We start from the raw sequence: 57671 nt of genomic DNA, 5'->3' as shown, positions 1-57671 counted from the left end.
CCGCAGCAGCTCCATGACATGAAAAGGCTGGATATCGGCACAGCGGCGGGAAGGCATGGTGGATTACCTTGGGTGCGGGGAAGGCCGTGGCCTGTGAGGTTCAGGCTGCCTGATCCGTTGGCGGTTCCGCCATGTCCTCTCTTGTATCTGGCGGGCAGTGTCAGGGCTGAACGGAACTGGCGGCAGGCCCTCGGGTTAAAGGGCAAAAGAGCCGGCCCTGGTGCAGGGCTGCAACCAGGGCCGGGCGGGCAGGCTGCACCGGCGCCCGAGGCCGCCGGTGCGAAGACGCGGCTTACTCGGCCAGCGTCAGTTCGAACAGCTCGCGCTTCAGGGTGAGCTGGCGCGGCAGGCGATCCTGCAGCTTGTCGAACCATTCCTTGTGCAGGGCGAGTTCGCTCTTCCAGGCGTCGACATCCACTTGGGTCAGCGCATTGAATTGCTCGGCGGTGACTTCGGAACCGCTCCAGTCGATGTCCTCGAACTTGGGCATCCAGCCGAGGTTGGTTTCCTTGGCGGCGACGCGGCCACGCACCCGGTCCACGATCCACTTCAGCACGCGCATGTTCTCGCCGAAGCCGGGCCACATGAATTCGCCCTTCTCGTTCATGCGGAACCAGTTCACGCAGAAGATCTTCGGCGTCTGTTCGACCACGTGGCCCATCTTCAGCCAATGGTTGAAGTAGTCGCCCATGTGGTAGCCGCAGAAGGGCAGCATGGCGAAGGGGTCGCGGCGGACCACGCCTTGGGCGCCGAAGGCGGCGGCGGTGGTTTCCGAGCCCAGGGTGGCGGCCATGTAGACGCCGAAGTTCCAGTTGAAGGCCTGGTACACCAGCGGCACGGTGGTGGCGCGGCGGCCGCCGAAGATGAAGGCCGAAATCGGCACGCCTTGCGGGTTTTCCCAGTCCGGGTCAATGGACGGGCACTGGCTGGCCGGCGCGGTGAAGCGGGCATTCGGGTGCGCCGCCTTGCGGCCGGTTTCGCGGGCGATCTCCGGTGTCCAGTCTTTGCCCTGCCAGTCGACCAGGTGCGAGGGCGCTTCCTTGGTCATGCCTTCCCACCACACGTCGCCATCGTCGGTCAGCGCGACGTTGGTGAAGATGATGTTCTCCTTCAACGTGGCCATGGCGTTGAAGTTGGTTTTCTCGGAGGTGCCCGGGGCGACGCCGAAGTAGCCGGCTTCAGGGTTGATGGCGTAGAACTTGCCGTCCTTGCCCGGCTTGATCCAGGCAATGTCGTCGCCCACGGTGGTGATCTTCCAGCCGTTGAAGCTCCGCGGCGGGATCAGCATGGCGAAGTTGGTCTTGCCGCAGGCGGACGGGAAGGCGGCGGCGACGTAGGTCTTCTCGCCGTCCGGGGATTCCACGCCAAGGATCAGCATGTGCTCGGCCAGCCAGCCTTCGTCGCGCGCCATGGTGGAGGCGATGCGCAGAGCGAAGCACTTCTTGCCCAGCAGGGCGTTGCCGCCGTAGCCGGAGCCGTAGGACCAGATCTCGCGGGTTTCCGGGAAATGGACGATGTACTTGGTGGTGGGGTTGCACGGCCAGCGGCTGTCCTTCTCGCCGTGTGCCAGCGGGGCGCCGACGGTATGCACGCAAGGCACGAATTCGCCGTCGGTGCCGAGCACTTCGATGGCGCCCTTGCCCATGCGGGTCATGGTGCGCATGTTGGTGACCACGTAGGGGCTGTCGGAGATCTCGACGCCGATATGGGCGATCGGGCTGCCCAGCGGGCCCATGGAGAAGGGCACCACGTACATGGTGCGGCCGCGCATGGAGCCCTGGAACAGGCCGTTCAGCGTGCCGCGCATGGTGTCCGGATCTTCCCAGTTGTTGGTGGGGCCGGCGTCGTTCTTGTCCTTGGAGCAGATGAAGGTGCGGTCTTCGACGCGGGCGACGTCGGAGGGGTCGGACCAGGCGAGGTAGGAGTTCTTGCGCTTTTCCGGGTTGAGCTTGATCAGCATGCCGGATTCGACCATTTCGGCGCAGAGGCGGTCGTATTCCTCCTGGGAGCCGTCGCACCACACCACCCGCTCGGGTTGGGTCAGGGTGGCGATCCCGGCCACCCACTTCTTCAGCCCTTCATGGCGCACATAGGTGGGGGCGGCCGCAATGGCTGCGTCGGCGTAGCTTTGAGTCATGGTGTGAGGCTCTCCTGGTAGCGGAAGCAAAAAACTCTTCCCACCGGCCGGCCCCTCCTCCTCGACGGGTCGTTTCTATCGCCGGCGGTTTGTAGGGCGGCGCGGCGTGCCGGTCGCCGTCCCACTGTGTGTTATCGCGCCGAATCTGCTGCAGGTGTGCTGCGGAAAATACTAGGGTAAACCGCAGTCGGCGAAAGCCTAATATTATGCCACGGGCGCCGAAGGGGGGAGTACGCCAGCCTTTGTAACCAGGCTTGTCCCTTCCCGCGACAGGGGCTCCCCGATCTGGAGGCGCACCCCGCAATGTTGCGTTTCGCGCACGTTGCGCTAGCCTTCGGCTGCTCGCCAGGGTGCAGGGACCCGGCTACACCACAACCAAAATAGCGAGAATTCGACAGCGTCATGGATGAACTGATACGCGCGGCAGCGCTCGATTACCACCGCACTCCCCGTCCCGGAAAGATCTCGGTGACGCCCACCAAAGTCCTCACCAACCAGCGCGACCTGTCGCTGGCATATTCCCCCGGGGTTGCCGCCGCCTGCGACGCCATCGTCGAAGATCCCGCCGAGGCCGCCACCCTCACCGCCCGCTCCAACCTCATCGGCGTCATCACCAACGGTACCGCGGTGCTGGGCCTGGGCAACATCGGCCCGCTGGCGGCCAAGCCGGTGATGGAAGGCAAGGGCGTGCTGTTCAAGAAGTTCGCCGGCATCGATGTGTTCGACCTGGAAGTGGCCGAGCCCGACCCGGACAAGCTGGTGGACATGATCGCCGCGCTGGAGCCCACCTTCGGCGGCATCAACCTGGAGGACATCAAGGCGCCGGAGTGCTTCTACATCGAGAGCAAGCTGCGCGAGCGGATGAAGATCCCGGTCTTCCACGATGACCAGCACGGCACCGCCATCGTGGTTGGCGCGGCCATCCTCAACGGCCTGCAGATGCAGGGCAAGGACCTGAAGAAGGTGAAGCTGGTCACTTCCGGCGCCGGCGCCGCCGCGCTCGCCTGCCTGGGCCTGCTGGTGAAGCTGGGCGTGCCGGTGGAGAACATCTGGGTCACCGACCTCGAAGGCGTGGTGTACGAGGGCCGGACGGCGCTGATGGATCCGATCAAGGCGCGTTACGCGAAGAAGACCGACGCGCGCAAGCTCGCCGAAGTCATCGACGGCGCGGACGTGTTCCTTGGCCTGTCGGCCGGCGGCGTGCTGAAGTCCGAGATGGTGGCGAAGATGGCCGCCAAGCCCCTGATCCTGGCGCTGGCCAACCCGACGCCGGAGATCCTGCCGGAGGAGGTTAAGGCGGTGCGCGACGACGCCATCATCGCCACCGGTCGTTCGGACTATCCGAACCAGGTGAATAACGTCCTGTGCTTCCCCTTCATCTTCCGCGGCGCGCTGGACGTGGGCGCCACCACCATCACCGACGAGATGCAACTCGCCGCGGTGCGCGCCATCGCCGAACTGGCCCGCGCCGAGCAGAGCGACATCGTCGCCGCCGCCTACGGCGAGAAGGTGTCCGGCTTCGGCGCGGAATACATCATTCCGCGCCCCTTCGATCCGCGCCTCATCGTCAAGATCGCCCCGGCGGTGGCCATGGCCGCGGTTGCTTCCGGCGTCGCCACGCGGCCGATCACCGACTGGGACGCCTACCGCAGCCAGCTGAACAACTTCGTCTGGCACTCCGGCCTGCTGATGAAGCCGGTGTTCGCCGCGGCCAAGATGGCGCCCAAGCGCATCATCTTCTCCGAGGGTGAGTCCGAGAAGGTGCTGCGCGCGGTGCAGACGGTGGTGGACGAGGGCATGGCGCGCCCCATCCTCATCGGCCGGCCGGAGGTGGTGGCCAACAACATTGCCCGCTTCGGCCTGCGCATCCAGCCGGAAGCCGACTTCGAGCTGGTCAATCCCGAGTCGGATCCGCGCTTCAAGGAGCTGTGGACCCACTACCACCAGTTGATGGAACGCCAGGGCGTGTCGGTGGAGTACGCCAAGAAGGAAGTGCGCCGCCGCACCACGCTGATTGGCTCGCTGCTGCTCAAGTTCGGCTACGGCGACGGCCTCATCTGCGGCACCTACGGCATGCACCGGCTGCACCTGGAGTTCGTGGAGGCAGTGCTCGGCCGGCGCCCGGGGGTGAACCACTGCTACACCTTGAACGTGCTCAGCCTGCCGGAACGCACCCTGTTCCTCGCCGACACCTATGTGAACTACGACCCGACGCCGGAGCAGATCGTCGAGATGACCTGCCTGGCCGCCGAGGAGATGAAGCGCTTCGGTGTCGAGCCGCGTGTCGCCCTGCTGTCGCATTCCTCCTTCGGTTCGGCGGATTCGCCCACCGCCGAGAAGATGCGCGCCGCGCTGCGCCTGCTGCACGAGCGCCATCCGGACCTGCAGGTGGAAGGTGAGATGCACGGCGATTCGGCGCTGGATGCCAAGCTGCGTACCCAGATCTTCCCCAATGCCCGCATGCGCGAAGACGCCAACCTGCTGATCTTCCCGACGCTGGATGCCGCCAACATCGCCTTCAACCTGCTCAAGAGCGCCTCTGGCGAAGGCATGACGGTGGGGCCCATCCTGCTGGGGGCGGCCAAGCCGGTGCACATCCTCACGCCGTCGGCCACCGTGCGACGCATCATCAACATGACCGCGCTCACCGTGGTCGAAGCCGGCCAGCCCGGCGCCTGACGCCCGCGCGCGGACATGCCGTTTCCCCGTCCGCACGCTTATGCCAAGATCGCGCCCTTGTGGAGGGCGCGGCATGGGCGAGCGGGTGGATGGGGAGGCGGACGGGCGGGCGGCGCTGGTATTGACCGGGGGCGGCGCGCGCGCGGCCTACCAGGTCGGCGTGCTTGCCGCGATCCGTCAGATCCGCGGCCCGCGTCCGGGCAATCCCTTCCCCATCCTGTGTGGCACCTCGGCCGGTGGCATCAATGCCACCGCGCTGGCGGTGTATTCAGCCGATTTCGACCGCGCGGTACGGCGCCTGGCCTGGATCTGGCGCAACTTCCGCGTTCACCAGGTCTATCGCGTCGATCCGCTGGCGCTGCTCGGCAGCGGCCTGCGCTGGGGCAGCGCGCTTCTCACTGGTTGGGCGGTGCGGCAGACGCCGCGCTCCCTGCTGGACAACGAGCCGCTGCGCGACCTGCTGCAGCGGGCGCTGGATTTCTCCGCCATCGACCGCGCCATCGCCGCCGGCACCCTGCATGCGCTCAGCGTCACCGCCTCCGGCTACACCTCCGGCGAGAGCCTGGCCTTTTTCGAGGCCGCGCCCGCGGTGCAACCCTGGCGGCGGGCGCAGCGCGTAGGCGTGCGCGCCCTGCTCGGCGTGGATCACCTGATGGCGACCAGTGCCATTCCCTTCGTCTTTCCGGCGGTGCGGATCAACCGCGAGTACTTCGGCGATGGCTCCATGCGGCAATTGGCGCCCATCAGCCCGGCCATCCACCTGGGTGCGGATCGCATTCTGGTCATCGGTGCCGGCCGGCTGGCGGAAGAAGGGCGGCAGCGTACCGAGCACTATCCCTCGCCGGCGCAGGTCGCCGGCCATGCCATGTCCAGCATCTTCCTCGACGGCCTGGCGATGGACCTGGAGCGGATGACGCGCATCAACGCCACGCTCAACGCCTTCACCCCGGCACAACGGGCTGCTGCCGGCGTCAGCCTGCGACCCATCGAGACACTGGTGATTTCCCCCTCGCAGCGGCTGGACACCATCGCCAGCCGCCACCGCCACAGCCTGCCGCCGCTGCTGCGGACGGTGCTGAGCAGCATGGGCGTGATGCGACGGGACGGCTCCATGTTGCTCTCCTATCTTTTGTTCGAGCCGGAATACACCGGCGCGCTGATGGCGCTCGGCCACGCCGACACCATGGCGCGGCGGGACGAGGTAGCAGCCTTTCTCCGGCTCGGTGGGGCGTGACGGCGGACACGGGTGAATTCGTGCGACTCGTGTCATCGTCGGGGTAAACCCAGGCGTTAATGTGACAGTCGGTAAGCCGCTTTTTCGAAAGTGCTTCAAAAAAACTTGATATCTGTTTATTTTTGTTAAAAATTACATCACGAATCTTCGTGAAGCGCCGAACATGAAACCAAGAATCCTCATTGCCTTCCTGCTTGGCCTTTCGGTGGCCCAGGTCGGCATCAGCGGCGCTCACGCCGCCTCGGCCACTGCGAGCAAGCCGGCAGCGAAGAAGACCGCGGTCAAGAAAGCGGTGGTCAAACCCGCCCCGAAGAAGGCCGTGGCTAAGAACACCACCGCCACCGCGCGCAAGGTTTCCATCAAGCGCACGCCGGTTGCGCCTGCCGCTGACGAGGGCGAGCTGACGCTGGACGCTCACGGCAACCCGCAGCTGCGCTCCTCCGCCTTCTACGTGCTGAACGAAGCCACCGGCAACGTGCTGCTGGAGCGCAACAGCGCTTCCATCGTGCCCATTGCCTCCATCACCAAGCTGATGACCGCCATGGTGGTGCTGGAGGCTGGCCAGAGCCTGAGCGAGGAGCTGGTCATCTCCGAAGCGGACATCGACACCCTGAAGGGCACTGGCTCGCGGCTGGCCCTGGGCACCCGGCTGACGCGTGAGGAGATGCTGAACCTGGCGCTGATGTCCTCCGAGAACCGGGCGGCTTCGGCGCTGGCCCGCCACTATCCCGGCGGCATGCCGGCCTTCGTCGAGGCAATGAACGTGAAGGCCCGCCTGCTGGGTATGTGGGATACCCGCTTCCACGACAGTACCGGGCTGACGCCGGCCAACGTCTCCAGCCCGCGGGATCTGGCCAAGATGGTGGAGGCCGCGTCCTCCTACCCGCTGATCCGGGAGTTCTCCACCACGTCAGAACGCTATGTGGACATCAAGGGCCGCAGCCTGCGCTTCGGCAACACCAACGGCCTGGTGCGGAGCCCGGACTGGGAGATTGCGGTGTCCAAGACCGGCTACATCAATGAAGCTGGCCGCTGCCTGGTCATGAAGGCCTGGATGCACAAGCAGCCGGTGGTCATCGTGCTGATGGATTCCGTGGGCCGCTACACCCGCACCGCCGACGCCCAGCGTGTGCGCAAGTGGCTGGAGGCGGCGGGCGGCGAACGCTTCGTGGTCGCTGCCGGCGGCCATTCCAGCTGACGGACGGGTACGCATTCCCGGAATGCAAAACGCCGGACACTGTCCGGCGTTTTTGTTAGGGGTCAGAGCTTCAACCGAAGCATGCTCAGCGGGGCTTGTCCGCGCCGCTGTAGCCCAGCGCGCGCGAGATCTGCTCGGCGGTTTCCCGCACCAGCGGCGCCCAGTCGGGGTTGAAGCGCTCGGAAGGTGTGGACAGCGACAGGCCGGCGACCAGCTCGCCGCCATCGTCGCGGATGCCGGCGGCGATGCAGCGCACCCCGGCCTCCACCTCGTCCAGGTCGAAGGCCACGCTGTGGCGGCGCACCTTGTCCAGCTCCCGCTCCAGTGCGGGCAGCTGGGTGATGGAGGCTGGGGTGGAAGGCGGCAGGCCGGTGCGCTTGGCGTAGTCGCGGATACGATCCAGGCCGTCCTCCACCAGGAAGAGCTTGCCGGTGGCGGTGGTGTGCAACGGCGCGCGGGCGCCGACGATGTGCACCACCCGCACCGAGGAGCGGCCGCTGGACGTCCGCTCCACATAGACGATCTCGTCGCCGTCGCGCACGCCCAGGTTCACGCTTTCGCCGGTGGCAGCGTGCAGCTTCAGCATCGCCGGCATCGCGGTCTCGCGCAGGGAGATGCGCGACTTCACCAGGCTGCCCAGCTCCAGCAGGCGGATGCCCAGCCGGTAGACGCCGGCATCGCCGCGTTCGACGAAGCCGCTCTGCGTCATCGCCCCCAGGATACGGTGGGCGGTAGAGGGGTGCAGTCCGGTTTCCAGCGCCAGCTGCTTCAGCGGCACCGGATCGGCATGGTGGGACAGCACATCGAGCAGCTTCATCATGCGCTCGATGACCTGGATGGGGCTCTTGGCTTCCGCGCCGTTGGCGGCGGTTGTCGTCTTGGTGGACACTTGGGCCTTGCGGGTTTGCGTAACCCGCGAATGGTAAAGCCCCGGCGTGATTTCGCCTAGTGAAACGAACGCCACCCCGGCCCGCCGGCCGGGCGTTTCGGTGCCTGGGCGCCAGCGCGGGTCACCGATGGAATCCTTGCGTCAACCTGGAGTACTGCATATGAGTCTGGCCATCGTCTGCCTTGAGCGCGATGCGGTGGGCGTGCCTTTCCCGCGCCCGGCCCTGGAACACGAGTGGACCGAGTATCCGGCCACCACCACCGCCGAACTGGTGCCGCGCCTGATGCAGGCCGACGTTGCCATCGTCAACAAGGTGAAGCTGGACGCGGAGGCCATTGCCCGCCTGCCGCGGCTGAAGATGGTGGCCATTGCCGCCACCGGCGCGGACAACGTCGATCTGGAGGCCTGCCGCGCCCGCGGCATCGTCGTCTCCAATGTGCGCGGCTACGCGGTGCATACCGTGCCGGAACATGCGCTGATGCTGATGCTCGCGCTGCGCCGCAACTTGTTCGCCTATGCCGCGGACGTGCGCAACGGCCGCTGGGCGGAGGCGGAGAACTTCTGCTTCTTCGACCACCCGATAGGCGATCTGCATGGTGCCACCCTGGGCATCGTCGGCCGTGGCGGTCTGGGCGAGGGCGTGGCCAGGCTGGCGAGCGCCTTCGGCATGAACATCCTCTACGCCGAGCACAAGGGAGCTGCGGTGCTGCGGCCGGGTTACTCCGCCTTCGACCAGGTGCTGGCGCAGGCCGATGTGTTGTCGCTCAACTGCCCGCTGAATGCCGCCACCCGCGGCCTGATCGGCGAGGCGGAACTGCGGGCGATGAAGCGCACTGCGGTGCTGGTGAACACCTCCCGCGGCGGCGTGGCGGACGAGCAGGCGCTGGCCGACGCCCTGCGCGCCGGAGTGATCGCCGGCGCCGCCACCGACGTGCTCTCCGCCGAGCCGCCGCGCAAGGGCAACCCCTTGCTGGCGGATGACGTTCCCAATCTCATCGTCACCCCGCACGTGGCCTGGGCCTCCCAGGGCGCCATGCAAGCGCTGGCGGCGCAGGCCATCGGCAACATCGAGGCCTACGCCGCCGGCGAGCCGCGCAATCGCCTCGCCTGAAGCGGGCGGCTGCCACCGGCGCTGGCAGCTGGTTTTTTGCCAAGGCGGCCATCGGCGGATCGGCTATATTCGGGCGCTTCCGCGCCCCCGAAACAAGAAATTACAAGGACTCCGCATGACCCCCAGCGTGTTGCAGATCGTTGGCACGGCGCTGTTCGCCATCGCCGTCGCCCACACCTTCCTCACCAAGTACTTCGAGCGTCTCGCTCACCTACAGCCGAACCATTCCGGCATCTGGCATCTGCTGGGCGAAGTCGAGGTGGTGTTCGGCTTCTGGGCCTTCGTGCTGTTGATATTCATGGCCTTTATCGGTGGCGCCGGCGAGGCGGCGAGCTACCTGGACGGGCTCAACTATACCGAGCCGGCCTTCGTCTTCGTCATCATGGTGGTGGCCGCCAGCCGTCCCATCCTGGAATTGTGCAAGGTCGGCGCACGGGCGCTGGCGCGCTACATCCCGCTGCAGGACGGGCTGGCCTTCTACTTCGTCTGCCTGTCGGTGCTGCCGTTGCTGGGTTCCTTCATCACCGAGCCGGCTGCGATGACGCTGGCGGCCCTGATGCTGCGCGACAACTTCTACGCCAAGGGCATTTCCCATCGGCTGAAGTACGTGACCCTGGGCGCGCTCTTCGTCAATGTCTCCATCGGCGGCACGCTCACCCATTTCGCTGCGCCCCCGGTGCTGATGGTGGCGGCCAAGTGGAACTGGGATCTGTGGTACATGCTGGGCCACTTTGGCTGGAAGGCGGCGATCGCGGTCTTCATCAACGCCGGCATCGCCACCCTGCTGTTCGCCCGTGAGCTGAAGACCTTGGAGGTGGATGCCAGCGCCGGCCAGCGCACCGTGCCGCGCACGCTGATCCTGCTGCACGTGCTCTTCCTCGTCGGCATCGTCTATTTCGCCCACCATCCGACGGTGTTCGTCGGTCTGTTCCTGCTCTTCCTCGGCGTGGCCGAGGGCTACAAGCACTACCACGACAGGCTGATGCTGCGCGAAGGCCTAATGGTCGGCTTCTTCCTCGCCGGCCTGGTCACGCTGGGCGCGCAGCAGCAGTGGTGGCTGCAGGACGTGCTGGCCGGCATGGACACCACCGCGCTCTACTTCGGCGCCACCGCGCTGACCGCCATCACCGACAATGCCGCGCTGACCTATCTGGGCTCGCTGGTGGAGGGTGTAGACGAGGCCTTCAAGTACTCGCTGGTAGCCGGCGCCGTCACCGGCGGCGGCCTCACCGTGATCGCCAACGCACCCAACCCGGCGGGTTTCGCCATCCTGCGCGGCCATTTCGACGATGAGGCGATCAATCCACTTGGGCTCTTGGTCACTGCTTTGCCGCCCACCATCGTCGCCATCCTCGCCTTCCAGATCCTTTAGCGCGGGACTGTAGCGAACTGGAACGGGGAGCCCGCGGGCTCCCCGTTTTCCTTGCAGGCGTGACCGTTTCGTTCGCCGCCCGCGGCCCGAGGGCGCATAATTGCGGCCGTTTCTTCCCACCGCGCCGTCCGGCGCGCCGAGGTTTCCCGTGACATCCGTACGCCGTAATCCACCCCAGCCGGTGCCGTCCCGCATTGCCGGTACGCTCAAGGTCCGCAAGCCTGCTACTGACCCGGCGGAACCCGACAACAGCGAGCAGCCCTCCCAAGCCCGGGCAGGCGGCGACAAGCCGGCCCGCGAGCGTGCCGCTCCTGCGCGCAACGAGCGCAGGGCCGAGGGCCGTGGCGAGGACAAGCGGGGCGGGGGGCGAGATGCTGCCGATGCCGGCCGTGGGGCACCGCGCGGCGGTGACCGCGCCGCAGCCGGTGGCGAGCGCCCGCGTGGTGCCCGACGCGAGGCGGAAGGCGATTTCCGCGCTCCGCGCCCTGCCGCGGATGAGCGCCGGGCTAGCACCGAGCGCAAGGAACGCGAGGGCGGTAGCGCTGGCCGTTCGCGTGGCGAGGGTTTCCGCTCCGAGGGGCCGCGCCGGGATCCTGGCTCTTCCGAAGGCCGCGGCCGCTTCGGTTCCGGTGGCCGGGGTGAGCGGGAGCAGGCGAACGATGAAAAGCCGCGTTTCGGCCGTCCGCGGGATGTGGATGCTTCCGCCGGCAAGCGCCCGTGGCAGGAAAGGAGCGGCGAGCGGGCGCAGGGCTCGCGGGAGCGCAGCTTCTCCGGTGGCGATGACGCCTTGCCACGGCAGCGTGATTCCGCCTGGGGCGAGCGTGCTCGGCCGGCCCGTGATGACAACCGGCGCCCCGACGGCGCGCCGCGCAGCCGTCAGGAGCCTGGTGATCGCGAGCGTTTCGCGCGTGACGACACGCGCAGTGGCCCGCCGCGGGAAGAAGGCCGGCGTCGCCCGGCGGATGAACAGAACCGCAACCGAGCGGGATGGGAGGAGCGCCCCCGCCGTTCTGCCGAGGAAGGCCGTGGCCGTTTCGGCGGCGAAGAGCGTTTCAGCCGTCCTGCCCGTCCCGAAGGCCGCGGTGCATCGGGAGAACAGCCAGGACGTGGCCGTGGCGACCGTGAAGACGGCCGTAGCCGTTTCGGTCGCGATGAGCACCCCGGCCGCGCCGGGCGTGTGGAAGGCGCTGGCCGTTTTGGTGGCGACGGGCGAGCCAACCGCCCGCCGCGCCAGGACGGCCGTGGCGCAAGCGTCGAGCAGGCGGGACGCGGCCGTGGCGAACGTGAGGATGGCCGTGGCCGCTTCGGCGGCGAGGAACGCCGTCCGCGTTTCGAGCGCGAAGCGCGCGCCGGTGGTCTTGACCGTGCCGGCGCGGGCGAGGAACGCCGGCCCAGGGCGCGCCCGGAGGCCGGGGACGAGCGCAAGGCGGACCAGCCTTTCGCCAAGCGTCCCCCGGCTGCCGAACCCGCCAGGCCGAAGCGCCCGATGGTGCCGCGTGAGGAAGGCGAGGCGGAGGGCGTGCGCCTGTCCAAGGTCATGGCCGAGCGTGGCATCTGTTCCCGGCGCGAGGCGGATGAGCTGATAGCGCGCGGCTGGGTGTTCGTGGACGGCCGCCGGGTGTCCGAGCTGGGTACGCGCATCGCGCCGGATGCCCGGGTGGATCTGGCGCCCGAGGCCAAGATGCAGCAGGCGCAGCGCGTCACCATCTTGCTGCACAAGCCGGTCGGCTATGTGTCTGGCCAGCCGGAGCCGGGCTATGAACCGGCGGTGTCGCTGATCGGCGCCGACAACCAGTTCGACCGCGACGTTTCCCAACGCTTCCACTACTCCCAGCTGAAGGGCCTGGCGCCGGCAGGCCGGCTGGACATCGACTCTACCGGCCTGCTGGTGCTGACGCAGGATGGCCGGGTTGCCCGCATGCTGATCGGCGAGAACTCCAAGGTCGAGAAGGAGTACTTGGTGCGGGTGGAAGGCGAACTCGTGCCGGATGGCCTCGCGCTGCTGCGCCACGGCCTGTCGCTGGACGACAAGCCGCTGCGCCCGGCCGAGGTGGAGTGGATCAACGACGACCAGCTGCGCTTCGTGCTGCGCGAAGGCCGCAAGCGCCAGATCCGCCGCATGTGCGAGCTGGTCGGCCTGAAGGTGGTTGGCCTGAAACGGGTGCGCATCGGCCGGGTGCGGCTGGGCGATCTGCCGCTCGGCCAGTGGCGCTACCTGCGCGCGGACGAGGCTTTCTAAAGCGCGGCCTTGCGCGCTTCATGCGCGGCCGGTGCGGCGGCGGGAATCTCCGCACCGTCCGGCGCGCGGCCGCTCACCCGGGTGAAGCAATCCTCCAGCGGGCAGACCTGGCCAGGCGGACACTCGTGTTCGCGGGCGCATTCGGCCTGGGTTTCGTCCAGCAGCACCATCTCCCTTACGACGGGGCAGCGGCCTATGGGAGAGTCGAAGAAGGACATGACGGTCTCCTCCGCCTGCCCCGGGCGCTGGCGGGCAGGGTTGTCGGTCGGCGGCGGCCACGGTGGGCGTTGCTGCCGGACGGCGGTCGGGAAGGCGTAGTTCCGCCCGGAAACCCGCTGTGCGTTCATTCCCGCGCCTTCAATTCAACTCTAGGTTGAGGCGGCGGGGCTTACCGGAGGAAAGCTAGCTTCCTTGACCTGGCGCAACCCGATCCGGGGGCGGCTGGGCGGGAAGCTTGTGCGGCGGCAGCAGGCGGTCGCAGCGGTTGCCGGTGTAGGGGCCGCGGTTGCGCTCGCGCTCCCAGCCGGGGCCGGGCGAGGCCTGGGCGCAGATGGTCTGGTTGTTGAGCTTGCTGCGCCACTGGTACCAGGGCGCGGGCGCGGCCGCCGTGGTGAGCGGCTGCAGCGCGGCGGCCGCGATGAGCAGCGCTGGCGGGATCGCGGCCAGACGCTGTGCCAGGGCGGGGGGAGGCGCCAGCCGGCGCCTGGTTTCATTCGGCACGCAGGGCCTCCACCGGATCGAGACGGGCGGCCGTGCGCGCCGGCATCACGCCGGCGACCAGGCCGATGAGGATGGCCAGCGCTTCCGCCAGCAGGGCGAAATGCCAGGGTGTGCTCACCGGCAGTGCCGGCAGCAGCAGGGCGGCGAGCTGGGCGAGGCCGGCGCCGATGGCGAGGCCGAGCAGGCCGCCCAGCGCCGCCAGCGCCACCGCTTCGCCGAGGAAGAGGCCGAGGATGGCGCGGCGGGTGGCGCCCAGCGCCACCATCAGCCCGATCTCGCCGGTGCGCTCGGCCACCGCGATGGTCATGATGGTGACGATGCCCACCGCGCCCACCAGCAGCGAGATGCCGCCCAGCACGCCGACCGCGGCGGTGAGGATGTCGAGAATGTTGGAGAGGCTGGCGAGCATGTCTTCCTGGGTGGTGAGGGTGAAATCCTCGCGGCCGTGGCGGTTCACCATGCGCCGCTTCACTTCCGCCGCCACGCGGGCGGCGGGAACGCCTTCCTCGTAGGTGAGGTTGATTTCCATTACCCCGTCCCGATTGTAGAGCGCCAGCGCCCGTGCGGTGGGGATGTAGGCGGTGTCGTCCAGATCCACGCCGAGGAACTGGCCCTTGGCCTCCATGACCCCGATCACCCGGTAGCGTTCCGTGCCGATCTGCACCCGCTGGCCGAGCGCGTTGCCGGCGCCGAACAGCTCCTGCTTCAGCTTGGCGCCCAGCACCACCAGCGCGCGGGCGCTGGCGGCGTCGTCCGGCGGCAGGAAGTGGCCGCTGCGCACCTTCATGGCGAACATGCGGTCCATCTGCGGCCCCACGCCCATCACCAGCGTGCGGCGCACCCGGCCCTGGGCGCGGATCTCGGAGTTGCCGGACACCGCCGGGGTGACGCCGGTGACGAAGGGCACCCGCGCCAGCACGGCGGCATCGTCCAGCGTCAGCTCGCGGGTGGTGGAGGGCAGGCCGGGCGGGCCGCCGCGGGCGCCCAGGCGGCCGGGGGTGAGCTTGATGATGTTGGTGCCGAACTGGGTGAATTCCTGCAGCACGAAGCGGTGCAGGCCCTCGCCGATGGCGGTGAGCAGGATCACCGCGGCGATGCCCACCGCGATGCCGAGCAGGGTGAGGAAGCTGCGCAGGCGCTGGGCGCTCAGGGCGCGCAGCGAAAGCTGGAAGAGGTCGGCCCAGCGCATGTGGCCGCCTAGCGCTTGGCCAGTGCCTGCACCGGGTCCAGCCGGGCGGCGCGGCGCGCCGGCAGCACGCCGAAGAGCAGGCCGGTGAGCAGGGCGGTGCCCAGGCCGGCGGCCACCGCCCAGTCGGGCGGCCAGGCCGGCAGCACCGGGTAGGCCAGGCGGATGCCCCAGGCGCCGAGCTGGCCGAGGCCGTAGCCGGCCAGCGCGCCGGCCAGCGACAGCAGCGCGGCCTCGACGAGGAAGGCGCGGCGGATGTCGCCGCCGGTGGCGCCCAGGGCCTTGAGCAGCCCGATCTCGCCGGTGCGCTGGGTGACCGCCACCAGCATCACGTTCATCACCAGGATGCCGGCCACCGCCAAGCTGATGGCGGCGATGCCGGCGACCGCCAGGGTGAGGGCGCCGAGGATGCGGTCGAAGGTGCCGAGCACCGCGTCCTGGGTGATCAGGGTGACGTCCAGCTCGCCCTCGCGGCGGCTGCGCAGGATGTCTTCCATCTGCCGTTGCGCCGCCGCCAGCGCGTCGCGGCCGCGCACTTCCACCATGATGCGGAACAGGGTGTTGGTGTTGAACATGGCCTGGGCGGTGGCGACCGGTACGATGACCAACTCATCGGTATTGAAGCCCAGGCCCTGGCCGGAGGCGGCCATCACGCCGACGACCCGCAGCCGGGTGTCGCCGACGCGGATCATGCGGCCGACCGCCGCTTCGTTGCCGAACAGTTCGCGCTTCAGCGTGCCGCCTATCACCGCCACCGCGCTGGCGTGGCCCAAGGATTCCTGCGGCAGGAAGCGGCCTTCGGCGAGGGCGAGGTGGCGCACGGCGAGATAGTCGGCGGTGGTGCCCAGCACCATGGTCTCGCGCAGCCGGCCGCCGACGGCGATCTCCGAATTGCCCACCGACAGCGGCGCAATCCGGCTCACCAGCGGCGCCCGCAGCAGCGCGCTGGCGTCGGCCAGGGTGAGGTCGCGCGGGGTGTTGGTGATGAAGCTGCCGGCATTGACGCCGCCGGTCTCGTTGCGGCCGGGCAGCACGATGACCAGGTTGGCGCCCAGCGAGGCGAACTCGCCGATCACATAGCGGCGGGCGCCGTCCCCCAGCGCGGTGAGCACCACCACCGCGGCCACGCCGATGGCCATTGCCAGCACCATCAGCGCGGTGCGCAGCGGGTAGGCGAAGGCGGCGCGGCCGGCGAAGCGCAGGGTGTCGGCCGGGCTCACCCGAGCGGCTCCGGCGCGGGGGGCGGCCGCTCGGCGCGGCTGCTCTGCCGCGCGCTGTCCGACTTCAGCTTGCCGTCCTCCATCATCAGCTGGCGGCGGGCGCGGCGGCCCATGGCCGGGTCGTGGGTGACGACGATGAGCGTGGTGCCGGCAGCGTTCAGCGCTTCCAGAAGCTGGGTGACTTCCTCACCGGTGTGGCGGTCCAGGTTGCCGGTGGGCTCGTCGGCCAGCAGCAGCGCCGGCTGCATGATGGTGGCGCGGGCGATGGCGACGCGCTGGCGCTGGCCGCCGGAGAGTTCGTCCGGCCGGTGGCGGGCGCGCTCCTCCAGACCGAAGTCGCGCAGCGCGCGCGCTACCCGCCGCTCCCGCTCGGCCGGGGCGATGCCGGCCAGGGTGAGCGGCAGGGCGATGTTCTCGGCGGCGCTGAGGCGCGGTACCAGGTGGAAGCTCTGGAACACGAAGCCGATGCGGCTGCGGCGCACCGCTGCCTGTTCGTCTGCGCTCAGGGTGGTGACGTCTCGGCCTTCCAGCCGGTAGTGGCCGGCGTCCGGCCGGTCCAGCAGGCCGAGCAGGTTGAGCAGGGTGGATTTGCCGGAGCCGGAGGGGCCCATGATGGCGACGTATTCGCCGGCCTCGATGGCGAGGGAGAGCGCGCTCAGCGCATGGACGCGGCTGTCGCCGACGGTGAAGCTGCGGTCTATGCCGGCCAGCTCTATCTGGGCCATGGCGGCGCGCTCAGCGGCCGGGGGCCGCCGGCTCGGCGACCGCATGCGCACCGGCGGCGACGCCGGCCCGCTCCAGCGAGGTGACAAGCCGATCGCCGGCGGCCAGGCCTTCCAGCACCTCGGTCTGCTCCCAGTTGGCGAGGCCGGTACGCAGGCCGCGCTCGGCGAGCACGCCATCGGCGCCCAGCACCAGCACCTTGTTGCCTTCGCGCAGCGCGGCGGTGGGAATGCGCAGCACGTCGGCGCGACGGTCGAGCACGATCTCGACGTCGGCGCTGTAGCCGACGAGCAGGCCGCGGGCTTCGTCCGGGTGGTCGAAATCCACGTCCACCTCCACCGTGCGCGCCTGTTTCTCCACCGCGGTGATGTAGGGCGCGATGCGCCGCACCGTGCCGGCGAAGTGGCGGCCCGGCAGGGCCTCGAAGCTGATGCGCACTGGCTGGCCGGGGCGGATGCGCGGGGCGTCCACCTCGTCCATCGGCGCCTTCACGTAGAGGCAGCTGTCGTCTATCAGGTCGATGGCGGGCGGGGTGGGCACGCCCGGCGGCGAGGGCGTGGCATATTCGCCGAGCTCGCCGGTGATCTTGGCCACGGTGCCGGAGAAGGGCGCCACCAGCACGGTGCGTTCGCGGTCGGTGGCGGTGGCGGCGAGCTGGGCTTCGGCGGTGGCGATGTCGGCGGCAGCGGCGGCGCAGGTGGCGCGGCGGGCGCGGGCCTCGGTACGGGCCTTCTCCTCCACGCTGGCGGAGACGAAGCCGCGCTGCACCAGCGTGGCCTGGCGCTCGGCTTCGCGCTCGGCGTTGGCGGCCAGGCTGCAGGCCTCGCGCTGGCGTTCGCGGGCGGCGCCTAGCTGGGCGCGATTGACTGCCATGCGCGCGTCCAGGTCGCGGTTCCACAGCCGCATCAACACCTGGCCGGCCTGCACGCGGTCGCCTTCCTTGACCAGCAGATCGTCGATCCGGCCGCCGACGATGGTGGACATGCGGGTGCGCTGACAGGCCTCGATCTCGCCGGCGCGGGTGTTGGACAGCGTGGCCTCCACCGGCCCGCGGCCGACTTCATGCACCACTACCGCCACCGGTTGCGGTCGTGACAGCCACCAGCCGGCGAGAACCAGCAGGGCGGCGGGGAGGGCGTAGGGCAGCAGGCGGCGGAGGGTGGGCATGGCGGTGGCTTTGCGGATGTGCTTGGCTGCGGCTCGGAGGTGGGGCTGTGGGTGAGGCGGCGTTTGCTCTCCGCCCCGGGAACAAGCGGGGAGCGTCCCCTTCAGGTTGCCCCCGCTGCGGACTGAACGCTGTCCGGCATTCTAATGCCGGCGTGCAGACGGCATGGCGCCGTGAGGGCTGGGCAGCGGCCGGGCCCGACAGCCGCCATAGACGGCGGCTGCCGCCGGACGCAAGAAGGCCGCGACGGGAATGCGTGCTGCCGTGCATTTCCGCCGCGGCCTTGTGCCGCTGGCTGTGAGCCGGGTTTGAGTCGGACCCGCCGCTGTCCGCTGCCTTAGCGCCCGCCCTTGGCCCAGGAGTCCTTCAGTGTCGCCGTGCGGTTGAACACCGGCGCGCCGGCGGTGGAGTCGCGGCGGTCGGCGACGAAGTAGCCGTGGCGCTCGAACTGGAAGCGGTCTTCCGCCGCGGCGCCCTTCAATGAGGGTTCCAGCCAGGCGGTGATGACGCGGCGGGAGTCCGGGTTGATGTCGTCGAGGAAGCTGCGCTCCAGTCCTTCGGCATCGCCCTCGCGGCGCTGACCAGGGTGCGGGTAGGCGAACAGGCGGTCGTACAGCCGCACTTCGGCCTGGTAGCCGTGGGCGGCGGAAACCCAGTGCAGGTTGCCCTTCACCTTGTAGTTGTCGGCGCCGGGGGTGCCGGACTTGGAGTCGGGCATGTACTCGGCGTAGACGGTGGTGATCTTGCCGTCGGCATCCTTGTCGCAGCCGGTGCACTTCACCACGTAGCCGTAGCGCAGGCGCACGGTGTTGCCGGGGTAGAGGCGGTGGAAGCCCTTCGCCGGCTCTTCCATGAAGTCTTCGCGCTCTATCCACAGCTCGCGGCCAAAGGGCATGTCGCGCTTGCCCAGCTCCGGCTTCAGCGGATGGTTGGGCGCCTGGCACAGCTCGGATGCGCCCTCGGCATAGTTGGTGAGCACCAGCTTCAGCGGATCGAGCACGGCGACGCGGCGTTCGGCGGCCTCGTTGAGGTGCTCGCGCATGCTTTCCTCGAGCACGCTCATGTCGATCCAGGAGTCCGACTTGGATACGCCGATGCGCTCGGCGAACAGGCGGAAGCCCTCCGGCGTGAAGCCGCGGCGGCGGGCGCCGATCAGCGTCGGCAGGCGGGGATCGTCCCAGCCATCCACATGGCCTTCCTCCACCAGCTGGATCAGCTTGCGTTTGGACAGCACCACGTAGGTGAGATTGAGGCGGGCGAACTCGATCTGCTGCGGCAGCGGGCGCGGGAAGTGGCCGGCCTCGGCGAGGGCGTCCAGCAGCCAGTCGTAGAAGGGGCGCTGGTCCTCGAACTCCAGGGTGCAGATGGAGTGGGTGATGTGCTCGATGGCGTCTTCGATCGGGTGGGCGAAGGTGTACAGCGGATAGATGCACCAGGCGTCGCCGGTGCGGTGGTGGGCCGCCTTGCGGATGCGGTAGATCACCGGGTCGCGCAGGTTGATGTTGGGGCTGGCCATGTCGATGCGGGCACGCAGCGCCAGGCTGCCCTCGGCGAACTCGCCGGCACGCATGCGGGCGAAGAGGTCCAGGTTCTCCTCCACGCTGCGGTTGCGCCACGGGCTGTCCTTGCCCGGCTCGGTGAGGGTGCCGCGCAGGGCGCGCATCTCGTCGGCGGAGAGGGCGTCCACATAGGCCTTGCCGGCGCGGATCAGCGACACCGCGCACTGGTACATGGTCTCGAAGTAGTCGGAGGCGTAGTACAGGTGCTTGCCCCAGTCGAAGCCCAGCCACTTCACCGCTTCGATGATGCCGTCTACGTACTCGGTCTCTTCCTTCTCCGGGTTGGTGTCGTCGAAACGCAGGTGGCAGGCGCCGGCGTAGGCTTCGGCGAGGCCGAAGTTGAGGCAGATGGACTTGGCGTGGCCGTAGTGCAGGTAGCCGTTGGGCTCGGGCGGGAAGCGCGTCTCGACGCGGCCCTGCCACTTGCCGGCGCGGTTGTCCTCGTCGATCAGGTTGCGGATGAAGTTGCTCGGCGCGACGGCGCCTTCCTTCTTGTCGTTCGGGTTCATCGGGTCGGAGGGAGTCTGGGCGGGCGCCGCGGCGCCGGATTGCGGATGGCCGGGATTGTAGCCGATCGCCCCCGGCCGCCGGCCGCTTCGTCCGCAAGGCGGGCGAGGGAGCGGCGGGAGCGCGCTGGCTATAATCTTTGCCCCAATATTCTGCTGCCGTCGCAGCCTGGCCGTCCTTCCATGCGGCTTCGAGCCCTGCGGCGGCCCGACCGGAGTTCCGATGACCGACGATTTCGCCATGCTCCAGGCCTGGCTGGAGCAGCGCCCCGCCGCCTATGCCCTGGCCGCCAGCTGTGTGCTGCTGCTGCTCGCCTGGCTGGCCAACTGGCTCACCCGCCACATCCTGCTGCGCGGCCTGCGCCGCATGCTGGACGACGGCTCGCCGCTGGCGCGCGACCCGGAGGCTGCGCCCATCCGCATCGTCAGCCGCCTCGCCAACGTCATCCCGGCGCTGGTGCTGGCGCTGGGCACGAAGGCGGTGCCCAATCTGCCGCCGGCGCTGGTTACCGTGGTGGAGAACGTCAGCAGTGCCTTCATCGTGCTCACGGTGGCGCTGGCGCTGGGCAATGCGCTCAACCTGGTCAACGCGCTCTACCAGCGGCGGCCGGATGCCCAGCTGCGGCCGATCAAGGGCTATGTGCAGGTGCTGAAGATCGTGGTGTACGTGGTGGCGGCCATCCTCATCGTCGCCAGCCTGGTGGACCGCTCGCCGCTGATCCTGCTCTCCGGCCTGGGGGCGATGGCGGCGGTGCTGCTGTTGATCTTCCAGGACACGCTGCTGTCGCTGGTGGCCAGCGTGCAGCTCAGCTCCAACGACATGGTGCGGATCGGCGACTGGATAGAGATGCCGCAGGTCAATGCCGATGGCGACGTCATCGACATCGCCCTGCACACGGTGAAGGTGCAGAACTGGGACAAGACCATCACCACCATCCCGACCAAGCGGATGATCTCCGACTCCTTCCGCAACTGGCGCGGCATGCGGGAGTCCGGCGGGCGCCGCATCAAGCGCAGCCTGTTCATCGACCAGCACAGCATCCGCTTCCTCACCGACGAGGAGCGCCGCCGGCTGGACCGTTTCGCCCTGCTGGACGGCTACCTGCCGGCCAAGGAGGCGGAGCTGGAGGCCTGGAACGCCAGCCTGCCCGGCGGCGAGCGTGACGTGGTGAACCGCCGCCGGGTCACCAACATCGGCACCTTCCGCGCCTACGTCGAGCGTTACCTGCGGCGCCATCCCGGCGTGCACCAGGGCATGACGCTGATGGTGCGCCAGCTCGCCCCGACCTCCGACGGCCTGCCGCTGGAGCTGTACTGCTTCGCCAACACCACGGCATGGGTGGCCTATGAAGGCACGCAGTCGGACATCTTCGACCACCTGCTGGCCATCTTGCCGGAGTTTGGCCTGCGGGTGTTCCAGCACCCCAGCGGGGCGGACATGCGCGGCTTCGGCGAGCAGCTGCGGCGGGAGTTCTCCGGGCCGGCGGGCTGAGGTACCAGGCGCGGCGGTCGCGTGCCGTCCGCCGCGCCTGGCGGGAACAGGTGGGCGAATGCAGCCGTGGGCTTCGGCACGGGATCCGGGGATGCCGTTTGCACCGCATTCCTGGGGGCTGCCCGGAGCAGCCCCATCGAAGAATCTCGCGGCAACCGGCCGCTCCCGGCTCCAGCCCGAACGGCAGTGGTAAATTGCGCCCATCCCTATGCATCGCCACCGTCTCCCGGAGCCTCGATGAATCTCACCGCTTTCGCCGCCGTCGGCATAGGCGCCGCCTGTGGCGCCTGGCTGCGCTGGGGGCTGGGCATGCTGCTCAATGCCCTGTTCGCGCCCATTCCGCTCGGTACCCTGGCGGCCAACCTGCTCGGCGGTCTGCTGATGGGGCTGGTGCTGGGCGCGGTGCACAGCTGGCCGGAGTTGCCGCCGGCGATCAAGCTGCTGCTCACCACCGGCTTCCTCGGCGGCCTCACCACTTTCTCCACCTTCTCCGCCGAAGGCTTCATGCTCGCCCAGCGCGGCGACTGGGCCTGGTTCGGTGTCTATCTGGTGGTGCACGTGGCCGGTTCGCTGCTGCTGACGGCGGCCGGATACGCGCTGTTCAACGCCTGGCGCGGCTGAGGAGCGAGGAACTGGTCACCCTTTGTTGCACTCGGTGCTGTTGGGTGAGACAGGGCGCTTACGTCCGCCACCTAGAATGATTCCCCCCAGCCGAACAAGAACGGAGGTATCCGCCATGATCAAGAAAAGCATACTGAGCCTCACCTGCATCGCCATCGCCGCCAGTGGTCTCTACGGCTGCGCCGGCATGAGCGAAACCCAGCGCGACACCGGCACCGGTGCTGCCATCGGAGCGGTAACCGGTGCAGTGCTGGGGCGGGCGACCTCGGGCAAAGGCAATCGCGGTGAAGCCACCGCCATCGGCGCTGCGGCGGGCGCGGCCATCGGCGCCGGTGGCGGCTACCTGTGGTCGCAGCGCATGCAGGCGCAGAAGGCTGAAATGGAGCGCGCCACCCAGGGCACCGGCGTCAGCGTGTCGCAGACCACCGACAACCAGCTCAAGCTCGACATCCCCAGCGACGTGTCCTTCGATACCGGCCGCTACGACATCAAGCCCAACATGCGGGCGGTGCTGGATCGCTTCGCCAGCAGCCTGACCCAGCACACGGTGACTACGGTGCGCATCGTCGGCCATACCGACAGCACCGGCAGCGACGCGGTGAACAACCCGCTGTCGGTGAACCGTGCCGCCGCGGTGCGCGACTACCTGGTGGACCGCGGCGTTGCCAGCAACCGCTTCAGCATCGACGGCCGCGGCTCGCGCGAACCGGTGGCGGACAACACCACCGCTGCCGGCCGGGCGATGAACCGGCGGGTGGAGATCTTCGTCGCCGAAGCGGCGCGCTGATCTGGCCGCTCGCGGTGCAGGAACGCGGGCCCCGGCAGGTCTTCCTGCCGGGGCCTTTCTCTTTCCGCGGGGGCAAAGTGGCGCGGGTGTCGGCGCCGCGCGCGCAGTCCAGTTTGAGCCCGGGATGGTATCGGAAAGGGGGCCTGGGCAAAGCCTTGCCCGGGCGGGCAATAGCTGGCCTGGGTTTTCCCAAGGAAGATCAAAGCGTTGTCGTGCAGCGGGCAAGCATTTGCCCATCTCTCTACCGGCTGGCGCCGGTCTGGCCTGCTGCATCGCTTGCCGGCCTTCCGCTTCGTGTCCGAGACCGGGCCGGACATCCGCGGCAAGCCTGGGAATGAATTCATTTGGTATAGATGTGGTACGCGTATTGCATTGATGGTGGCGCCGTTCCTGCGGCAGCAGGGCCAGCGGCTCCTCGCTTCCACTCATCAAGGACAGAATGCCATGCCAACTCCCGCTTACATCAGCATCCAGGGCAAGACCCAGGGCCACATCACCCAGGGCGCTTTCACCGCCGATTCGGTCGGCAACGTCTTCGTCGAAGGTCATGAAGACGAGATCCTGGTGCAGGAGATCAAGCACCGCATCGCCACCCCCACCGACCCGCAAAGCGGCCAGCCCTCAGGCCAGCGGGTGCACAAGCCCTTCATCTTCACCAGCGCCCTGAACAAGGCCACGCCGCTGATGTACCAGGCCCTGGCCTCCGGCGAGATGCTGCCCAAGGTGGAGGTGAAGTGGTACCGCACTTCCACCGAAGGCAAGCAGGAGCACTTCTTCACCACCCAGTTGGAAGACGCCACCGTGGTCGACATCGTCACCGTGATGCCGCATGCGCAGGATGCCAGCAAGGCCGAATACACCCAGCTGATCGAGGTGTCGATGGCCTACCGCAAGATCACCTGGACCCACGCCATCGCCGGCACCGAAGCCTCCGACGACTGGCGCAAGCCGCAGGAAGCCTGATCCCGGGGCTCTCGCCGTCCACGGCCGGCAGGGTGGCTTGCCGGCCCTACCGCATCCCGCGCGGCCGGAAGACCCCGGCTGGCCCACGCGCACTGCTTGATGCCTGCCATGCCCCACGAGAGCAGCACCCTCCTGCACGGCGACAGCCTCAAGGGCCAAGGCAGGATCGCCGGCGGGAACATCAAACTGGTCTCTCGGCCTCTTCGAAAAAATGCCGCGCATTCCCCTCGACCCCGCCGATCTGCCGCTCTCCGAATAGCGCCCCATCGGAACCCACATCGATGCTCATCAGCCCCCCTTTCCTTCAAGCCACCGCGTCTCAAGAGATAGACACGATCAGCGGCTGGCCATGGCCGCATAGCTCTACTTCTGGCTGCCCATGAAGATGGGGGAGTACCGCCGGCCCCCTTGCCGCCGCCAGCGGCGAGCCTGCGCCGCGTGCCGGCCTCTGGTTGAAAGCGGACCATCCACGGGTGCGCTGCCGCGTTATGGAAGGCGAACCGCTTCCCCTGGTCGATGGCCTTCCATGCAATGGCAATGGACTGAACAGCCGCCGCCGGGCATGCGGGCCGTCTCGGGCCAGCCTTGTCCCTATCCGGGCGTCTGGCATTGCGAGGATGTTCCCGTCGGTCCGCATGCGTTCGGGCATGGCGACCCCCTGCCACAACTACAGGGGCGCGATGTCGGCTGCTTCCTGGTGCGGGGCGGGCAGAGCGGGGGCGAGCTGATCAAGCGTCCGGCGGCAGCGGCGCCAGCAGGGCGGCGATATCCGCTTCGCCGAATTTGGCCAGCGCGTCAGCGTCTTCCGACAGCACGCTGGCGGCAAGCGCGGATTTGCGTTCCTGCAGGGCGACGATGCGTTCCTCTATGCTGCCGGCACAGACCAGCTTGAACACGAACACCGGCTTGTCCTGGCCGATGCGGTGGGCGCGGTCGGTGGCCTGGTTTTCCGCTGCGGGATTCCACCAGGGATCGTAGTGGATCACGGTGTCGGCGGCGGTGAGGTTGAGGCCGACGCCGCCAGCCTTGAGGCTGATGAGGAAGACCGGCGCACGGCCGCGCTGGAAGTCTTCCACCGGCACGCGGCGGTCGCGGGTTTCGCCGGTGAGGCTGACCCAGCCTATCTTGGCCTTGTCCAGCTCGGCGGCGATCAGCGCCAGCATCCGGGTGAACTGGGAGAAGACCAGGATGCGGCGCCCTTCGGCGATCAGCTCCGGCAGCAGGGACATCAGCATGTCCAGCTTGGCGTGCTCCTTGACGCGCGCGGCGGCCGGCGTCTGCAACAGCCGAGGGTCGCAGCAGACCTGGCGCAACTTGAGCAGGGCGTCGAGGATCACGATCTGGCTGCGGGCGTAGCCCTTGCCCGCGATTTCGCCGCGCACCTTCTCGTCCATGGCGGCGCGTACGGTTTCGTAGAGGTCGCGCTGGCCGCCTTCCAGGGCGATGCTGCGCACGATCACGGTCTTGTCGGGCAGTTCGCGCGCCACGTCCTCCTTGCGCCGGCGCAGGATGAAGGGCTTGATGCGGGCTGCGAGCAGGGCACGGCGCACGCCGTCGCCATGCTTCTCTATCGGTGTGCGCCAGGTCTTGGCGAAGTGTTTCTGGTCGCCGAGGAAGCCGGGCAGCAGCAGGTCGAACTGCGCCCAGAGTTCGCCCAGGTGGTTTTCCAGCGGCGTGCCGGTGAGGGCGAGGCGATGGCGTGCATTCAGTTGCCGCAGCACCTGGGCGCCCTTGCTGGCGGCGTTTTTCACCGTCTGCGCTTCGTCCAGGATCAGCAGGCTCCATTGCCGTGCCTGCAGGGCTTCGGCATCGCGCCACAGCAGCGGGTAGGTGGTGAGGGCGATGTCGGCTTCGTCCAGCTGGTCGAAGCGGTGCTGGCGCCGGTTGCCATGCAGGGCGAGCACCCGCAGCGAGGGGGCGAAGCGCGCGGCTTCGGCCTGCCAGTTGAATACCAGCGAGGTGGGTAGCACCACCAGCGCCGGCTGGGCGAGGCGGCCGGCGTTCTTCTCGGTGAGCAGGTGTGCGATGGTCTGCGCTGTTTTGCCCAGGCCCATGTCGTCGGCGAGGATGCCGGCGAGGTCATGGCGCAGCAGGTGCTGCAGCCAGGCCAGGCCTTCCAGCTGGTAAGGGCGCAGCTCGGCCTGGAAGCCGGTTGGCGTGGGAACCGCGACGAGGCCGCTGGCCTTGCTGAGGCGGGCGGCGAGCGCTTCCAGCAGGGCGGTGCCGCGGCCGGGCAGCTCCAGTGCGGCGAGGCGGCTGGCGTCCAGGCGGGAGACACGCAGGGTGGTGGAGGGCTGGTCGAAGAGATCCACCAGCGCCCGCACCAGGGGTTTCAGCCGGCCGGCGGGAAGGCGCAGGCGGCCGAGTTCCTCGTGGTGCAGCAGCACGGGCTCGCCGTCGTCTATCCCCTCCAGCCCACCGGACAGCCAGCGCGGGTCCAGCGCGAAAAGTTCGGCGAGCAGCGGCGCCAGCGCCACCGGCCGGCCTTGCACCTCTATGCCGGGCGAGATGTCCAGCCAGCCGTCGGCGGCCTCATCCACATCGAGGATGATGTCGTCGATGTCCAGCGCGCGGTGGCGGAAATCCGCCGGCATGTCGATTTCCCAGCCCGAGGCTTGCAGCGCGGGCAGGGCATCGGCGACGAAGTGTGGCCAGGCGGATTCGGAGGCCAGCCCTTGCATGCCGGGCGGTAGCGGCGTGATGCGGGGATGCAGCTTGGAGGGAGGGACGCGGGCGAAGCCCAGGCGGCTCAGGCGCTGCAGGGCGGCCGATTCCGCCTTTTCGTCATGCTGCAGGCGCACGCTGCGGCCATCGGCGAGGGCGTGATAGAGCGCGGTGTCGCCAGCGGGAACGGTGAGCGGGCCGTAGCGGAAGGCGATGGTGGCGTAGTCGAAAGCAGCGAGCGGGCCGCGCGGGTAGTCGCGGTAGGAGGCGCCAAATACCGGCAGCGTTGCCAGCGAGAGCACCGGCACCGGTGGGCCGGACAGGCGTAGCGGGGGGCCGCCGGCAGTACGCGGTTGTGGCAGCGAGGGGGCGAGTTCGGCAAGGGCGCCGGCGACCAGCTCGGTTTCCACCGGGGACAACGGTGGCAGCGCCAGCAGTTGGCCGAGCTGAGCAGGCGGAATGTCACAGCTGACTGGGCCTGCTTCCTGGCGCTCTTTGTCCAGATACCACGGCGGCTCGCTATTGAGAATGGCGGCGGCGGGAATGAACTGCAGCTGCGGAGCGACCCTGCCCTTGTCCACGCTCACCCACTCCAGTCTTCCTGGCCGGTTGCTGCCAAGGTGGAGCGCCGGGTTGTCCATGCGTTCGGCGTGAGCGCGGCCGCAATTGAGCAAATGTTCAAGCACGGCGGTGGCATGCCGGCCGGCGACCGGGTAGGCGTCGGTGGCGGTCCAGCCTCGAGGTCGCTGGGCCCATAGCAGACGCAGGATCTCGAGGTCCTGCTCGTTGACGAAGCTAGGCGGCGAGGCCAGCGCCCGTTCCAGGGACGCCCAGGGTTCATGGGCGCGAATGCCGCCGTCCTGACCGTTGCGTACCTTGTAGAAGGTCACTACGTACTGCTGCAGATGGCTGCGGTAGAGCAGGACGTAGTGCAGGGTGTGGAGGGAGGGCTTGGCGCGGGCCTTACCCGGTGCAGCGCTCTGGCGGAAGGCATCGACCCAGGCCAGCACTTCTGGGCTGGCGCGGTTGGGGTCCTGGCGCTGGGCCAGCCAGGCGAGCATGGCGGCAGCAGCGTGCTTGCAGTTGCGCCCCACCGGACAGGTGCATTGCGACAGCACATAGCGGCCGCGCCAGTTGTCGTCGCGTATCTGCACCACCACCCGGTAGGGCGCTGGCCGGGTGCCGCGCACCTTGGCGAGCAGCAGGCCGCCGTTGCGTTCCAGGCTGGAGACGTCGTCCAGATAGGGGCGAGCCTTGTCCACCTCGCGCTGGCCCAGCCAGTCGCTGATGTCGGATTCGGTGTAAGTGTCGAGGGCAGACATGCGGGTGCAGGAAGCTTAACCGCGAGATTGTAGCCGCCGTTGTCGGGGCCAAGAAGGGCACTATTGGGCGGTGCGACGCGGGCGGTGCCTGCGGCGGGCGGCAGGCGGACTGCTCCCTCGCTGCCCGGGCCTGCGGCGGACGAGGCGCACGGCCTGGAGGGAAAGTGCTTTGAGCCTCAAGCAAATGGTTTCCATTTGTGCCGGCTTTGTCGTCCTTCGAACACTAAGGGCATAATCCGCGTCCGCCGTTTGGCATAACTGGAGAATGAGGAATGGAACGTCGAGAGATGCTGCGTCACTGTCTGCTGGTGCTGGGCGTTTCGATGGCCGGGCCGGTGTCAGCCTTCGATCTCGGTCGCGCGCTCGGTGCTGCGAAATCCTTTACCGATGCGGCGACGGTGGATGACGGCGAGCTCATCGCCTATTACAGCCAGATGAGCCAGGAGATGGACGCCGGCAACGTGGTCGCGGCCGCCGACAGCCCCTATGGCAAGCGTCTCGCCAAGCTCACCCGCGGGCTGGAGAGCCATGATGGCCTGGACCTCAACTTCAAGGTCTATCTCACCGAGGACGTCAACGCCTTCGCCATGGGCGACGGCACGGTGCGGCTGTACAGCGGGCTGATGGACATGATGAGCGACGACGAAGTCCGCTACGTCATCGGCCACGAGATCGGCCACATCAAGGCCGGCCATTCCAAGAAGCGCATGCAGATGGCGCTGGCCACCGGCGGCCTGCGCCAGGCCGTGGCCGCCAGCGGCGGCGATGCCAGGAAGCTGGCCGACTCCCAGCTCGGGGCGCTGTTCGAGAACGTGGTGAAGTCGCAGCATTCCCAGTCCAACGAAAACGAGGCCGATGACTACGCCATGGGTTTCCTGCGCAGCCACGGTTACGACCGCCAGGCGGCGGTGAGCGCGCTGGAGAAGCTGGACAAGCTCTCCGGCGGTGGCGGTGGTGGCTGGTTGTCCACTCACCCGGCGCCGGCGGCGCGCGCGGCGCGGATGCGTACGCAGCTGGGTTGATCGCTGAAGGCCCCGGCTTCCTGTCGGCCGGGGCCGGTACTACTTCGTTCGCGCGGCAGCCGTGGAGCAGGCGGCGAGGCTTTCCTCCCATGAGCCTGCCTTTTTCGCAATCCCCACGTTTGCCAGAGTCCGCGAGCACCTGCATCTATATGGCATGAAATTGGCGGGGCGGCGAGTATCGCTCCTGTGGTTCCAGGTCCTGGCGGAACCGCGCTGATGCATGCGCTCTGGCTGAGGGCGAAGGCGCAGGGCGCCCATCCTGCCCGCAGCCGCCGGGCCCCGATTCCCTCCGGTTCGCTTCCGTGCAGTTGGCATTGCATCCTCTGTCACAGAGTCCGCTCGACGCCGTTCGCACATGCCCGCGTGCGACGAGCCGTCCAAAGGGCTGCCTGGCGAGCCGATGACGCTCCGCGCATCACCCTCTTCGCGCCGCTATTCCTCTCTTTGTTGCCACAAGTTCATTGACATATATGTTTTTGTCGAATGATAATTTTTCGTCATTAATGTAAGTGAATATTTCATTTTGCCGGCCATCCGGCAGGCGACACCCCCACGGTCCCCGTCTTCAGTCGTGCCGTCCAGGCGATCAAGGCTGCTTGTCCAGCCTTGGCCGCGCTGTACTCGTGCGCCGTACGCGCTTAGTGGAGGCCGGGTTTTGTTCGAAGAGGAAAGCAAAGAGATGGCGTACCTGAAGCATCGCAAGAAGGTTCTGGCGCTGGCCCTGTCGGCAATGGCATTGCCGGTGTCGGCGCAGACACTGGTTCTGGATAACGACAATCGCATCAACAGCAGCTGGACGACATACGGCGAACCGGTTCGCGTGACGGGGAGCTACAGCAGCAACGCGGGCGAGAACACGCCGGTGCGCTTCACCGACGACGTCTTCGAGCAGGGACTGACCCTGGATGCGACGATCACCTTGCGGGGCAATGACGTTTCGGGCGCCAGCCTGGAGTTCATGCAGATTCAGGGCGACTTGATCCACGCCGCAACTGGCCGGATCGAGATCGAGGACGTGGTTGCCGATCAGTACGACGATGGCGTGTGGGGACTGTCGGTGACGAGCGGCGAGATACTGGGCAAGCTCATCAACCATGGTTACATCGAAGTCCGCGCGGACGATGCTGAAGCTGCGGCGATAGAGCTTGGAAGCGAATGGGAGGAACTCAGTCTCGGCGGCATCGAGAACCATGGCTCCGTCGTGGCTCATGGACATGACGCAGTCGGACTGGCGGTCGAGAACGCGCACTTCGCCGCCTCGCCGGCCCACATCGTCAACACCGGCCTGATCCGGACAGACGACGCGGCGATCCGCATCAACGCCTTCACCATCGGCGATGAAGGCTCCTCGGGCACGCTGGTGATCCGGAACAGCGGCGACATCCTCTCCGCCGACGAGGCGATAGACGTCAATCCGCTTGCCGGCAACGTGAAACTCCTGTGGGACGCCGGCACCATCAGCGGTGATCTGTTCGGTCTCAGCGAAATCGTCGTCAGCGGCCAGGTGCACTTCAATGGCGAACTCCAGTTGGCGAACAGCGATCCGGACGACGGCGTGGCCGACATCCGGATGCGCGAAGGCGGCTGGGTGCGGGTGGGCGGGGCCAGCGCCGGCCACCTGGAATTCGGTGCGGCGCATTCCGCCATCGAGGGCAATCTCGGTGTTGCCGCCGGCTCCTCGCTGGACCTCAACCTGAGCGCAGCGACGAGCACCTCGGCGGCCATCGTCGCGGTATCCGGCACCGCCGAATTCGCCAGCGGTTCGCAGATCCGCCTCGCCGCCCAGGCCACCGATTTCCTCGCCGAAGGCAGCAGCTACACGTTGCTGGAAGCCGGCACGCTGCAGAACGGCGGCGTCAGCGTCATCAGCCGTTCGCTCCTGCTCGACGTCGATTCCTATGCGGTTCAGGGCAACAGCATCGTGGCGGTGGTCAGCCCCAAGGTTGGAGGTGAAGTCGGCGGCGTCATCGCAGAGATAGGCGGCAGCCAGAACGCCCAGCGCGCCGGCGCCGCCTTCAGCGATGTCGCCGGCCAGCTGGCGCAGCTAGCGCCCGACGATCCGCTCTTCCTTGCCTATGTGGCTGCATCGCAGGATCCGGCCGCGCTGAAGCGGCTGGTCGAACAGTTGCCGCCGGACGTCAACGGCGGCGCCAGCCATGCCGCCACCAGCGGCCAGGGCATCATCGGCAACGCCACCGGCAACCGCATGGGCGGTCTGCGTGGCGCTGCCTCCGGCGATGCGCTGAAAGATGTCGGCGCCTGGGCGCAGGTGCTCTACAGCGATGCCGACCAGGGCGTGCGCAGTGGCGTGGCCGGCTTCAACGCATACAGCAGCGGCATCGCCGTCGGGGCGGATGGCCGTCTGGGCGAAGCCTTCACCCTGGGCGCGGCCTACAGCTATCTGCACAGCGACGTCCGCAGCGATGGCGGCAACACCACCGATGTGGACGGCCATGCGCTGACGCTGTACGGCAGCTTCGAGCACGGCGCTTACTTCGTCGATGCCGGCCTGAGCTACGGCATCAACCGTAATGACAGCAAGCGCCATGTGGCCGGTACCACTGCGAAGGGTGACTACGACAGCGACGTGCTCGGCCTCAATCTGGCCGGCGGCTACACCTTCCGCCCGGGCAAGGGCTTGCTGGTCGAGCCGCGGCTGGCGGTGCGCTATGTGCGGGTGGATCTCGACAGCTACCGTGAGAAGGGCTCGGCGGCGGCGCTGCATGTGCAGCGCCAGCGCTACGAGGTGGCCGAACTGGGTGCCGGCGTCCGGCTGGCGGGCAGCTTCGAGGTGGGCAGCGGCACCCTGCGGCCGCAGGCGAAGCTGATGGCCTATCACGACTTCGCCGCCGACGAGGCGAAGTCCACCTCCACCTTCGTGCTCGGCAATACGCCCTTCGTGACCCACGGTGCGAAAGCCGTCCGCAACAGCTACGAAGTGGGCCTTGGCGTGGATTACCAGCAGCAGGCGCTGACCTTCTCGCTGGGCTACGACTACACCGGCAAGGCGGATTTCGACGCCCACACCCTCACCGCCAGGCTGCGCTACGACTTCTGAGCGAGGGCGGCCGTGGCGGCGCCATGGCTGTAGCGCCGCCTCCGGCAAGCAATACGGCAGCACAAAGAAAAACGGGCCGCAATCGCGGCCCGTTTCCTTTGCGTCAGAAGCCTGCAGCGTCACACGTTGCGATAGACCTCGGCGCCGCTCTTCACGAATTCCACCGCCTTCACCTCCATGCCCTTCTGCAGTGCCTCGGCTTCGTCCACCCCTTGCTGGGCGGCGAAGTCGCGCACGTCCTGGGTGATCTTCATCGAGCAGAAGTGCGGGCCGCACATGGAGCAGAAGTGGGCGACCTTGGCGGACTCCTTGGGCAGGGTCTCATCGTGGAATTCCTTGGCCTTGTCCGGATCCAGGCCGAGGTTGAACTGGTCTTCCCAGCGGAACTCGAAGCGCGCCTTGGAGAGGGCGTTGTCGCGGATCTGCGCCCCGGGGTGGCCCTTGGCGAGGTCCGCGGCGTGGGCGGCGAGCTTGTAGGTGATGATGCCTTCCTTCACGTCCTGCTTGTTCGGCAGGCCGAGGTGCTCCTTGGGCGTCACGTAGCACAGCATGGCGGTGCCGTACCAGCCTATGGTGGCGGCGCCGATGCCGCTGGTGATGTGGTCGTAGCCGGGGGCGATGTCGGTGGTCAGCGGCCCCAGCGTGTAGAAGGGCGCCTCCTTGCACTGCTCCAGCTGCAGATCCATGTTCTCCTTGATCATGTGCAGCGGCACATGGCCGGGGCCTTCGATCATCACCTGCACGTCGTGCTTCCAGGCGATGTCGGTGAGCTCGCCCAGGGTCTTCAGCTCGCCCAGCTGGGCTTCGTCGTTGGCATCATAGATGGAGCCGGGGCGCAGCCCGTCACCCAGCGAGAAGGCCACATCGTAGGCCTTCATGATTTCGCAGATGTCTTCGAAGTGGGTGTAGAGGAAGCTCTCCTTGTGATGCGCCAGACACCACTTGGCCATGATGGAGCCGCCGCGGGAGACGATGCCGGTCATGCGGTTGGCGGTGAGCGGGATGTAGCGCAGCAGCACGCCGGCGTGGATGGTGAAGTAGTCCACCCCTTGCTCGGCCTGCTCGATCAGGGTATCGCGGAAGATTTCCCAGGTGAGTTCCTCGGCGCGGCCGTTCACCTTTTCCAGCGCCTGGTAGATGGGCACGGTGCCGATGGGCACCGGCGAGTTGCGGATGATCCACTCGCGCGTCTCGTGGATGTTCTTGCCGGTGGACAGGTCCATCACCGTGTCGCCGCCCCAGCGGATGGACCAGGTCATCTTGTCCACTTCCTCGCTGATGGAGGAGCCCAGTGCCGAGTTGCCGATGTTGGCGTTGATCTTCACCAGGAAGTTGCGGCCGATGATCATCGGCTCGGTTTCCGGGTGGTTGATGTTGGCCGGGATGATGGCGCGGCCGCGGGCGACTTCTTCGCGCACGAATTCCGGCGTGATCTCGGCGGGGATGGCGGCGCCGAAATGCTGGCCCGGATGCTGGCGGGTCAGCAGGCCGGCCATCTTCTTGCCGGTGGGGCCGGCGGCCAGCAGGGACTCCATGTACTCCTTGCGGCGCAGGTTCTCGCGGATGGCGATGAACTCCATCTCCGGCGTGACGATGCCGCGGCGGGCGTAGTGCATCTGCGTTACGTTGCCACTGAGATTCGCGCCCGCCTTGGCGCGCAGCGGCTTGCGGTGCAGGCCGGGGAAGCGCAGCTCGTCGAGCGCGTGGTCGGCGGCGCGCTGGCGGCCGAACTCGGAGCTGAGGTCGGCGAGCTGCTCGGTGTCACCGCGCTCGGCGATCCAGCCGGCGCGCAGGGCCGGCAGGCCGGAGCGGATGTCGATGCGCGCCGCCGGGTCGGTGTAGGGCCCGGAACAGTCATACACGTAGATGGGCGGATTCGGCTCGGCACCGAAGGAGGCGGGCGTGTCGGACTGCGAGATCTCGCGCATCGGCACCCGGATGTCCGGGCGCGAGCCTTCCACGTAGATCTTGCGCGAGTTCGGCAGCGGCGCGATGGCGGCTTCGTCCACCTTGGCCTGAGTGGCGATGAATTGTTCCTTGGCGTTCATGCGGGTCTCCTGGGGCAGGACTGCTGGGGCGATACGCTGTTGCGGGTGCCGGGCATGCGGGCCGGCGCGGGCGTCAGCCGGTGAAACGGGAATGGAGCGGCTGCGGACGCGGCTCAGGCCGCGCGCCACATCGCGTGGAAGTGGTGTACCGGGCCGTGGCCGCTGCCGACACCGAGCTCGCCGGAACGCGCGATGGCGCCCAGCAGCCACTGGCGGGCCTGGCGTACCGCCGCCTCGACGCCGCGGAAGCCGCCTTCGTGGCGCGGCAGCAGCGCGGCGATGGCGGAGGACAGGCTGCAGCCGGTGCCGTGGGTGTTCCTGGTTTCGATGCGGGGCGAGGGCAGCTCGATCATGCGATCGCCGTCGAACAGCAGGTCGGTGACTTCGTTGCCCGGCAGGTGGCCGCCCTTGAGCAGCACCCAGCGCTCGCTGGAGAGCGGCAGCAACTCGCGTAGCCGCTCGGCGGCGCGGTACATCTCCTTGACCGTCTCCGGCGCGCGCTGCTCCAGCAGCACGCCGGCCTCCGGCAGGTTGGGCGTGATCAGGAAGGACTGCGGGAACAGCGCCTCGCGCATCGCTGCGATGGCGTTCTTCGCCAGCAGCGCGTCGCCGCTCTTGGCCACCATCACCGGGTCCAGCACCACGTTGCGCGCCTGCCAGTGGGCCAGGCGCTCGGCCACCGCGGCGGTCACCTCGGCGCTGCCCAGCATGCCGATCTTGGTGGCATGCAGGGCGACGTCGGCGAACAGGGTGTCGATCTGCAGGCGCAGGAAGTCGGTGGGCGGCACATGCACGCCGGCCACGCCCTGAGTGTTCTGCGCCGTCAGCGCGGCGATGACGCCACAGCCGTAGGCGCCGAGGGCGGAGAAGGCCTTGAGGTCCGCGAGCACGCCGGCACCGCCGCTGGGGTCTACGCCGGCGATGGTCAGAACGTTCGGGATACTGCTGGAGGAGGAAGGATGCGCTGCGCTTTGGCTCATGGTCGCGTTTCCCTACGCCGGTGCGAACCGGATCAGGTTGTGAGGGACTCTCTCAGCCCGCGCCGGGAATCGGCAGGGCACCCCTAACGGCAAGCGTCGGAAGATACTGGATGCGCCGGGGGCTGACAAGCTGGCCGGCGGCGGTGTCGGGCGGGAATATGGCGTTGTCAACGGGAGGCGGCGCGCGTGCGGGCCTGGCGTGGTCGTCGTGGCCTGCTGCCCGGGCTGGGGTTCTCGGCGGGGCGTGACGCCGCCCGGGTGAGGCCCGTCTTGCGCGGCGGCCTCAGGCTGCGAGGCCGTCGCTGTCGCCGGATTCGTTGGAGGACGGGCGGCTGATGGCCAGCGGCAGGTGCAGCACGAAGGTGGCGCCGCCCTCCTGGCCGGCCTGCGCCTCGGCCAGCGTCAGGTCGCCGCCGTGGCGGCGGGCGAACTCGCGCGCCAGGTGCAGGCCGAGGCCGGTGCCGGGTTTGGTGCTGACGCGGTCCTGCCGGTAATACTTGTCGAAGATGCGTTCCCGCTCGCCCTCGGGGATGCCGGGGCCCTGGTCGCTCACCTTCACTTCCACGAGATCGTCGACCACCGCCAGGCTCACGTTTACCGGGGCGCTGGCGGGGGAGTACTTGAGGGCGTTGTCGATCAGGTTGGAGATGGCGATGTCCAGCAGCTGCGGGTCGCCCAGCACGATCACCCCGCCGCGCGGCAACTGCAGGCCGACGCGCCCGCCGGCGTGTTCGCCGTAGCGCAGGCGCAGGTGGCGGGCGAGGTCCAGGTACTCCATGCGCGGGTTCATCGCCGCCGCGCCCAGGCGGTCCTCGGCCAGCAGGTTGTCGATGAGGCCGAGCAGGCGGCCGACGTTGCGCACGATCTTGGCCGGCTGCGGCAGCAGCTCCGGCGCCTGCTCCTGCAGGGCGCGGCTCAGGCGCTGGGCGCTCAGCTGTATGGTGGCGAGCGGGGTGCGGAACTCATGGGAAACCATGGAAAGGAAGCGACGCAGCGCGCCATTGGCCTGCTGTTCCGCCTCCAGCGCCTGCTGCAGCTTGCGCTCCACCGCGCGGCGCTCCGCCACCTCCTGGGTGAGCCGGCCGTTGGCGGCATCCAGGCTGCGGGTGCGCTCCTCCACCCGCTGCTCCAGCACCCGTTCGCTTTCCTGCGCCAGCCGCAGCGCGGTGGCCTGGGCATCGCGGCGTTCGCGCTCGGCCTCGAACACCCGCCGCACCAGCACGATGTTCAGCAGCACCACATGGATCAGGCTGCTGCCGTGCAGCAGCAGGGCCGGCGAGCCGGCGTCCAGGCCCAGTTCGCTGCCGACGATCACCACCACCAGGCTGAGCACCAGCGGCAGGAAGGCGAGGATGTAGAGGCGCAGCGGCGGGTAGCGGCGGTAGGTGTCGATGGCGGTGGACACCACCAGCGCCATGTGGCCCAGCATCACCAGGTGCAGGACCCCGCGCAACACCAGCCCGGGTTGCAGGACGATGGCCAGCGCGCCGAGGCAATAGGCCAGCACGATGGCGCGGTTCAGCTGCCAGCGCCGTGGGTAGCGGTGGCGCAGCTTGAGGGTGGTGGAGAAGTACAGGCCGCCCAGGGCCCACATCAGGCAGCCGCTCAGCGCATAGGCGAGGCGCATGTCCACCGGCCAGGGCAGCAGCAGGCCGGCGTAGCCGGAGGTGATGGCGGCGAACAGGCCGATGGCCGCCACCGTGCCGGCGTACAGCAGCTGGGCGGGGTCGCGCAGCCACAGCCAGAAGATGCCGTTGATGGCCACCACCAGCACCAGCATGCCGAGGTAGAAGCCGAAGCCGCCGGCGTCGCGGCTCACCTCCGCGAACAGGCCGGCGGGCTGGAACAGGCCGAGCTCGGCGCGCATCGAGGTGGTGGTGCTCACCTGCAGGTAATGGATGGCCGGCGCGTCTGCCGGCAGGTCCATGGTGAAGGAGAAACCGCGGTAGGAAAGGCCGTCGTCCTGGCGGGGGAGGGCGGCGCCCTGCCGCTGCAGCCGGAAGCCGCCGTCGCCGAGCGGCGAGTAGAGCGCCACCTCGCCCAGGTAGGGCGGTAGCACCGTCAGCATCCATTGGGCGGGGGCGTCGGCGGCGCGTTGCAGGCACAGGCGGAACCAGGTGCTGCCGCCGCCGCTGCGGGTATGCACGGCGCCGGCCACCGGGGCGAAGCCGGGCGCGGCCGTCACGCTGCCGATGTCCAGGCGCTTGCCGCGGTCGTCCACCGCCATCAGCCGGCCGGCCAGTGGCACGCTGCCGCGCAGGCCGTCGCCGGCCGTCAGCGCGGCGGCCTGGCAGTCTGCGGCCGGCGCCTGGGCGGCAGCGCTGCCCAGCGCCAGCAGGCCGAAGAGCAGGGCCAGGAGGCGCAGCCATGGCGCTTGCGGCAGGCGGGCTCGGCGGGGCGGGAGGTCGGCTGGCATCGTCAGGGGCGGTTGGTATGGCGGGTTGTCAGTCGGGCCGCGAATGGGGGGAAGATGGAACGGCAGGGCATGATGGCCGATGGCGGTGGCGGCGAACAAGGAAGTCCGTCGCAAAATGCCGTTTGGCGCGCCGTGCTCAAGTATCCCTGCCGGGTGTCGTTGTATTGTTCGAAGCCACCCGGACCGCTGCCGATGAAGCCCCTCCACCTGCTCGCCACCGCCTTGCTCCTGCCGCTTGCGCTGCCCGCTGCCGCCGACGATTGGCAGCTGGTGCTCAGCGACCGCGACCGGCGCATCGAGATAGACCGCGGCACCATCATCGACTCGGACCGCGGCACCAAGGTGGCCTGGGGCCGCATCGTGCTATCGCTGGAGGAGTCGCGCACCGCCGGCTACTCCACCATCAAGGCGCTCAACCGTTACGACTGCATGAACCGCAGCTTCCTCACGGTGAAGCGGGTGTTCATGGATTCGCTGGACAGGGTGATACGCGAGGAGGCCGCGGCCGATCAGGAGCCGGTGGCCATCACCCGCAACTCGGTGGACGAGCGTATGTGGCGAGAAGTCTGCCGCCCGCCCACGGTGTCTGAGCTGGACAAGGTGGCGCAGCAGGCCGCCCGTGCCGCGGCGCCTGCCGCGCCGGCCAAGGCAGAGGTGAAGGCGCCGCCGCAGCGGGCGACGCCGGCCACGCCGCCCAGCCGGGCAACGGTGCAGCAAGCACCGCGGCGGGCGGAAACCACGCCCTCCGGTGCCCGCGCGCTGGAGAACGCCCAGGTGGACCGGCCGGCGCCGGTGCGTTCCGCCCAGTTCCAGCCGAACGCGCAGGAGGCGCAGCCGGCCGCCGCCACCGAAGGCAGCGGCGAGGCGGCGACGCCGATGCCGCGCCAGCCGCAGCCCGCCGCCAGCCGGCCGACGCCGGCCGCCAGCACCGCCCCGCACGCCCCGGCGCAGCACCGGCCGGCGGTGGCCACCCATGCCGGCGCGCCGGCGAGCGGCCACGCCGCCGCGGCAGCGCCGGCCCAGCCCGCCCGCCCCACGGCGGTGCTCATGGCCGGCGAAGGCTGGCGCTACGACGGTGAGGCCGGCCCGGACAACTGGGGCAAGCTGCGGCCCGACTGGCGGCTGTGCGCCGAGGGCTTGCGGCAATCGCCGATAGACCTGCGCGACGGCGTGGCGGTGGACCTGGAGCCGGTGAAGTTCGACTACCGTCCGACCCGCTTCCGCATCGCCGACACCGGCAACACCCTGCGGGTGACGGTGGGCGAGGGCATGGGCATCGAGCTGCGCGGCCAGCGCTACGCGCTGGACTCCTTCACCATCCATCGGCCCTCGGAGGTGCGCATCGGCGGCCAGGCTTCCGACATGTCGGTGCAGTTCCTGCACCGGGATTTCGACGGCCGCATCGCCATCGTCTCGGTGCTGCTGGAGCGCGGCACCCAGCCCAATCCGCTGCTGCAGGCGGTGCTGAACAATCTGCCGCTGGAAAAGGGCAGCAACTACATGCCCGCCGGCATGATGGACCTGGGCGCCTTCCTGCCCGCCAGCCCGGCCCACTATCTCTACCTCGGTTCGTTATCCACGCCGCCTTGCACCGAGGGCGTGAGCTGGGTGGTGCTGAAGCAGCCGGTGCCGGTGTCGGACGAGCAGATCGCCATCTTCAGCCGCCTCTATCCGCGCAACATCCGCCCGCTGCAGCCCGGCAACGGCCGTTTGCTGCTCGAATCGCGCTGATTGCGTGCCCGGCGTGATGGATGCAACGGTACCCGTCCGCCGTGCCGGGTTAGGATGCCCGCCCGCGGGCGGAGCCTGCCCGTCCGGGCGGGGCCATCGCGGCGCCGCCCGGCAGCCATCTCCCCTTCGCCGTGTTGCGGCACTCGAATCTTGGTGGATATGAACGTCCTGGAAGACACGCGCCTAGGCGCTGGCATCCAGGTCTTCGTCGTCGAGGACGATGAAGACCTGCGCGAAGAGATCGGCCTCGGCCTGGGGGACTTCGGCTTCGCCGTGCAGACCTTTTCCGATCCGCGCGAGTTGTATCGCGGCATGCTGAAGTCGCGCTGCGACATCGTCGTGGTGGACATCGGCCTGCCGGGCGAGGATGGCTTTCGGTGACCGAGCACCTGCGCTCCATCAGCAACGTCGGCATCGTCATCCTGTCCGGCCGCCGCGGCGTGGAAGACCGGGTGCGCGGCCTGATGGGCGGCGCGGACGCCTGGCTGTCCAAGCCGGCGGACCTGCGCGAACTGGCGGTGACACTGGTGAGCGTGCGGCGGCGGATGGCGGTGGTCCCCGCCGGCGGCGAGGCCGAGCCGCAGCCGGTGCGCGCGCCGCAGCCGGCCGCGCCGGCGCCGGAGTGGGTGCTGACGGTGGATGGCTGGGCGCTGGTGTCGCCCGGCGGGCGCTCGGTGTCGCTGACGCCGTCGGAGCGGCTCTTCATCCAGTGCCTGTTCAACCAGGCCAACGAGGTGGTGCGGCGCGAAGTGCTGGTGGAGGCGATGGGCCACCGCCCCGACTACTACCTCAACCACCGGCTGGACATGCTGGTGAGCCGGCTGCGACGCAAGATCCAGAGCGAGACCGGCGAGGCACTGCCGCTGCGGGCGGTGCGCGGCTTCGGCTTCATCCTGTCGCGGCACCAGGTCAGCGGCTGAGGGCGCGGCCGGGCTCCGCCTGCCGTGGGCGGCCGCCGGCTTTGTTCGGATCAGGCCGGCTCGATCTGCCGGGCGCGGTATTCCTTCAGCCAGTGCTCGAAATCGTCCGGCGCCAGCGGCGGCGAGATGCCGTAGCCCTGCACATGGTCGCAACCCAGTTCAGCCAGCGCGGTGAGCTGTTCCGGCTTCTCCACGCCCTCGGCCACCACCCGGCGCCGGAAGGCGCGGGCCAGGCCGATCACGCCTTCGACGATGGCGCGGTCTTCCGGGTCATCCAGCATCTCGTTGATGAAGGAGCGGTCTATCTTCAGCGCCTGCACCGGCAGTTGCCGGCAGTAGGTGAGCGAGGAGTAGCCGGTGCCGAAGTCGTCCAGCGCGAAGCGGAAGCCGCGGCGGTTGCAGTCGCCGACGATGCGGCTGGCGCGTGACAGGTCCTGCAGCGCGGCGGTTTCCAGGATCTCGAACTCGATCAGGTGCGGGTCCAGCCCCGGGTGGCGTCCCAGGCGCTCGCTCAGCAGCAGGCCCAGCTCCTCCTGCTGTAGCAGCGGCGCGGAAACATTGACGCTGGCCGGCAGTTCGATGTCGTGGTGCTGCCATTCGGCGAGCTGCTCCAGCACCGCGTCCAGCACCCACTCATCCACTTCGCGGGCCAGCGCGGTGTCCTGGATGGCGAACAGGAAGGCGGCCGGCGGCAGCAGGCCGCGGGTGGGGTGCTGCCAGCGGATCAGGCCCTCGCAGCCCACCACCATGCGGTTGTCGATGGAGATCACCGGCTGGTAGTGGATGCGGAACTCGCCGCGCTTGAGGCCGTTGCGTATCTCCTGCTGCAGGTTCTTGCGCTTGTGGGACTGCACCTCGTCCACCGAGCCGAACAGCCGCCAGGCGTTGCGCCCGCCTTCCTTGGCGCGGTACATCGCCTGGTCGGCGTGGCGCAGCAGGGTGTCGGCGTCCTCGCCGTCGTCCGGGAACAGGCTCACGCCTATGCTGGCGCTGAGCGGGCTGCCTTCCAGCCCGGCCACCGGATGGGAGATGACCTCCAGCAGGCGGCCTAGCACCGTCTCCAGTTCGTCCGCGCTGGTGATGTCGCTCAGCAGCAGGGCGAACTCGTCGCCGCCCAGGCGCGCCACCGTGTCGCCGCCGCGCAGATTGGCCTTCAGCCGGGTGGAGATCTCCTGCAGCACCTCGTCGCCGGCGTGGTGGCCGTGGCGGTCGTTGATCGGCTTGAAGCCGTCCAGGTCCAGGTAGCACACCGCCAGCATGGTGCCGTGGCGGCGCGCCTGCGCCAGCGCCTGCTCCATGCGGTCGGAGAACAGCTGGCGGTTGGGCAGCTGGGTCAGCGGGTCGTGGTAGGCGAGGTGCTCCAGCCGCTGCTGGTACTCCTTGATCATCGACAGATCGGAGTAGGTGGCCACGTAGTGGCTGATGCGGCCGCTGCTGTCCCGCACCGCGCTGATCGCCACCAGCTCCGACACCAGCTGGCCGTTGCGGCGGCGGTTGATGATCTCGCCGCGCCACATGCCGGTGCTGCCGATCTCGCTCCACATGTCCTCATAGAAGGCGCTGTCGTGCCAGCCGGAGCGCAGCAGGTGCGGGGTGCGGCCTATCAGCTCCTCACGCGCATAGCCGCTTGTTTCCACGAAGGCACGGTTGATCTCGACGATGCGGCAGCTGGCGTCGGTCACCACCACGCCGTCATGCACCGTGTCGAACACCCGCGCGGCGATGCGCTCGCGGCGGCCGCGACGCTGGAACAGCGTGGGTTCGTTGGCGGACGGTCGCTTCAGCGGGGCAGGGCCGGTACGGGAACGAGGCATGCGGTGGGGGCGGTGTCGTGGTCTGCGGTCGGGTGGTGTTCGGGGCGGCGGTGAGGAAGGGGATACCGGTAGTGCGCCGCCCGGAGTGTCGGATTTGTATCGGGGCGGGTGCGCGCCGGATTCTATTCCGAAAGACATGGGCGGACGGCGGGCGGGGCGGCGCTGTGTGAGGTGCAGCGTGTCCTACGTCACGAAGCGGGGTTAGGCAGCGGTTAGGAATGCAAGGCCTTTGTCAGCCAGCATGAGTGAGCGTGACAAACGCATGGTGGGTGCGTCCATAGAATCCGTGGCCGTTTTGCAAACGGAATGGGCGCGGGCGGGGGCGAGAGCACCGGCTGGCGCGGCCGAACACCGGTGCTGCCCACCCTGGGTGTGCAGCCCGTCGTCATGCGAGCTGCCATGAAAAGAACATGCGTTTCCGAACCGGCCGGCGCCACCCGCCTCGCCGCACTGATCTCCGGCGGGCGCCGGGCGATGCTCGCCCTGGCCTGCGCCATGCTGGCGGCACCCGCCGCGCAGGCGGCGATCACCGTCTCCAAGAGCATTGCCGGAGGTTATAGCGGCACGCCTTATCCGGGCGACACCACCGCTTTCACCATCACCCTGTCGAACGACAATCCGGCCTCGGCGGTGAGCGGCGTGACGCTGACCGACGACATGAGCGCCGCCGGCATCCGCGTGGTGAATGTCGTCTCCAACGCTTGCGGCGGCACGCTCACTGCCACCCCCGGCAGCAGCCTGATCTCGCTCAGCGGCGGCACCATTCCGATCGCGCCCAGCGCCAGCGTCAGCGGCAGCTGCTCCATCGTCGTCGAGGTGAACGCCACCGCCACCGGCGAGCGGGTGAACACCATCCCGGTGGGCGCGGTGAGCGGCAACGACGGCGCGGCGGTGCAGAACACTTCGCCGGCGCAGCAGAGCTTCACCGTGCTGCCGCTGTCCAGCCCGACCACCAGCGTGCTGTTCACGCCGGACTCGGTGGTCCAGTACGACCAGACCTCCACGCTGCGCATCCGCATCACCAACCCCAACAGCAGCGCCGACATTCCGCTCACCACCACCCCCTTCACGCTGCCCGCCGGCGTGGAAGTGGCGGCGACGCCGAATGCCTCGCTCACCTGCACCGGCACCGGCGCCGCCAGCGGCACCTTCACCCCGGCGGCCGGCGCCACCGGCACCCTGAGCGCCAGCGGCGGCACCATAGGCCGCAGCGGCTATTGCGATCTGGTGGTCAGCGTGGTCGGCACCGATGCCGGCGCCAATGGCTCGCGCACCGTCACCCAGACCATGAACGGCGCCAACGTCGGCAACAGCCGTGGCCTCACCGCCTCCAGCTCGTCGGACGATCTCACCATCGTGTCGCCGCTGCGGGTGGCCAAGGCCTTCTCGCCCAACCCGATGCGCTCCGGCCAGTCCGGCTCCCTGGTCATCACCGTCCATAACGACGGCTCGGTGCCGGTCACCGGCATCGGCTTCACCGACGATCCGGTGGGCACGCCGGCCGGCGGCACGGGCGGCACGCTGAACGTCACCGGCGCCAGCACCACCTGCACCTCAGGCACCGCCAGCGTGGTCGGCGGCGGCAGCGGCGTGCAGCTCTCCGGCGCCTCGATTGCGGCCAACGCCAGCTGCACCGTCACCGTGGCCTACACCGCCACGCTGGACGCGGCCGGCGTTTCCAAGGTGTTCAACGACACCATCGCCGCCGGCGCGGTCAGCAACAGCCGCTCGGTCACCAGCCGGCCGGCCAGCGCCGCGCTGACGGTGCACGGCATGCTGGAACTGAACAAGACGCAGTCGCCCAGCAACCCGGCGGCCGGCGGCCTGGTTTACTACACGGTGGAGGTCGGCAACTTCTCCGGCGGCGCGCTGAGCGCGGTGCGCCTGGCCGACCCGTTGCCGGGCAACGTGCGGGTGGTGTCCAGCCCGGCGCCCAGCATGAGCGGCACCGGTTGTGCCGGCACGCTGGCGCACGACTACAGCGACACCGCCAACCCGGTGTTCGTGTTCGACATGAACGGCGGCAGCAATGGCAACCCGGCGGTATGTACCGTGTCCTTCGCCGCCGAGGTGGAGTTCGGCACCGCCGTCGGCCAGACCCGCAGCAACGTGCTGCCCGCCTGCAGCGTCGCCGATAACAACGGCGCCGGCACGGTGTGCAACCCGGCCGCCTCCAACCAGGTGACGCTGACGGTGAACCACGCCGCCGGCGTGGCCAAGGCCTTCTCCCTCACCAGCCTGCCGGAAGGCGGGGTGTCGCGGCTCACCATCACGCTGAGCAACAACACCCACAATCCGCTCACCAACGTGCAGATCAGCGATGCGCTGCCGGCCGGCATGCTGGTCGCCAACCCGGCCAACGCCGCCACCACCTGCGCCGGCGGCAGCGTGACCGCCACGCCGGGCGTGGATCTGGTTTCCCTGGCCGGCGCCACCGTGCCGGCGCGCGCCAGCAACGGCACCGGCGCCGCCGGCAGCTGCACGTTGCAGGTGAACGTCACCGGCGCCGCCGGCAACTACACCAACACCATCCCGGGCAACACCCTGGCGGCCACCCAGCTGCTGGCCGACGGCAGTACCGTCAGCACCAGCTACGCGCTGCCGGCCACCGCCACCATCGAATTCCGCTCGGCGCTCACCGGCAGCAAGAGTTTCTCGCCGACCACGGTGCAGCCGGGCGGCCAGTCGCGGGTTTCCATCCGCCTGCGCAACACCGAAACCACCGGCACGCTGTACAACGTCAGCCTCACCGACGCCCTGCCGCCCGGCCTGACCCTGGCCGCGGCGCCCAATGCCTACAGCACCTGCGCCGGGCCGGTAGCCATTACCGCCACGCCGGGCGCCGCTTCGCTGCAGCTGGCCGGCGCCACCCTGCCGCCGGGCGGCCAGTGCGAGCTGGTGTTCGACGTGCAGAGCAGCGGCACCGGGCCGTGGGTGAACACCATTCCCATCGGCCAGCTCACCGCCGACGGCGGCGTCGCCAACACCGCGCCCATCAGCGCCACGCTGAACTCGGCCGCCGGCAGCGTGGTGGTGACCAAGACCATCACCCCGAACACCATCCAGGCGCCGGGCGAAACCAGCCGCCTGGTCATCACCCTGCTCAACAACGGCGGGCTGGACCTCTCCGGCCTGTCGCTCACCGACCATTTCACCGACAGCGGCCTGGCCGGCGGCAACCTCACCGGGCTGCGCATCGCCTCGGTGCCCAACGCCACCACCAGCTGCGTGGGCGGCGTGGTCAGCGCCAGCGGCAACGCCACCTCGCTGAGCCTCGCCGACGCCTCCCTGGCGGGCGGCAGCAACGCCAGCTGCACCGTGGCGGTGGATGTGACCACGCTCACCGTCGGCACCATCCAGAACACCATTCCGGTGGGCGCGGTGAAGACCGCCCAGGGCGTGAGCAATACCGACAGCGCCATCGCCAGCCTGGCGACGCTCGGCCGCATCGGCGTGGAAAAGTCCTTCTCGCCGGCCACCGTGCTGCCGGGCGAACGCGCCCGCCTCACGCTGCGCTTCATCAACCCGCTGTCGCTGCCGCTGACCGACCTGGCGGTGATAGACAGCCTGCCCGCCGGCATGACGGTGCCGGCCGGGGCCAACCCGGTCATCACCTGCCCGGGCGGCAACCTGAGCACGCCGGGCAACAACCAGGTGGTGGTGGCCGGCGCCTCGCTGGCGGCCGCCAGCGGCGGCGTGAGCAGCACCTGCGTGGCCGAAGTGGACGTGATCGCCAGCGCCGAGGGCAGCTACACCAACGTCATCGCCGGCGGTGAAGTCACCGCCAACAGCGGCGGCGGCTCGGTGAGCAACCCGCCGCCGGGCGCCAGCGCCACCCTGCAGGTGCGCAGCGCGGTGGGCATCGCCAAGGCCTTCAACCCGACCACGGTGCTGCCGGGCCAGAACAGCCGCCTCACCATCACCTTCAGCAACCCGAACACGGTGGCGCTCACCGGCGCCTCGCTGACCGACACCCTGCCCAGCGGCCTGAGCGTGGCGCTTACCCCCAACGCCACCACCACCTGCGGCGGCACGGTGACCGCGCCCAGCTCCGCCACCAGCGTGCAGTTGGCCGGCGCCACGCTGCCGGCGGGCGGCAGCTGCCAGGTGCAGGTGGATACGGTGAGCAACGTTGCCGGCACCTATGTGAACACCATCCCGGCCAATGCGCTGGAAACGGTGGAAGGTGTGCGCAACAGCGAGCCGGCCACCGCCCAGGTGGTGGTGTCGGCGCCGCCCACCGTGGCCAAGCAGTTCAGCCCGGTGTCCATCCCGGCCGGCGGCAGCTCCACGCTGACCATCGTGCTCGGCAACACCAACAGCAGCGAGATGACCCTGGCCGCCGCCTTCGAGGACGTGCTGCCGACGGCGCCGGGCGCGCTCGTCATCGCCAGCCCCAACGGCCTGGCCACCACCTGCCCGGGCACGGTCACCGCCACCGCCGGCAGCGGCACGGTGCGCTACGCCTCCGGCGCCAAGGTTCCGGCGGGCGGCTGCCGCATCAGCGTGAACGTCACCGGCACGGTGGAGGGCAGCTATACCAACTACATCCCGGCCAGCGCGCTGCACACCGACTTCGGCGACAACGTCGACCCGGCCAGCGCGGTGCTGGAAATCAGCCCGCTGGGCTACATCTCCGGCCGCGTGTTCCTGGACAAGGACGTGGTGCCGGATGGCGTCTATGGCAGCAATGACGCGCCGCTCGCCGGCGTCCTCATCCAGCTCACCGGCGTCGAGACCGTGGGCGGCGCCAGCGTCAGCCGCAGCGTGGTCACCGATGCGCTCGGCAACTACGCCTTCACCGGCCTCAACGCCGGCAGCTACACCCTCACCCAGCCGACCCAGCCGGCCGGCACGCTGAACGGCATCACCACCGCCGGCAGCGTTTCCGGCGGCGGAGGCGGCACGCCGGGCACGGCGACCGCCGTCAGCGTGCCGACCAGCGCCATCGCCAACATCCAGCTCGCCAGCAGCGGCGGCAGCGTGGCCGGTTCGCCGGGCAACAACTTCGCCGAGGTGCAGACTTCCAGCATCTCCGGCACGGTGTTCCTGGACCACAACAACAACGGCGCGCAGAACGGCGGCGACGCCGGCATCGCCGGCCAGACTCTCCAGCTCACCGGCACCGACAACAACGGCCAGCCGGTGAACCTGAGCACCGTCACCGATGCCAACGGCAACTACGCCTTCACCGGCCTGGCGCCCGGCACCTACACCGTGACCCAGCCGGCGCAGCCGGCGGATACCGCCAACGGCCTCACCGTGCCGGGCGCGGTGGGCAATGGGGGCACGTCCGGCACGGCCACCACGCCGGCCGTCACCCCCAGCGCCATCAGCAACATCGTGCTGCCGCCGGGCACCGTGTCCAGCGCCAACAACTTCGCCGAGCTGCCCAACGGACGCGTTATCCGTGGCCGCGTCTTCCTCGACTACAACAACAACGGCCAGGCCGACGGCAACGACCACGGCATCGCCGGCCAGCTCATCAACCTCAGCGGCACCGACGTCAACGGCAACCCGGTAACGCGCAGCACCACCACGCTGGCCGATGGGAGCTTCGAGTTCACCGGCCTGCCGGAAGGCACTTACACCCTGGACCAGCCGCAGCAGCCGGCCAACACCAGCAACGGCACGCCGGTGGCGGGCAGCGCCGGCGGCAGCGCGGTGAATGATCCGGTGGGCGGCGTCACCAGCCGCATCGCCGGCATCGCCCTCACCGGCAGCACCACCGTGTCCGGCGACAACCTGTTCCCGGAAGTGCCGGGCGCGGCGCCCGACCTGGCGATCTCCAAGACCCACACGCCGGCCAGCTTCGCCGCCGGCGGCAACACCGGCTACTACACGCTGACGGTGAGCAACGTCGGCAGCCAGCCCAGCAGCGGCACCATCACCGTGGTGGATACCCTGCCCGCCGGCATCACCCCGGCGCTGCTGCCTAGCGGCGGCGTGTGGAACTGCAGCGCCGCCGGCCAGACGGTGAGCTGCACCACCGGGGAAGTGGTCGCCGCCGGCGGCAGCGGCACGCCCATCGTGCTGCGCGTCGCGGTGGCCGCCGGCCTCGCCGGACAGGTGCTGGTCAACACCGCCACCGTCTCCGGCGGCAATGAGCCGGCCGGCTACGAGAGCAACAACACCGCCACCGATCCCACCGCCATCGCCGAAGCCGCCAGCGTGGCCGGCACGGTGTGGCGCGACCTCAACCACGACCGCCGCCTGGATGCGGGCGAACCGCGCGTCGAAGGCTGGCTGGTCGAACTGCTGCTGGACGGCGTGCAGATCGCCAGCACCACCTCCGGCGTGGATGGCAGCTACAGCTTCACCGGCCTGGCGCCGGGGCCGGGCTACCAGATCCGCTTCCGCGAAGCCAGCACCGGCATGGCGCTGGGCCGCGCGGTACCGAACGAACAGGGCCTGCCCTTCAGCAACGGCACGCAGGACCAGGCCGCCAACCCGGCCGGCGCCAGCAATGCCGATGGTTCGCTGCAAGGCCTCACCCTGGCCTCCGGCACCAACACGGTGGAGCAGAGCCTGCCGCTGGACCCGCAGGGCGTGGTGTATGACGCGGTGACGCGCCAGCCGGTCCGCGGCGCGGTCGTCACCCTCACCGGGCCGGCCGGCTTCGACGCCGCCAGCCATGTGCTGGGCGGCGCCGGCAGCCAGACCACCGGCAGCGACGGCCTGTACCAGTTCCTGCTGCTGCCGACCGCGCCCGCCGGCACCTACCGGCTGACGGTGACCGCGCCGGCCGGCTATATGCCGGGCGAGTCGGACATCCTGCCGGCCTGCACCAACACCCCGGTGGTGGGCAGCACGCCCTCGCCCGCGCTGGTGCAGCAGACCACCGACGCGCCGTCGGCGGCCACGCCGCAGCACGATCCGCTGGCTTGCGAGAGCGCCATCAGCGCCACAGCCAACACCACCCAGTACTACCTCAGCTTCGTGCTGACGGCGGGTGTTTCGGCCGATGTGGTGAACAACCACATCCCGGTGGATCCCATCCTCGGCGGCGCCATCCGCATCACCAAGACCTCGCCGCTGGTGAATGTCTCCAAGGGTGGCCTGGTGCCCTACACCGTCACCGCCACCAACACGCTGTCGGCCACGCTGGCCAACGTCGATCTGATCGACCAGGTGCCGGCCGGCTTCAAGTACCGCAGCGGCAGCGCCAGCATCCGCCACGGCAGCAGCACGGTGTTCGTGCCCACCGAGCCGGCCGCCAATGGCCGCAGCCTCAACTGGGCCGGCCAGACCTTCGCCGCCGGTGAAACCAAGACGGTGCGCCTGGTGCTGGTGGTCGGCGCCGGCGTGGGCGAGGGCGAGTACACCAACCTCGCCTGGGCCTACAACAGCCTCGCCGGCGAGCGCATCTCCAACATCGGCTCGGCAGTGGTGCGGGTGATCCCCGATCCCCTGTTCGACTGCTCCGACATCATCGGCAAGGTGTTCGACGACAAGAACGCCAACGGCTACCAGGACGACGGCGAGCCGGGCATCCCCAACGTGCGGGTGGCCACCGCCCGCGGCCTGCTCGTCACCACTGACGCCGAGGGCCGCTTCCACGTCACCTGCGCCGACATCCCGCAGCAGGACCGTGGCAGCAACTTCGTCATGAAGCTGGACGAACGCACCCTGCCCTCGGGCTACCGCATCACCACCGAGAACCCGCGCGACGTGCGCACCACCCGCGGGAAGATGGTGAAGCTCAACTTTGGCGCCACGGTGCACAAGGTGTTCCGCGTCGAAGTGGATGGCCGCGCGTTCGCCGGCGATGCGCTGGCACCCGAATGGGATGCGCGCCTGGCCGCCCTGGTGCCGCAACTGGCCGAACGGCCGGCGGTGGTGCGCTTCGCCTACCGCGGCGCCACCGACGCCGCCCAGGCCAAGGACCGCCTCGCCGCGCTCGCGGCACGACTCAAGGACTTCTACCAGGCTGCCGGCGACGGCAACAACGGGGAGGGCGACAGACCGCCATTGGTGGTGGAAACCGAAATCATCGGCGCTGCCGCTGGCGCGCAGGGAGAGCAGCAATGAGCGCGCAACGCAGGCATCCGGCCATGAAGCGGAAGCTGTCCTTCATCGCCACGCTGACCGCGCTGGCCACGCTGTTCCCGGCGGGCGCGCAGGCGGAAGAGGGTGAGATCGATGGCAAGCGCATCGACAACGCCCGCGTCGAAATCCATCCGGTGCCGTCGCCGGGCGAGTGGCAGGCCACGCTGTGGCCGCTGCCCTCCGGCGTGAGCCGGGAAGAACTGCAGGCGATGCGCACCACGCCGCCGCCGCCGCGCGCGGCCACGGTGAGCCGCCAGCTGAGCGACGAGGGCGGCCGCGCCCAGTTCGCCTCCGGCTATGCCGACCTCACGCCGGCCGCCATCGCCCAGCTCGACGCCCTGGTGGCGGAGCTGCGCGGCAAGCGCGGCGTGCGCCTGGCGGTGTCCGGCCACACCGACAGCCAGCGCCTGTCCGCCCGAGCCCGCGCCCGCTTCGGCGACAACCAGGGCCTGTCGGAAGCGCGTGCGCTGGCCGTTGCGCAATACCTGCGCGAACGGCTGGGCCTGGCCGCCGAGGCGGTCAGCCTGTCCGGCCACGGCCCCTTGCGGCCGGTGGCGAGCAACGACACGCCGGAAGGCATGGCGAAGAACCGCCGGGTGGAGATCTCCGCCTGGTACGAGGACGTGGTGGCGGTGCCGCCGCCGCCCGCGCCCGCCGACCCGCAAGCCTGCGGCGCGCTCGGCGAGGCCGATCTGCCCTTCCGCGTCACCGTGGATGGCGAGCCGCTGGACGCCGCGCCGGTGAACGAGGCCGATCGCCAGCGCTGCGCCGACGTGGCGCTGGAGAAGGCCGACATCCAGGTGAAGTACGACGACCTGGCGGTGCGCCCGGCGCTCAACGCCTGGGCGGAGGAAGACGTCGCCCTGCGCGGCGGCGCGGTCCATTTCCGCGGCTACAGCAACTACCTGGCCTGGGTGGACAAGGCCGAGATCCGCCTCTTCCGCGCCGGCGAATCCCCCGCCGGCAAACCGCTGGCGGTGCTGCCGATGAACTGGGAGCAGCCGGTGGCATGGACGGTGCCGGCCGAGCAGGCCAATGGCGGCGCCTTCCCCGACAGCGACCTGCGGCAGGGCGACTACCAGTACGTGCTGCGGGTGTATGACAGCAAGGGCCGCTTCGACGAGACCGCGGTGAAGACGCTGTCCGTCGCCGCCCGCCCGAGGCCGCTGGCCGACCGCGACACCCCGGCGCGCGAAGCGCTCACCGGCTGGGGCGAGAACGCGCTGGCGCTCAGCAACATCCCGGTGCAGGGCGGCACCATCACCGTCAGCGGCCGCAATGTTGCCGCCGGCCGCAAGGTGCAGGCGCTGGGCATGGCGGTGCCGGTGGATGCGCAGGGCCGCTTCGTGCTGCGCCAGATCCTGCCCGCCGGTCCGCATGCGGTGGACATCGCGGTGGAAGCCGCCGACGGCCGCATGGCGCAGTACCGGCGCAATGTCTCCATCCCCGACAGCGACTGGTTCTACATCGCGGTGGCCGACCTCACCGTGGGCCGCAATTCCACCAGCAAGCGCGATCGCGCCGAACTGGTTACCGGCGACAGTGACCACTACAAGAACGAAACCTACGTCGACGGCCGCACCGCTTTCTATCTGAAGGGCAAGGTGAAGGGCGACTGGCTGCTCACCGCCGCCGCCGACACCCGCGAGCAGCCGCTGGAAGACCTGTTCAGCAACTTCTCCTCCAAGGACCCGCGCTACCTGCTGCGCAACATCGACCCGGACGCCTACTACCCGGTCTATGGCGACGACAGCACCACGGTGGACGACGCCCCCACCCAGGGCAAGTTCTACGTCCGCCTGGAAAAGGGGGACTCCCACGTCATGTGGGGTAACTTCCAGACCGGCTGGACCGGCAGCGAACTGGTGCAGTACTCCCGCGGCCTGTACGGCGCCAAGGGCCGCTACGCCTCGGACGACGCCACCTCCTTCGGCGAGCGCCGCACGGTGGCCGAAGCCTTCGCCGCCGACCCCGGCACCCTGCCGGCGCGGCAAGAGTTCCGCGGCACAGGCGGCTCGCTCTACTACCTGCGCCACCAGGACATCACCCAGGGCTCCGAGCGGGTATGGGTGGAAGTGCGCGACAAGGATTCCGGCCTGGTGGTGGAGCGCCGCCTGCTCACCCCCGGCCTGGACTACGACGTGAACTACCTGCAGGGCCGCGTCATCCTCAACTCGCCGCTGCCTTCCACCGCCAGCGGCGCCGGCCTGGTCTACACCTCCACCCTGTCCGGCAACCCGCTCTACCTCGTCACCAGCTACGAATACGTGCCCGGCCTGGACAAGGTGGACAGCTTCGCCACCGGCCTGCGCGCCACCCACTGGGTGAACGACTACCTGCGCCTCGGCCTCACCGGCTTCCGCCAGGGCGAAGACGCCAGCCGGCAGACGCTGAAGGGCGCCGACGTGCTGGTGCGCGTGGCCCCCGGCACCTCGGTGCATGCCGAGTTCGCCCGCTCCAGCGGCGCCGGCGATTCGCTGGTCAGCTCGGTGGATGGCGGCTACGGCTTCAACGAAACCTCCACCGACGGCCGCAGCGCCAGCGCCAAGCGCATAGAGGCCACGGTGGACCTGGCCGAAGTCACCGACAGCACCCGCGGCAGCGTCTCCGCCTACTGGCAGGACCGCGAGGCCGGCTACAGCGGCCCCGGCCAGATCTCCATCGCCGGCGAGGCGGTGACCCAGAGCGGCGCCCGCGCCGAAGTGGACGTCACCGAACGCGACCGCGTCACCCTCAAGGCCGACGTGCGCGACGGCGACATCCAGGACCGCAGCAACATCGAAGCCGGCCTGCGCCACCAGCTCGACGAGGAATGGGCGCTGTCCGCCGGCGTGCGCCAGGACGAACGCCGCAACACCGCCCCCGGCCTCATCGCCAGCCCCACGCTGGCGCAGCAGGGCCGCCGCACGGACATCATCCTGCGCGCCGACTACCAGCCGCAGAAGGAAGAAGGCGGCGCCGACGACTGGACGGTGTACGGCTATGTGCAAGGCACCGCCGAACGCACCGAAGAGCGCGACGACAACAACCGCGTCGGCGTCGGCGGCAGCATGCAGGTCACCGACCGCCTGCGGATCAAGGCCGAAGCCTCCGGCGGCAACGGCGGCCCCGGCGGCCTGGTGGGCGGCGAATACCGCATCAGCGACCGCAGCAACGTCTACCTCAACTACGTCATCGAAACCGAAGACCCGGAATACGCCTGGCGCGGCCGCCACGGCACCTGGGTGAGCGGCGCCGACTACCGCGTCAGCGAAACCGCCCGCGTATTCGGCGAGAACCGCCTCACCCACGGCGCCGGCCCGCAAGGCCTCACCCACGCCTTCGGGGTGGACCTCGCCCCCTTCGACGACTGGACCATGGGCGTGAAGGCCGAAACCGGCCGCATCAGCGACCCGCTGGGCGGCGACTACAAGCGCAACGCGGTCGGCTTCGCCGTCGGCTACAAGAAGGACAAGACGCGCTACGCCGGCAGCCTGGAGTTCCGCCGCGACGAATCGGATTCGGGCACCGGCCGCACCTGGCTGATGAAGAACTCCCTCGGCTACCAGGCCGATCCGTCCTGGCGCCTCATCGGCAAGTTCAACGTCTCGCGCAGCAGCAACAGTGGCGGCAGCTACTGGGACGGCGACTTCCACGAGTTCGTGCTCGGCGCCGCCTACCGGCCCATAGACAACGACCGCTGGAACACGCTGTTCAAGTACACCAACTATCACAACGTGCCGTCCTCCGGTCAGCTCTCCGCCAACGGCCAGTCCGCCGACTACGCCCAGCGCAGCCAGGTGTTCTCGGTCGACACCATCTGGGATGCCTACCCCTGGCTGTCGCTGGGCGCCAAGTACGGCCTGCGCATCGGCGAGCTGAAATTCACCAACCCGGACAGCGAGTGGTTCAAGAGCCGCGCCGACCTCGTCGTGTTGCGCGCCGACTGGCACTTCGTGCGTGAATGGGATGCGCTGGTGGAATGGCGCAAGCTGCGCGCCCAGGAAGCCAAGGACGCCCGCGCCGGCGCCCTGGTCGCCATCTACCGCCACGTCGGCCAGCACGTGAAGATGGGCGTGGGCTACAACTTCACCGACTACTCCGACGACCTCACCGACCTGTCCTACGACAGCCGCGGCTGGTTCCTGAACGTGCTCGCCACGTTCTGATCCGGGAGCGGGGCGGTGAGCGTGCTGGCGCTGTTTGGGGCCTCGCCGTGGGTCAGCCTGCTGACCCGCGGCCGGGGTGTGGGGAGTCGGAGTCGCGCTGGCGCTGGAGGTTCTGGCGCTGAAGGCTCGGGCTTTGGAGCTTCAGGCACCCGAGGCTCAAGTACCCGAGGCGTGGGCGTCAGCGCTTCGGGAACCGGAGCTTCGAGCATCGCAAATGAGGGCGCGGAGAGCACGAACCGGGATCGCAAGGGTGGTAAGGGCGCTCGCCGCCCGTATTTCGCCGCCACCACTTCCGCACTCGAACCGAGAGCAGGAGCAAGCGCTGGTGCAATGGCCTGCCGCTTGCGCCGAGCCTTGCTTGCACTATCAAACCGGCAACTGAGTACCCAACAGCCGTGCGGGCCGAGCCGGTCGAAGCTTGATCCCGCGACGCCCTTCGATGGGCTCAGGGCGAGCGGCCGATGTCATCCGGTTGCGGGGTCGATAGCTGGCAGGCTCCCGCGCGCTTCCGCTGCCCGGCCCGGAGCTTGGCTTGCCGAAGCCGCCACGCCTCGGCTGCAAACCGTCCGGTACGCCAGCCCGTCTCCCGCACGCTCCAAACCGCGGAATCCCTTTCCACACCGGCGCCGCCCCCGTGCAGCGCCGGCCTCTCCTTCCCTGCACTTCGTACGCTCCGACGAGCCGCTGCGAGGCTGCATCGAATGGCTACGGCGCGACGCCGGGCCGCTTCTTCACTTCCACAGAGAGGTAACAACCATGAAGAAAATCGGCGCCGAATTCATCGGCACCTTCTGGCTGGTCTTCGGCGGCTGCGGCAGCGCAGTCCTGGCGGCAGGCTTCCCCGAACTCGGCATCGGCTTCGTCGGCGTCTCCCTCGCCTTCGGCCTCACCGTGCTCACCATGGCCTACGCCGTCGGCCACATCTCCGGCGGCCACTTCAACCCCGCCGTCTCCATCGGCCTGTGGGCCGCCGGCCGCTTCCCCGCCACCGGCCTGCTGCCCTACATCGCCGCCCAGGTCCTCGGCGGCCTCGCCGCCGGCGGCGTGCTCTACCTCATCGCCAGCGGCAAAGCCGGCTTCGACGTCACCGCCGGCTTCGCCTCCAACGGCTTCGGCGACCACTCCCCCGGCGGCTACAGCCTGCAAGCCGCGCTCATCGCCGAAGTCGTGCTCACCGCGCTCTTCCTCATCGTCATCCTCGGCGCCACCGACCGCCGCGCCCCCGCCGGCTTCGCCCCCATCGCCATCGGCCTCTGCCTCACGCTCATCCACCTCATCAGCATCCCGGTCACCAACACCTCGGTAAACCCCGCCCGCAGCACCGCCGTCGCCCTCTACGTCGGCGACTGGGCCGTGGCGCAACTGTGGCTGTTCTGGCTGGCCCCCATCGTCGGCGCCGTACTCGGCGCGGCGATCTACCGCGTGCTTGGCGGCAGCGAAGAGCACTGATCAACGTTTGAGCCACAACGGGGCGCGTCGCCAGACACGCCCCGTTCTTTTTTTCGAGCGGCGCAATGCCTGCTCGCCTCCGGCCCGCTTCATCCCGTGGGCTGGTACTTCCTCGTCATCCGCGCGTTCGCCGTGGAGTAGGGAAGGCATTGCGGCAGATACGAACCGCCGCGGTGTTTCTCGAAGCCTTCCTTGCCAATCACTCTCGCTTGCCGTCATGCAAACGTAGTGCTGCCATGCCTCCTGAGCGCGGGGTGTGACTTATTCATCATTGTGTGAAATGCCTTTGGGGTCAGAATTGATGCGCAGATCATTTGTTGTGGCTATGCAAAGAGTGGGCAGAAGTTGCCGTGTATTGCGCTGCGGAGGGAGGTTCGAAATGGCGAAGGGCCTGAACGGGGCACGCAAGGGAACCGGATATAGGCATTGCGACTATTCGGTTCGTAAGCGGTAGTGCTCATACCGAATGTGTTTCCGGACCTGGCCAAGCAGTCGGGCCGGCCGGCAACGGTGGAGCAGGTGGCTTGCTTCAAGGTCTGCGGGGTTTGTCAGTTTGGTTATGACGGTTCATAGAAACGGATTCCCATAAAGTTCAATGCCATCAATGGTTTCGTGCTGCGAGGTCCGACTGGATATACCGCAGCGTTCAGAACGAGCCCGCAGATCTGCGGGCTAAAACACGTTATAAGGCAGCCGCCTGATGCGTCTCGTCGCGGTGCTACTAATTTTGGTGCTATCTATGAACGCACACTCCGAAGAGAACTTTTATCCGAGAGGTCCGTGGTTGGTTGGAATGGATGAAATGTTCACCTGCAAGTCTGCTAGCGGAATAACCTCCGAGTTCGATCCGAGGACCATCCAAAAAATCAAAATCATCACGAATGACAAAGGCCCTTTTGAAGAGGATGTCTTCTGGAAATTCGAATACACGGGTGGCGAGTGCTACTTCCCGTCAAGCGGGGATAAAGACGGTTCTTTCCTCGCTCATTTTCAGGGGCTGAGAGGGTTCGACAATAAGGCGTTCATTCAAGCCGCATCGTCAGCAAACAACGCTGCATTCGTGGTCTGGGACCGAAATGCCTTATAACAATCCAGTCAACCGGACCGCCGAACAGCCGCATTTAGGCTGCCTCTGGCCACCTCGCGCGGCGTCCGGTTACTTCAATCGTTAGAACTATGACTCCGCTAATCCGCACTCTTACTGCATTGTCTATTTTAGGTGTCGCAGGCTGCACCTCTGCCGTTCGACCGGAGCCACAAGAAGAATCTGGGCAACGGCCAAATGCGTTATGGAATGACTCCGGCTCGGATCACACCATTGGGTTTTGGGTCTACAGCACGACCGGATCGTGCCCATCTATCCGCAAAAACCCGCCAATCGTCTTTGCCCCTAAAAATGATTTAGCAGGAGCGAATGCAAAGGACGTCAGTGTTAAAGATTTATTCTACTGTTTTGAGCTTTTCCCAAAGACACCTAGGAGCGGGGGGAATAGTTGCGAATCTGGAAAGATTTCGTACACATATCTACCTGAGCAGAACAGATATTCTGGAGCCTATAAACTCCAATTCTCAGATGGCATGGTCATGGAAGGGGAATTCCTTGCTGAATACTGTCCAAAGTCCGACCCCAAATAGTTCTAACAATCCGGTCCAGCGGACAGTCGGCCAGCTGCGCTGTCCGCCTGCCGCTGACCTTCGTCGTTAGACCTATGCGAACTTTGCGATTCGGCGCCAAGACTCAAACCGCGGGAAAGTTCATTCGACAACTGTCGTCGCGGGACGTATATGCCCATGTTGAGATGGTTGTAGAGCCTACGGAGTGCTCGGAGCTAGAAGTTCTCTGGCAAGCTAGCGAAAACGCAATTCCAAAGACGATGGAAGAGCATGTGCGGCGGGGAATTTTTGTTGTGCTCGAGAAAGAAAATGCAAAGTGCTTAGGCACCGTGGTGCGCATCATTGGTGGATCGTTCAACTCAATTGACTCCAGCCCAAAGTGCTATGAAGTGGCGTCCGCGCAAGCTTTTAGCGACGCAATTGCCACAGCAGGCATTTGGGGGAGTGAGGCATGAGGCGGGTGATCAACCAACGGTCTAACCCTACATATATGGACTCCCCCGTAAATCAAGACGGATCGTGTTTCTGACTTTCCGGGATGAATCACCTGCAGTCGTATATCCGGCATCTGTGGTGGGTTCTGAATGACCCGTGCCGACATGGAATCTGCCCGCGAAGCGCCAATCGGTACAAGC

At 68.5% G+C, this 57671-nt stretch carries 35 protein-coding genes and 1 riboswitch (1 of these 36 running past the window's edge); of the genes, 20 read left to right on the top strand and 15 right to left on the bottom strand.

What is annotated here, in order from left to right:
• Both C7389_RS08585 and C7389_RS08580 read right to left on the bottom strand, forming a co-directional pair.
• A protein-coding gene (locus tag C7389_RS08585; protein ID WP_133590366.1) for a pyridoxal phosphate-dependent aminotransferase crosses the window boundary here: on the bottom strand, positions 1–57 show its 5' portion. 1110 nt of this gene lie to the left of the window's left edge; the window shows 57 of its 1167 coding nt (coding positions 1–57); its start codon is at positions 55–57; its stop codon lies off the left edge, out of view.
• 235 nt (positions 58–292) lie between these two features.
• Positions 293–2137 (bottom strand): phosphoenolpyruvate carboxykinase (GTP), encoded by a 1845-nt coding sequence (locus C7389_RS08580; protein ID WP_133590364.1) that lies wholly within the window; start codon positions 2135–2137, stop codon positions 293–295.
• A 402-nt stretch (positions 2138–2539) separates the two neighbouring features.
• Between C7389_RS08580 and C7389_RS08575 the strand changes: the two genes are divergently transcribed.
• The 3 genes from C7389_RS08575 (at position 2540) to pbpG (ending at position 7248) form a co-directional block, all read left to right on the top strand.
• Positions 2540–4816 carry an NADP-dependent malic enzyme gene (locus tag C7389_RS08575; protein WP_133590362.1) on the top strand — a complete coding sequence of 759 codons (2277 nt, stop codon included), beginning with the start codon at positions 2540–2542 and terminating at the stop codon, positions 4814–4816.
• A gap of 73 nt (positions 4817–4889) precedes the next feature.
• The gene (locus C7389_RS08570; RefSeq protein ID WP_133590360.1) at positions 4890–6050 is read left to right on the top strand and encodes a patatin-like phospholipase family protein; all 1161 of its coding nucleotides are present in this window, start codon (positions 4890–4892) and stop codon (positions 6048–6050) included.
• Between the two features lie 163 nt (positions 6051–6213).
• Positions 6214–7248: a D-alanyl-D-alanine endopeptidase gene (gene pbpG / locus C7389_RS08565; RefSeq protein ID WP_133590358.1), complete on the top strand. Its 1035-nt coding sequence runs from the start codon at positions 6214–6216 to the stop codon at positions 7246–7248.
• 85 nt (positions 7249–7333) lie between these two features.
• Here the strand turns inward: pbpG and C7389_RS08560 are convergent, their stop codons facing one another.
• Entirely contained in the window at positions 7334–8068 is a 735-nt protein-coding gene (locus C7389_RS08560) for an IclR family transcriptional regulator (protein ID WP_211168251.1), read from the bottom strand.
• Between the two features lie 229 nt (positions 8069–8297).
• Between C7389_RS08560 and C7389_RS08555 the strand changes: the two genes are divergently transcribed.
• The 3 genes from C7389_RS08555 (at position 8298) to C7389_RS25400 (ending at position 12859) form a co-directional block, all read left to right on the top strand.
• A complete protein-coding gene (locus C7389_RS08555; RefSeq protein WP_133590355.1) occupies positions 8298–9248 on the top strand; it encodes a D-2-hydroxyacid dehydrogenase in 951 nt (316 codons plus the stop codon).
• Between the two features lie 115 nt (positions 9249–9363).
• Positions 9364–10620: a putative Na+/H+ antiporter gene (locus tag C7389_RS08550; protein ID WP_133590353.1), complete on the top strand. Its 1257-nt coding sequence runs from the start codon at positions 9364–9366 to the stop codon at positions 10618–10620.
• Positions 10621–10768: 148 nt separating this feature from the next.
• Positions 10769–12859, top strand: coding sequence for a pseudouridine synthase (locus C7389_RS25400; protein ID WP_246034686.1), 2091 nt, complete (start codon positions 10769–10771; stop codon positions 12857–12859).
• Here the strand turns inward: C7389_RS25400 and C7389_RS08540 are convergent.
• The 7 genes from C7389_RS08540 to C7389_RS08510 form a co-directional block, all read right to left on the bottom strand.
• Positions 12856–13077: a hypothetical protein gene (locus tag C7389_RS08540; RefSeq protein WP_133590351.1), complete on the bottom strand. Its 222-nt coding sequence runs from the start codon at positions 13075–13077 to the stop codon at positions 12856–12858. The two genes, C7389_RS25400 and C7389_RS08540, sit on opposite strands and share 4 nt — an antisense overlap.
• 184 nt (positions 13078–13261) lie before the next feature.
• Positions 13262–13579: a hypothetical protein gene (locus C7389_RS08535; protein ID WP_133590349.1), complete on the bottom strand. Its 318-nt coding sequence runs from the start codon at positions 13577–13579 to the stop codon at positions 13262–13264.
• Positions 13569–14768 carry an ABC transporter permease gene (locus C7389_RS08530; RefSeq protein ID WP_133590347.1) on the bottom strand — a complete coding sequence of 400 codons (1200 nt, stop codon included), beginning with the start codon at positions 14766–14768 and terminating at the stop codon, positions 13569–13571. The genes C7389_RS08535 and C7389_RS08530 overlap by 11 nt, the downstream gene beginning before the upstream one ends.
• An 8-nt stretch (positions 14769–14776) precedes the next feature.
• Entirely contained in the window at positions 14777–15985 is a 1209-nt protein-coding gene (locus tag C7389_RS08525) for an ABC transporter permease (protein ID WP_133590345.1), read from the bottom strand.
• Positions 15982–16710, bottom strand: coding sequence for an ABC transporter ATP-binding protein (locus C7389_RS08520; RefSeq protein WP_133590343.1), 729 nt, complete (start codon positions 16708–16710; stop codon positions 15982–15984). Before C7389_RS08520 ends, C7389_RS08525 begins: the two co-directional genes overlap by 4 nt.
• A gap of 10 nt (positions 16711–16720) precedes the next feature.
• Complete coding sequence (locus C7389_RS08515) at positions 16721–17875, bottom strand: efflux RND transporter periplasmic adaptor subunit (protein ID WP_133590341.1); 1155 nt, start codon at positions 17873–17875, stop codon at positions 16721–16723.
• Positions 17876–18210: 335 nt separating this feature from the next.
• Entirely contained in the window at positions 18211–19941 is a 1731-nt protein-coding gene (locus tag C7389_RS08510) for a glutamine--tRNA ligase/YqeY domain fusion protein (protein WP_133590339.1), read from the bottom strand.
• Between the two features lie 220 nt (positions 19942–20161).
• Between C7389_RS08510 and C7389_RS08505 the strand changes: the two genes are divergently transcribed.
• The 4 genes from C7389_RS08505 (at position 20162) to C7389_RS08490 (ending at position 23801) form a co-directional block, all read left to right on the top strand.
• Positions 20162–21430, top strand: a complete 1269-nt coding sequence (locus C7389_RS08505; protein ID WP_133590337.1) for a mechanosensitive ion channel family protein — start codon at positions 20162–20164, stop codon at positions 21428–21430.
• A gap of 237 nt (positions 21431–21667) precedes the next feature.
• Positions 21668–22051: a fluoride efflux transporter CrcB gene (crcB, locus tag C7389_RS08500; RefSeq protein WP_133590335.1), complete on the top strand. Its 384-nt coding sequence runs from the start codon at positions 21668–21670 to the stop codon at positions 22049–22051.
• A 115-nt stretch (positions 22052–22166) separates the two neighbouring features.
• Positions 22167–22838 (top strand): YiaD family glycine zipper/OmpA-like lipoprotein, encoded by a 672-nt coding sequence (locus C7389_RS08495; protein WP_211168243.1) that lies wholly within the window; start codon positions 22167–22169, stop codon positions 22836–22838.
• A 444-nt stretch (positions 22839–23282) separates the two neighbouring features.
• Positions 23283–23801, top strand: coding sequence for an Hcp family type VI secretion system effector (locus C7389_RS08490; protein ID WP_133590333.1), 519 nt, complete (start codon positions 23283–23285; stop codon positions 23799–23801).
• Between the two features lie 728 nt (positions 23802–24529).
• Here C7389_RS08490 and C7389_RS08485 read toward each other — a convergent pair.
• Positions 24530–27787 carry a DEAD/DEAH box helicase gene (locus tag C7389_RS08485; RefSeq protein WP_133590331.1) on the bottom strand — a complete coding sequence of 1086 codons (3258 nt, stop codon included), beginning with the start codon at positions 27785–27787 and terminating at the stop codon, positions 24530–24532.
• Between the two features lie 272 nt (positions 27788–28059).
• Between C7389_RS08485 and C7389_RS08480 the strand changes: the two genes are divergently transcribed.
• Complete coding sequence (locus C7389_RS08480) at positions 28060–28809, top strand: M48 family metallopeptidase (protein ID WP_133590329.1); 750 nt, start codon at positions 28060–28062, stop codon at positions 28807–28809.
• 679 nt (positions 28810–29488) lie between these two features.
• On the top strand, positions 29489–31867 hold the full coding sequence (locus C7389_RS08475; protein WP_133590327.1) for an autotransporter family protein: 2379 nt from the start codon (positions 29489–29491) through the stop codon (positions 31865–31867).
• A gap of 119 nt (positions 31868–31986) precedes the next feature.
• Here the strand turns inward: C7389_RS08475 and thiC are convergent, their stop codons facing one another.
• The 3 genes from thiC to C7389_RS08460 all read right to left on the bottom strand — a co-directional run bounded on the left by thiC (position 31987) and on the right by C7389_RS08460 (position 37311).
• Positions 31987–33915 (bottom strand): phosphomethylpyrimidine synthase ThiC, encoded by a 1929-nt coding sequence (gene thiC, locus C7389_RS08470; protein WP_133590326.1) that lies wholly within the window; start codon positions 33913–33915, stop codon positions 31987–31989.
• A 113-nt stretch (positions 33916–34028) separates the two neighbouring features.
• Positions 34029–34895: a bifunctional hydroxymethylpyrimidine kinase/phosphomethylpyrimidine kinase gene (thiD, locus tag C7389_RS08465; RefSeq protein WP_133590325.1), complete on the bottom strand. Its 867-nt coding sequence runs from the start codon at positions 34893–34895 to the stop codon at positions 34029–34031.
• Positions 34888–34990, bottom strand: a riboswitch (TPP riboswitch). Its footprint overlaps the gene before it by 8 nt.
• Before the next feature lie 188 nt (positions 34991–35178).
• Complete coding sequence (locus C7389_RS08460) at positions 35179–37311, bottom strand: sensor histidine kinase (protein ID WP_133590324.1); 2133 nt, start codon at positions 37309–37311, stop codon at positions 35179–35181.
• 192 nt (positions 37312–37503) lie between these two features.
• On the opposite strand from C7389_RS08460, the gene C7389_RS08455 reads away from it, so the two are divergent.
• From C7389_RS08455 to C7389_RS08445, 3 genes are all read left to right on the top strand, one after another.
• Entirely contained in the window at positions 37504–39042 is a 1539-nt protein-coding gene (locus C7389_RS08455; RefSeq protein WP_133590323.1) for a carbonic anhydrase, read from the top strand.
• Between the two features lie 159 nt (positions 39043–39201).
• Positions 39202–39423 (top strand): response regulator, encoded by a 222-nt coding sequence (locus C7389_RS08450; RefSeq protein WP_246034690.1) that lies wholly within the window; start codon positions 39202–39204, stop codon positions 39421–39423.
• Entirely contained in the window at positions 39420–39962 is a 543-nt protein-coding gene (locus tag C7389_RS08445) for a response regulator transcription factor (RefSeq protein WP_133590320.1), read from the top strand. Before C7389_RS08450 ends, C7389_RS08445 begins: the two co-directional genes overlap by 4 nt.
• Before the next feature lie 50 nt (positions 39963–40012).
• Here C7389_RS08445 and C7389_RS08440 read toward each other — a convergent pair whose 3' ends face one another.
• On the bottom strand, positions 40013–41776 hold the full coding sequence (locus C7389_RS08440) for a putative bifunctional diguanylate cyclase/phosphodiesterase (protein WP_162851703.1): 1764 nt from the start codon (positions 41774–41776) through the stop codon (positions 40013–40015).
• A gap of 399 nt (positions 41777–42175) precedes the next feature.
• Between C7389_RS08440 and C7389_RS08435 the strand changes: the two genes are divergently transcribed.
• The 5 genes from C7389_RS08435 (at position 42176) to C7389_RS08415 (ending at position 57491) form a co-directional block, all read left to right on the top strand.
• Entirely contained in the window at positions 42176–49807 is a 7632-nt protein-coding gene (locus C7389_RS08435) for a DUF7933 domain-containing protein (RefSeq protein ID WP_133590316.1), read from the top strand.
• Positions 49804–53973 (top strand): OmpA family protein, encoded by a 4170-nt coding sequence (locus tag C7389_RS25675; protein ID WP_211168570.1) that lies wholly within the window; start codon positions 49804–49806, stop codon positions 53971–53973. The genes C7389_RS08435 and C7389_RS25675 overlap by 4 nt, the downstream gene beginning before the upstream one ends.
• 756 nt (positions 53974–54729) lie before the next feature.
• Complete coding sequence (aqpZ, locus tag C7389_RS08425) at positions 54730–55422, top strand: aquaporin Z (protein WP_133590314.1); 693 nt, start codon at positions 54730–54732, stop codon at positions 55420–55422.
• A 739-nt stretch (positions 55423–56161) separates the two neighbouring features.
• Positions 56162–56509, top strand: coding sequence for a hypothetical protein (locus C7389_RS08420; RefSeq protein ID WP_162851702.1), 348 nt, complete (start codon positions 56162–56164; stop codon positions 56507–56509).
• A 622-nt stretch (positions 56510–57131) separates the two neighbouring features.
• Complete coding sequence (locus C7389_RS08415) at positions 57132–57491, top strand: hypothetical protein (protein ID WP_133590310.1); 360 nt, start codon at positions 57132–57134, stop codon at positions 57489–57491.
• Positions 57492–57671 lie beyond the last annotated feature (180 nt).

The sequence above is a fragment of the Azoarcus indigens genome, from assembly GCF_004361735.1.
Classification (GTDB): Bacteria; Pseudomonadota; Gammaproteobacteria; order Burkholderiales; family Rhodocyclaceae; genus Azoarcus; species Azoarcus indigens.
The sequence above is the reverse complement of the archived record's forward strand: the minus strand, read 5'-3'. Positions and strand labels throughout refer to the sequence as shown.

What these genes read in the sequence shown, in the direction of transcription:
- C7389_RS08580 (WP_133590364.1), bottom strand. Translation starts at nt 2,137, where the DNA reads ATGACTCAAAGCTACGCCGACGCAGCCATTGCGGCCGCCCCCACCTAT.
- C7389_RS08575 (WP_133590362.1), top strand. Translation starts at nt 2,540, where the DNA reads ATGGATGAACTGATACGCGCGGCAGCGCTCGATTACCACCGCACTCCC.
- C7389_RS08570 (WP_133590360.1), top strand. Translation starts at nt 4,890, where the DNA reads ATGGGCGAGCGGGTGGATGGGGAGGCGGACGGGCGGGCGGCGCTGGTA.
- pbpG (WP_133590358.1), top strand. Translation starts at nt 6,214, where the DNA reads ATGAAACCAAGAATCCTCATTGCCTTCCTGCTTGGCCTTTCGGTGGCC.
- C7389_RS08560 (WP_211168251.1), bottom strand. Translation starts at nt 8,068, where the DNA reads ATGATGAAGCTGCTCGATGTGCTGTCCCACCATGCCGATCCGGTGCCG.
- C7389_RS08555 (WP_133590355.1), top strand. Translation starts at nt 8,298, where the DNA reads ATGAGTCTGGCCATCGTCTGCCTTGAGCGCGATGCGGTGGGCGTGCCT.
- C7389_RS08550 (WP_133590353.1), top strand. Translation starts at nt 9,364, where the DNA reads ATGACCCCCAGCGTGTTGCAGATCGTTGGCACGGCGCTGTTCGCCATC.
- C7389_RS08540 (WP_133590351.1), bottom strand. Translation starts at nt 13,077, where the DNA reads ATGTCCTTCTTCGACTCTCCCATAGGCCGCTGCCCCGTCGTAAGGGAG.
- C7389_RS08530 (WP_133590347.1), bottom strand. Translation starts at nt 14,768, where the DNA reads ATGCGCTGGGCCGACCTCTTCCAGCTTTCGCTGCGCGCCCTGAGCGCC.
- C7389_RS08520 (WP_133590343.1), bottom strand. Translation starts at nt 16,710, where the DNA reads ATGGCCCAGATAGAGCTGGCCGGCATAGACCGCAGCTTCACCGTCGGC.
- C7389_RS08515 (WP_133590341.1), bottom strand. Translation starts at nt 17,875, where the DNA reads ATGCCCACCCTCCGCCGCCTGCTGCCCTACGCCCTCCCCGCCGCCCTG.
- C7389_RS08510 (WP_133590339.1), bottom strand. Translation starts at nt 19,941, where the DNA reads ATGAACCCGAACGACAAGAAGGAAGGCGCCGTCGCGCCGAGCAACTTC.
- C7389_RS08505 (WP_133590337.1), top strand. Translation starts at nt 20,162, where the DNA reads ATGACCGACGATTTCGCCATGCTCCAGGCCTGGCTGGAGCAGCGCCCC.
- crcB (WP_133590335.1), top strand. Translation starts at nt 21,668, where the DNA reads ATGAATCTCACCGCTTTCGCCGCCGTCGGCATAGGCGCCGCCTGTGGC.
- C7389_RS08495 (WP_211168243.1), top strand. Translation starts at nt 22,167, where the DNA reads ATGATCAAGAAAAGCATACTGAGCCTCACCTGCATCGCCATCGCCGCC.
- C7389_RS08490 (WP_133590333.1), top strand. Translation starts at nt 23,283, where the DNA reads ATGCCAACTCCCGCTTACATCAGCATCCAGGGCAAGACCCAGGGCCAC.
- C7389_RS08485 (WP_133590331.1), bottom strand. Translation starts at nt 27,787, where the DNA reads ATGTCTGCCCTCGACACTTACACCGAATCCGACATCAGCGACTGGCTG.
- C7389_RS08480 (WP_133590329.1), top strand. Translation starts at nt 28,060, where the DNA reads ATGGAACGTCGAGAGATGCTGCGTCACTGTCTGCTGGTGCTGGGCGTT.
- C7389_RS08475 (WP_133590327.1), top strand. Translation starts at nt 29,489, where the DNA reads ATGGCGTACCTGAAGCATCGCAAGAAGGTTCTGGCGCTGGCCCTGTCG.
- thiC (WP_133590326.1), bottom strand. Translation starts at nt 33,915, where the DNA reads ATGAACGCCAAGGAACAATTCATCGCCACTCAGGCCAAGGTGGACGAA.
- thiD (WP_133590325.1), bottom strand. Translation starts at nt 34,895, where the DNA reads ATGAGCCAAAGCGCAGCGCATCCTTCCTCCTCCAGCAGTATCCCGAAC.
- C7389_RS08460 (WP_133590324.1), bottom strand. Translation starts at nt 37,311, where the DNA reads ATGCCAGCCGACCTCCCGCCCCGCCGAGCCCGCCTGCCGCAAGCGCCA.
- C7389_RS08455 (WP_133590323.1), top strand. Translation starts at nt 37,504, where the DNA reads ATGAAGCCCCTCCACCTGCTCGCCACCGCCTTGCTCCTGCCGCTTGCG.
- C7389_RS08450 (WP_246034690.1), top strand. Translation starts at nt 39,202, where the DNA reads ATGAACGTCCTGGAAGACACGCGCCTAGGCGCTGGCATCCAGGTCTTC.
- C7389_RS08440 (WP_162851703.1), bottom strand. Translation starts at nt 41,776, where the DNA reads ATGCCTCGTTCCCGTACCGGCCCTGCCCCGCTGAAGCGACCGTCCGCC.
- C7389_RS08435 (WP_133590316.1), top strand. Translation starts at nt 42,176, where the DNA reads ATGAAAAGAACATGCGTTTCCGAACCGGCCGGCGCCACCCGCCTCGCC.
- C7389_RS25675 (WP_211168570.1), top strand. Translation starts at nt 49,804, where the DNA reads ATGAGCGCGCAACGCAGGCATCCGGCCATGAAGCGGAAGCTGTCCTTC.
- aqpZ (WP_133590314.1), top strand. Translation starts at nt 54,730, where the DNA reads ATGAAGAAAATCGGCGCCGAATTCATCGGCACCTTCTGGCTGGTCTTC.
- C7389_RS08420 (WP_162851702.1), top strand. Translation starts at nt 56,162, where the DNA reads ATGAACGCACACTCCGAAGAGAACTTTTATCCGAGAGGTCCGTGGTTG.
- C7389_RS08415 (WP_133590310.1), top strand. Translation starts at nt 57,132, where the DNA reads ATGCGAACTTTGCGATTCGGCGCCAAGACTCAAACCGCGGGAAAGTTC.